The sequence below is a fragment of the Ligilactobacillus saerimneri genome (assembly GCF_036689625.1).
Lineage (GTDB): Bacteria > Bacillota > Bacilli > Lactobacillales > Lactobacillaceae > Ligilactobacillus > Ligilactobacillus saerimneri.
In genome coordinates this window covers 1-57,671 of sequence record NZ_CP144759.1, presented here as the reverse complement: position 1 = coordinate 57,671, position 57,671 = coordinate 1, and the positions used below count along the sequence as shown (strand labels likewise).

Genomic DNA, 57,671 nt, shown 5'->3' with positions numbered 1-57,671 from the left:
TCGTTAAGGTTAACTGTTTCTAGATCAAGCTTAGCTGTCCCCGAGTCCATCCGTGACAAGTTAAGCAGGTCGTTAATTAGCCGAATCATGCGGTCAGCTTCTTCTTGGGTCACTTGGAGAAACTGCGGTGCAATCTCGGGATCCTGCCACGCTCCATCATTGAGGGCTTCCAAGTAACTCTTCATACTGGTCAATGGTGTTCGTAATTCATGGGAAACATTGGATACGAACTGCCGCCGTTCACTTTCGATCTTTTCTTGTTCAGTCACATCGTGTAACACACAAACTAAGCCGGAAATAAAACCTGATTCCCGTTGAATCAATGAAAAATAAGCATTGAGCACTTGTCGGTTACCTTCCTTATCAGAAGTGACGAGCTGAATCTCATCTTCAATCGCCAACAGGTCCCGTAAAGTGTACTGATTGCGAATGTCTAGTACATCCAAGATTGACTTTCCCATCATCTCGTCTGCATTAACTGCCATCAAGCGTGCTGCCATTTCGTTCAAAGTGATAACATTTCCCCGACGGTCAGTCGCAATCACCCCATCTGACATATGAGTTAAAACAGAATACAGCCGCCGTCGTTCAGACTCGGTTGATTCTTGGGCTTCTTCCACCCGGTCTGATAAGTTGTTAACTGCCATCGCCAATTGTCCCAACTCATCATTACCATAGACGTGAACTGAGCCAGAATAATCGCCGCGGGCAATGCGCGTCGTTTGGCGCTTCATTTCGTCGATCGGAGTTGTAATTGCAGCCGAAACTAAAATTGCTAACAAAAGTCCAATTCCCGTTGCAATGATCGCCGCGGTTGCAAAGATAACTGTAACACTGTTGATCGAATCATAGACACTATTTAGGTTAGCCCGCAAATAGACCGCACCGACAACAGTGTTGGTATTGCCCTTAGAGCTAAATAAAGGTGTAACTGTAATGTAATAACGTTTATCACTGTTCTTGTTATAAGTGGTTTTAGCAGTTGCACGTCCATTATAAATAGTATTAATTACATCTTCGTCAGTTGTCTTTTGTCCAACCATGTTACTATTAACGGCACTATCTCCTCGGATCGTGGCCTTAGCATCCACCACTTGGATCTCAGAGACATTGGAATTATTGATATCTTCCAAGATGCCCTTAATCTTACGATTTGCAGTCTGCGTATTATTATTTTCCAAACTGTCCACTAATGAATTTTCAACATAAGTTGACAATTCTACTTGCTGCTTAAAGGAGCGGAGATTGTCATTTTTTAATTGTTGTACAAAATAAGCCCCGACGATTTGAAGTGTTATGAGTAGTAACAATGCAAATACCAGGGCTATTTTAAAGCGGATAGATTGGAAGAAGCCAAGTTTCTTGTTCATAATGAAGGCTCCTCTTCCTCCCCTATTCCTTATTCAAATGTGCTTATTCTACTTCTGGGTTCCGCAGATAGTACCCGACCCCACGACGGGTAACTAGCCACGTAGGCCGACTAGGATTGTCTTCGATCTTTTCCCGTAAGCGCCGCACTGTTACGTCAACTGTCCGAACATCGCCAAAGTAATCATACCCCCAAACAGTTTGTAACAAGTGTTCCCGTGTCATCACTTGACCTAAGTGTTTGGCCAAATAATGCAATAATTCAAATTCACGGTGGGTCAACTCAATTTTTTCTCCATACTTGGAAACCATATAAGCATCAGGATGAATCGTCAACTCACCCACAGTAATGTCTGTGTCCGACTCCTCTTCCTCTTTTTGCTTCGCTTCAACCGTTGACTGCCGCCGCAAGTTAGCTTTGACCCGAGCCACCAATTCTCGATTCGAAAATGGTTTTGTCACATAGTCATCTGCCCCAAGCTCCAATCCCAAAACCTTATCAATTTCAGAATCTTTAGCGGTAACCATGATAATTGGCATATCATGCGTTTTGCGAACTTGTCGTGCGACTTCTAATCCATCTACTTTTGGCAACATCAAATCTAGCAAGATCAAATCAGGATCGACTTCTTCGACCTTCGCTAACGCTTCTTCACCATCAAAGGCGGTGTGAACTTCATACCCTTCTTTAGTTAGGTTGAACTTAACAATATCAGAGATGGGTTTTTCATCATCAACAACTAAGATTTTTTTCATCAGAATTCCCCCCTTGTCAAGGTTCTGCATTCTTTATCTTAATGGCGCTCTTCAATGCTCACGATCGATGTTTTTTACACCATTCTGTAATATTATAAACCATTATTGTTCTTTTACCAAATTTCCCCCTACATCAAGCCCAATATCATAGGTTTTTGCCCGCCTTTTAAGGACCTAAAATGCACTGTTATGGTAGCGCTTGCAGGAAGGGAAGTATCTGCCTATAATAAAAGATAGGGTCGTCCTTCCACTAGCTTACCGGCATATCTGTCACTTCTGTCGTTGCATTTTGGGAGTACGACCCTTATTTTGTTCATCTATAAGTATGTTAGCAGCACCCAAAAAGTAAGGGGAAAATAAAGACCGAGAGGCTGGGAGAAAACAGTATTTTCTCCCAGCCTCTCCGCTTAGCTATGCTATCTGGTCTATTTGAACCGTGGTGAGGTTTCAGGTGCCCAGCCCCAGCAGACAAGTCCACCAAAGACTAGAGCGCCAACACACACAAGCATAGCCCAATAAACACCCCAACCAGCCGTAATCACCGGCAACAAGAAGGTTCCACTTGCTGCTCCGAACCGACTAATGGTGATACATAAGCCAACGCCTGAAGCCCGAACCTGATCGTCAAATAACTCTGTCGGATAGGGGTAGTCAAGGACTAAGCCTGCTGATAAGATGACTGCAAACAGTCCAAAAAGAATGATCTGTACGGTCGGCTGGCCCCGGCGTAATAGTACCATCGCCAATAAGGCAACTGCTGCCAATAAGAATGTCCCTATCAAAAAGCTACGCCGCCTTACTACGCGGAAAACATAACCTCCCACTAGGACCCCTATTAGCAAGCAACCACTGTAAATAAGTCCTGAAATATTACTTTCGTTTAAATGTAAATTCATTAATAACAATGGTAAAAAGATGCTAATTCCAAAAAAGGCAAACGCCTGCGAGGCATAAAACAATCCCCCAACAACCGTCTGGCGCCGATAGCGTGGACTAAATAGCAACCGCCAAGTAACTTGGTTTTGCGGTTGCTTCTGCCGCATCCAAAGCGGTAACCCCCACCGCTTACCCAGGTGTTTTTGAACCACGTTACGTGCTACTTTGGTTCGCCCTTGGTTAGCCAGCCATGCTGGTGATGCCGGTAAAGGGTAAGCCGTGCGATAAATAGCTGTTACCAAGCCCCAAAAGGCTGCTGATGCTAGGATAAATTGCCAATTGTGCGAACTGGTAGTATGGATTATTATCCCCGCACAATAAGCTAAAATAAATCCTACTGTCCAATAAATAATCAGTTTACTCTGAAATTTTCCCCCTTTGTTGGCCGGCAACCATTCAACTAAGAGAGCATTTCCGACAGTGTAATCAATCGCAATCATCAACCCAATTAAGACCCGTAAGCCTAACAAGACCACTAGATTAGTCGTCAGCACTTGGGCCAAAGAAAATAATGCTAGCAAATACATATTAAGCATCAGCATCTTGCGCCGCCCTACTTCATCAGCTAAACGCCCCATAAGTGCACTGCCCGCCAGGCCAAACAAACTCCCAGCTCCCAGCAATCCTTGCCATAATCCATTGATATGAATATCGGTTGGAAGTTGCCCCAGTGCCGTTCCCATAATCCCCAACCCGTAGCCACAGGTGATCTGTCCCAAAATCATGGCAATATATAGCCGAATATGTGTTGTTGAAATAGGTGCTTTTTTGTAACTAATTAATGAATTTTCCATAAAAACAGCGGAACAAGAAAGTTTTCCTGTATTACTCCGCTTGTAATATACCTCCTTTTGTTCTTACCATTCTTTTTTACTTATGATTAAAAATATTTTTTATTATACATAATAGGTTAACAAAATTATTCTCATTCTGCAAATTTCCCCTTATGTTACAATAGTAATCACTATATTATGGATAAGGATGATTATTATCATGCGTCGAATGCCAGTGGTTCTCGCAATCGGAATAACTCTAATCATTATTAATATTCTGCTTCTCCATCTCTGGCCAGCGTATGCCAATTGGCTCCACCAAATCACTGGTTGGTACTAAGCAGTTACGGAGGAAAATTATGTCTCAGTCTTTTACTTGTCATGACACCCGAATCACATCTAGTTACCGGCTCTTAGCCAGTGATCTCAATGAACACAATACAGTCTATGGCGGTCATTTATTAAGTATCTTAGATGGTGTTGCTTCGCTATCTGCCAGTCGTATCGCACCCTCGCAAATGGTTACTGCCGCTGTTGATCATTATGATTTTATCCACCCCTTTACACTTAATGACATGCTAACTATTACCACTTATGTAAGTGGGGTTGGAACGCGGTCACTTGAGGTCTTCGCTAAACTAACTGGCGAACGGCTAGATACCCACGAGCATTTTTTGGGTGGAACAGCTTTTTTGACTTTTGTGCTCTTAGATCAAGCAGCTACGCTACCGGCGGTTGTTCCCCAAACTACCGAGGAGCGGGCCATCTGTGCTGGTTATTTTGACCGTAAACAAAAACAGCAGGCCTACCGAAAAAAACTCCCGTGGTCTGCATTAGAAATATAGTCTTCCAATTATTTTGTAACATCAGCGTATAAAACAGGGGCTGGAAAAAACTTTTTCCAGCCCCTATTCATTTGCTTATTCTTTTTCAATTTCAATCGTTGGGACTTGTAGTTGCTCTAATAAACGCTGATCGTGCTCCACCAACAACATTGTCGGCCGCACTGTTTTAATCAAATCTACTAATTGATCTTGATTATAGGTGTCTAAGTAGTTAAAAGGCTCATCCCAAAAGTAAATATTGGCTGGCTGAGCTAGGCTAAGCGCCAAAGCTACTTTTCTTTGCTGGCCAGCGCTTAATGTTTGAAGTTTTTGTGTAAGTGCCTCCCGACTGAAACCTAATTTGCGTAAGAGATTAAAAAAAGTGTCCCGGGCTACTCCCTGAGCAGCTGCAAATGTTGTCAAGTCTTGGTCCGGAAGCCGCGTCAGTTGTTGAAAATAATTATATCGTAGCTGACTAACAAATTGAAGATTGGCAGTGGGGCGCCCAGCAGCTAAGGCTGTAACTATTTGGTGCACCAACCGGGTCTTACCACTACCGTTCGCACCAACGAGAGCTAGTTGGTGCCCCCGGTTTAACGTAAACGTTACCGGCTTAAACAAGGCATTATTTTCTGCTGTCATCACCGTTAAATCTCGCGCCTGTAAAACTTGTTCGGCCCGTGGTTCTTGATAGTTGAGCGTTAGCGGTACCACTGTCTCAATATTGGCTAGCAGACCCGATTGGGCTTCAATTTCGTCTGTAATCCGCCGTTGCATGGTTGTGGCCCGTTTCATAATTCGGGCTGCTTTAGCTCCTAAGAACCCCTTATCCAAGTCCCCACGCCCATCATACGCTTGCTTCTTTTTCTTTCCCTCTGCCTGCGAGGCCCACTGCCCCTTTTGGCGGGCAGTTTCACGTAGCCGCTGAATATTTTGTTTAATCCGGTCATTTTTTTCTTGATTAAATTGGTCACGCCGGTCTTTTTGGCGCCGATAAGTTGAATAGTTCCCCTGCATTAGGGTAATATTTTGGGCTTCAATTACCAGTACATGATCAACCACTTCATCCAGAAAAGCCCGGTCATGACTAGTAACGATATACCCCTGTTTTTTTCGCCGCAAATACTCCGCTATTTGATGCCGTGTTGCCATGTCCAGGTGATTCGTTGGTTCGTCCAGTAAGATAAACCGTTCAGTGTGGCAAAAACACGCTGCTAACAAAACTTTTGTTTGCTCCCCACCACTTAAGGTGGCGAACGGTTGCCAAATAATTTCAGGGTTACAATCCATCAGATTCAATTCTCGGCGCAACTGCCACTCTTCAAAATCTGTCACAGCTTGTAAAGCGTATAGAGTCAGTTGCTCTGGATCAGCAATGGTATATGGAAAATACTCTAATAGTAGGCCTGTTTGTACCTGCCCTTGCACTGGTAGGCGTCCTTGAATAATCTGCAAAAATGTTGTCTTCCCCCGACCGTTGCGCCCTAACAAGCCGAGATGCCACGAAGCGTCCAGCGTCATTGTTACATCAGAAAACAAATTATCCTGTCCCGGATATGCAAAGGTCATGTTTTTTAGTTTAATATTGGTCATTGTATCCTCCTTTTTAGGACACAAAAAAGATCCTCACCGTGTGCACGTGTCAGGACCTACTACCGCTATTCTCAATTCGCCAGTAGGAACCGTCCACTAATTCTGTTCACGACAAAGATCTGCTAATGTGTCCAAACATTGCAATATCTTACAGTCGAATGAAAACAGAATTAGTTTAACAATGGACGATTCCTCCTTAGTTTGTTTAAATTCAAATTACCAAAATTATATTCCCAACGCAAGCATTACTTACTTGCTTGCTGATCAACAAAATGCAGGAGCAACTTAATGGCTTCCTCGTAACTGACTTGTCGCTCACGCATCACTTGGTAAATAATGCTTTGTGTAGATGTTTCATCGGTTAATGCTGCCATAATATATTGCCTCCTGCTTTAAAAATATTCAACTTCTCCATTTAGAACGTATGTTCCTTATGGATAATCCTTTACTATCATATACTTTATTCTCTTAAAATAAAAGGGCAAAATTAAATCAATTTTTTTATCATTTACTATAATCCCTTATCCAGTGCGTTTTTGTCCGTCAAATATCAATCAAAAATTGGCAGTGTTTAATCCCTAATATCAAGCCTTTTTATCTTTTTTAATGTCAAGTGCATTAAAATACACCTATTGCTATTATTATATTATCACTAATAATTATTTATTATAACTATAATCAAAAAATTATCTAAACTAAAAATGAAACTTGCTTTTTTCGCAATAAAAAGAGCAGAAAGAAGCGCCTTTGCACTGTCTTTCTGCTCATATATTTAGCGTAATAGTTTAAATGTGAATTAAATTTGTGCCCAAATTTGATCCAAGACATTAGTTTGGTCACGATCTGGTCCAACCGAGAATGTCGAAATCTTAACCCCAACTAGGTCCTGAATCCGGTGAATGTAATTACGGGCATTTTCTGGTAATTCTTCCAGCGTCTTGCACCCAGTGATGTCTTCCTTCCAACCTGGGAGGGTTTCATAAACTGGCTTGCAGGCCTGAAGTTGCTTCAAACTTGCTGGATAATGGTAAATCCGTTCCCCATTCAATTCGTAGGCAACACAGATCTTGATCTCATCTAAACCAGTCAAGACATCGACACAATTCAAGCACAGGTTGGTCAATCCCGAAACCCGCTTGGAATGCCGTAAGACAACCGTATCTAACCAGCCGATGCGCCGTGGTCGCTTGGTAACTGTTCCGTATTCATGACCAGCTTCTCGGATAAAGTCGCCGGTAGCATCGTGCAATTCCGTAGGGAATGGACCATCCCCTACCCGTGAAGTATAGGCTTTGATAACACCGACTACTTTGTTGATCTTATTTGGTCCCACCCCAGAACCGATCGTTACCCCACCAGCAACTGGGTTAGATGATGTTACATATGGGTATGTTCCCTGGTCGATGTCCAGCATGTTTCCTTGTGCCCCTTCAAAGAGAACACGCTTGCCTGCATCTAATGCGTCATTGAGAACAACTGAAGTGTCAGTGACATATTCTTTCAACCGTTGTCCATATTCGTAGAATGGTTCAAAGATATCTTCAAACTTCAATGGGTCTGCCCCATATACGTTTTGGAAAAGACTGTTCTTTTCAGCTAGGTTAGTCCGCAACTTAGCTTCGAAAGTTTCCTTTTCTAACAAGTCAGCCATCCGGATCCCTACCCGAGCTGCCTTGTCCATATAAGCTGGGCCAATCCCCTTACCAGTTGTCCCAATCTTATCACCTTTTTTGGCTTCTTCTTGGAGTCGATCCAAAACAATGTGGTAAGGCAAAATTACATGGGCCCGGTCAGAGATTCGAAGATTGTCTACGGAAACCCCCCGTGCAGTCAAGTTATCAATTTCTTCAACTAAGTGTTCCGGGTTGAGCACTGTCCCATTACCAATCACATTGATCTTTTCTGGGAAGAAAATCCCTGAAGGCATTAGCCGTAAAGCAAACTTTTCGCCATTGAACATGATCGTATGCCCGGCATTGTCCCCGCCAGAATAACGAGCAATGACTTCGGCATTCTGACTCAAGAAGTCAGTGATCTTTCCCTTACCTTCATCGCCCCACTGTGAACCAACTACTACTACTGATGACATAGATATTCACCTCAATATTATTTTTAATGCGATCATTCGCAAAAACACCATTTCATATACTAACAAACACCACATCTTTATTCAAGCTAAAACCGAATATTATCATTATTCAATCCGTTTATGAAATTAAAATGCTGTTTAATGTTCGTCTTTTGAAGAAAAACCTAGCCACTTAGCAGATTGTAAAAAGAAAAATGTTTATAGGCTCTTTCTACGCATTATTATCTATGCCCCTAACAATCATCACATACTCCGGCGCATACATTCTTGGGACTTGTTTCTCCAAAAGACACGACCATATAGGATAAATTCGCACTATATGTCGGGTCTAAACTGGATAATTAGCCTTACTCAAATAAATTTTTATTTTACTTCCACAGACACACAGCCAGGCGTGAGCCTTTTACTTAAATCATTATCTCCTTTTATGCTAAAGTTAAAGTGGTAGGAGGGAATCCCTCCCGAGGGTGGTCCATCCAATCCGACACCACTATTACTCCTTTCTATAAACTAATTGTCAGTGTTGTATTGACGCTGACTCATACCACCCTCGTACTTGTTGTTTAATCGCAGTTAAGAGCTGGGAGAAAATTCTCCTGGCTCTTATTTTATTTAGAGAGAGTATTTATCTTGAAAATAGCCTTCGTTTTTTTAGTTAGTGATTTTTTTCACACAATAAGATATTATATTGAGTAAATGAATTTTTGTTGTAATGCGGAAAGGATGGTCTTTAATTTATGAGAAAAGTTGGTATTATCGGTTTAGGACACGTCGGCGCAACTGTTGCCTTCACTCTTTTCACCCACGGGATTGCAGATGAGCTAGTACTGATCGACAAGAACCCCAAGAAAGCTCAAGCCGAATTTAACGATCTAAGTGACACTTTAGCCCGGAATGATTTCCACGTTAAACTGAAAGCACAAGACTTCTCAGATCTTCGTGATCTTGATGTCCTCATCACTGCTTTTGGGAACATCAAAGCTAGTGTTGAATCCGGCGACCGGTTCGCTGAATTCGGTTTTAATAGTGATGCTGCTAAAGAAGTTGGCCAACAAATTAAAGATTCTGGCTTCCACGGAATCATCATCAACGTTGCTAACCCATGTGACGCTGTCACAACCATCCTTCAAAAAGTGACAGGTTTACCACAAAACCATGTTTTCGGGACAGGGACTTTCCTTGATACAGCCCGGATGCAACGGGCCGTAGGTGATCATTTACACCAAGACCCACGCAACGTCAGTGGTTTCGTTCTCGGCGAACACGGCAACTCCCAATTTGTAGCTTGGTCAACAGTTAGTGTCAACAACAAGCCCGCCACTAGCTTGTTGGACGAAGCCACTCAGGCTCAATTAATGCAGGCTACCAAAGACAATGCCTTCGTTGTGGCTGCTGGTAAGGGTTATACTTCCTATGCCATCGCTACTTGTGCGGTGCGGTTAGCCCAGGCTGTCTTCGCTGATGCTAAACTTTTTGCTCCTGTTTCTGTTTTCGTTCCAAGTGTAGGAACTTACGTTGGTTACCCTGCTATTATTGGGGCCGATGGGGTTGAAGAAGTTATTCCATTGGAATTAACCGCTGCTGAAGACGCCGAATTCCGCAAATCTGCCCAAATCATTAAAGAACATGTTGACCAACTGTTCTAAACTTTTGGTAACACTAATAACTATTAAGGTGGAGCTTCTCCACCTTTTTTTATTGTTTCATAAAAGACTGTGTAATATGTATTTATAACCAGGCTGTTCGTTCTTATGCTAAAATAGGCAACAGAATTATTTACGAAAGGAAGAACATTGTGGCTAGCGAAAATACCCTTAATAACTACTTGCCACCCCAAAACATCGAAGCCGAGAGAGCTGTTTTAGGGGCGATTCTTTTAAATAATAGTGCCATCGCCACTGCGTTGGAATACCTCCAACCAGAAGATTTCTACAAGCATGCCCACCGAATCTTGTTCCAGACTATGGTCGAACTCAACGACAAAGACCAACCCTTGGATACTGTGACCCTGCTCAACACTTTGAAGTCTAATAACCAACTCGAAGACGTAGGAGGGGCCACGATTATTAGTGAGATCGCTAGTGTTGTACCGTCGGCTGCTAACATTGCTTATTACGCCAAAATTGTTGCTGACAAGGCTACTGCTCGCCGGCTTATCGCTGCTGCCACTGACATCATCACGCAGACCAACGAAGGGGGGATGGAGATTGCTGATATCCTCGATGACGCCGAACGGTCTATTATGGGCGTTTCTTCTAACCGCAATAGCGGTGGTTTCCGGCGAATTGATGAAGTTTTGGACAAGACAGTCGATGAAATCAACCGCCTAGCTACCCAAGGTAATGAAATTACCGGTCTGCCAACCGGCTATACTGGCTTTGACCGGCTGACTTCTGGACTACAACCTGACAATTTGATCATCTTGGCTGCCCGGCCGGCTGTGGGGAAAACTGCTTTTGCCCTTAACATGGCACAAAATATCGCTACTAGTCGTGAAACCACTGTCGCCCTATTCTCCCTTGAAATGAGTGCCGAATCTCTGGTAAGCCGGATGATCTGTGCCGAAGGGACAATTCGGGCTGATCACTTGCGGAATGGGAGTTTAGATGAAGACGAATACCGCAAGTTAATGATGGCCGTTGGGTCCCTTTCGCGAGCTTCGATCTATATCGACGATACGCCTGGGATCAAGATGTCCCAAATCCGGGCCAAGTGTCTCCGCCTAGCCAAAGAGCGGCAAAAAGATAAGCCTCTTGGTTTAGTTGTGATCGACTACCTTCAACTAATTGAAGGTAGTAATAAAGAATCCCGGCAACAAGAAGTTTCTGAAATTTCCCGCCAACTCAAAAAATTGGCCAAGGAAATCAACGTTCCTGTCATCGCCCTATCCCAGCTCTCCCGGCGGGTAGAAAGTCGTGAAGACAAGCGTCCCGTCCTCTCCGACATTCGGGAATCTGGGTCTATCGAACAGGACGCGGACATCGTCGCTTTCTTATACCGGGAAGACTACTACGAAAGTACGAATTTAACCCCTAAAGCGGATGAAAACAGCGACAACCAACAACCATTCCAGAATACAGATAGCAATCAGGCAGATGAGGTTCCAAGTACTGTGGAATTAATTATTGAAAAGAACCGGGCAGGGGCCCGCGGAACGGTTAATTTGGCTTTCAGTAAGCAGTATAATAAGTTTACCAACATCGCCAACTTCGAAGCACCTGATCAATAAACATAAAAAAGACTGTTCAATCACAAATTCGTGACTGAACAGTCTTTTTTAACTTATCTTACTAACTGTACTTTATTTTTCTGAAACGTGTACCCGAACGTGCGCTGTTACATCGTTGTGCAACCGAACTGGCACATTCCGGTAACCCATAGCCCGCAATGGTTCGGACAGGTCCATCTTCCGCTTATCAACCTTGATCCCATGTTGCTTTTCCAAGCCTTGGGCAATCTGCTTGCTAGTAATAGAACCAAAGAGGCGCCCATCAACCCCGGCTTTAGCCTTGAGTTCAACGATCATATTGCCTGATTCTAGCTTCTCCTTAAGAGCTTTAGCTTCAGCCAATTCTTCTGCTTCCCGCTTAGCTTCAGCCCGTTTTTGGCCCCGTAATTGAGACATTGCTTGGGCATCAGCTTTCTTAGCCTTGTTACTCTTGATCAGGAAGTTAGCAAACCCATCAGGAATTTCCTTGATTTCACCGCGTTTTCCCTTACCACGGACGTCCTGTGTAAAAATAACTTTCATGTTAACTCCTCCTTGTCACTAGGCATCAGTTGCATCTGTGCCTGGCTCATCATTATTATTTTCCTGCTCATCATTAATTAATTCAAGTAATTGCTTACGAACCTCAGCCACTGTTTTGCCAGTAATCTGGGTAGCAGCATTGGAGAGGTGACCACCGCCTCCCAGTTTTTCCATAACAATCTGGACATTGACTTTCCCATTACTCCGGGCAGAAATACCGATAGTATCTTCATCCCGACGGGAAATAACGTAGGAAGCTTGTACTCCACTAACAGTCAATAAAGAATCGGCAGCCTGCGCTGCAGCCACCGCATCAAAGATCCGGTCATTCTCGCCCGCACAGAGGGCCCGTGACCGGTCAGGACCAACAAACTCAACCAGGTCAATCAGATGGTTACGCTGCATGTAGCTTTGCACATCTTCTTTCATAAAGTGTTGCATCAATGTTGCATCAGCCCCAACTGACCGTAAATAACTAGCGGCATCAAAGGTCCGCGTCCCCGTTCGTAGAGTAAAGGATTTGGTATCAATTGTGATCCCCGTGAGCATCACTGTGGCTTCCAACCGCGTGATTGGTTCTTTGGTTGGTGCCTGATATTCAAATAATTCAGTGATTAACTCACACGTTGAACTAGCATACGGTTCGATATAAACCAAAATGGGGTTCTCAGGAAATTCTTCCCCCCGCCGGTGGTGGTCAATGACCATCACCCGGTTCTGCATCAGTTCATACAACTGTGGGTCCGTAGTCATGGATGGTTTCGAGTGGTCAACCATAATTAGCAAACTCTTACGAGTTACCTTTTCATGGGCTTCTTCCGGGGTAATGAAGCATGTCCGCAAAGCAGGTTCATTTTGAACCTCCTCCATTAGTCGCTGAATATCCGAATGCAAATGCTCCTGGTCCATCACAATCCAACACTTGCGCCCATTCATCTGGGCAATACGCCGGATCCCCATTGCTGCCCCGATCGAATCCATATCAGGCCGCATGTGCCCCATCACAAAAATCTGGTCGGACTGGCGAATCAACTCTTGGAGAGCCTGTGAGATCATCCGCGCTCTGACCCGGGTCCGCTTTTCCATTGGATTTGTTTTTCCCCCGTAGAAACGCGGCTGGCGTCCATTAACCTTCCGAATAACCGCCTGGTCTCCACCCCGGCCTAATGCCAGGTCCATATTACTTTGCGCTTGTTTAGACATCTCATTGAGGTCATCTCCCCCGTAGGCAATCCCGATACTCAAGGTCAGGGGATTATTTTGTTTGGAAGTGTCCTTGCGAATCTTATCCAACACCCTAAACTTACGATTCTCCATCCGCACTAACGACTGCCGGTACCCAATGATAAAGAAGTGATCTTCATCGACTTGCTTTAGAAAAACCCCCATCTTGTGGGCCCATTCTGATAGGGTGGTCGTAATGTAATTATTAATATTGGAAATTGTTTCATCAGCCATCGTCTTGGAAACTTCATCATAATTATCCAAGAAAATCTGCCCAATGATCAACCGCGTGTTGCGGAAGCGTTCTTCGATATCGAAGTAATGGGTAATATCCATCATGTAAACCGCATCAATATCAGCTTGAATATACATCTGAAAATGCTGATCTTTCCAAGTTACTTCGATGGGTTTTTTAACTTCCCAATTTTCTGCAATCAAATCGCCCAACTCAGGATCAACCGTCGCGATTTTTTTGCCAATCACATCATCTTTACCAAAATATCGCTGCATGTATGGGTTGACCCATTCAATATCACCCGTCTGATCGAGTAACAGAACCCCCAAAGGCATCCGGATCAGCGCTTCCTGTTCGCCCCGTTTGATCCGATAAGATAGGTCAGAAATATAATCACTAGTATCTTGGGTCATCTGTTGGAACTCAATGTAAATAATTGCCAACATCAGAATGACAACAGCCAAGATGACGATCCCAAATAGAATGTTTTTGGACAATGATAAATAGATACTAATTAGCGAAATAACCACTAAGAAAAAGGCAATCCACCGCAACCGATCATTGCTCATGAATTCTGGCAAACGCCAGAAATCTTTGGAAAAAATTTTCTTCACGGTTATTCACCTCGCAATCTTTAATAAAATCTAGTCATTAAGAATTTTTAAACCTTTACATATGTGTATTCTACCACATTTTAGAAAGTGCTTTTTTTCTATTCGCTAACAAAAAGCGGCGCCTTTGGAGTAACGAATGATCGCCACTGCAAACGCTCCGCTTAAAGTGTTATGGGTTTGTTTTAATTTTAGTATACCCCCAACCGTTGCGTTTGTCAGTATTCACCCCCAGTTCACGCCCAATGTTTGGAAAAACTTTACCGCTTGCCGCCCTGGTTTTTCTTTGTGGCTGGTATAATTAGATTAGTTAATTTACGAAGTAACTCAAGCAAGAGGGGTGTTTTTTATGACAAATCGCATCACAGTCCTAGGAAGTATCAATCTGGATACCACCTATCACGTTGACCGAATGCCACAACCAGGTGAAACCATTGCAGCCAGCAACAAAACTTCTGCAGCGGGGGGCAAAGGCGCTAACCAAGCTGTGGCCGCGGCTCGATCAGGGGCTAGCACAGCTTTTATTGGTATGGTCGGAGGTGATGATGCTGGCCAGTTTATGCGGACAGCTCTAGCAGAAAATAATGTTGATATCAGTAATGTTTTTATCCAAAAAGACATCGGAACTGGGTCAGCCGCAATCATCCTCAACCAGCAAGGACAAAACAGTATCATGGTGTATGGTGGCGCCAACCACGAAATAACTCCAGCCACCATCAACCAACCAGCTGTGATCGATACCATTAGGAACTCCGACTTTTTGATTGCTCAGTTTGAAACGCCACAAGCAGCAACCCTAGCGGCTTTTAAGATTGCTCGGGAACATGGTGTCAAAACCATCCTCAACCCCGCACCTGCCAAAGAAGTATCGGCTGAATTACTAGCCTACACCGACCTTTTAGTTCCTAACGAAACCGAAAGTGAAGCTTTGACTGGAATTACGATCACGGACGCCAAGTCCTTGGCCCAGACAGGAGCCCATTTTGCGCATTTAGGCGTTCACAACCTTTTGATCACTCTGGGTTCCAAAGGAGTCTATCTTTACCAAGAAAAGCAAGCTACAGTTCTGCCTGCCTACAAAGTCCAAGCCATCGATACCACCGGTGCTGGCGATACATTTATCGGGAGTATGACCGCCCAACTTAAGCCTGACTTCTCCAACCTTGAGGAGGCTGTCAACTATGGTCAAACGGCCTCCTCTTTAGCTGTGCAAGGTCTTGGAGCTATGCCTTCGATCCCAACAGCGGCTCAAATCGCCGTGGCGCAAGCCAAAAACCTTACTTCCACTGACGCTTAAGTCCTTCATGGTAAAATAATAACTGGGAAATATGGTTGTTACTTATTTGAAAGGGGTTCAAATCCATGCCAAAAAAAGCTATTACTAACCATCCATTAACCAAGCTAGTTGCGGGCAGTCTCTGTGCGTTCGTTCTCGGAGGTATCTTGGCTGCTCCAACCCTCCGTTCATCGCAGCATACCGTTCCCTCCACAGCCGTAGTCCACGCTGACACAACTGACAGTAGCAGTAGCCAACAAACCACCCACACCCTTACTTCCCCTTATGTTGTCTATGGATCTGGCGTTGCTCGGGAAGTCTATCCTAAGCTCAACGATGCCTTCCAAATTGATAGTAGTTTTAAAAAGCTCACAGTAAATGCTGCTGATTACCACAAGTACATCAACAATGACGCAACTACCGATGCTGCGATGATCTCATCCGTCGCAATCGCTCCTGGTGATCCTGGCTCTGGGGTCAAGGTTAATATCAAACCGTATAATGGTGCTGACAATATTACTAAGGTAACTGCTCAGCAGTATGCTCTCGTAGCCCAAATGGCTGGAGTTACTGACATTACCATCACAGTTACAGCCAACCGTGCTGTTTCTGGGGAATCCGCTCTTACCGGAGTCTATAAAGCTCTGGCCACTGATGGTGCACCATTGAACACTACTAATACTGCTTCAGCCAACCAACTCCTAGACGCCACCCAAACAGCAATCGATGCCAATAAGGATGATACTGCTTACCCAAGTAAATTGATGACAGCGGTAGGGGATACCACCAAGGCCATTGCACAAGAAAAACAAGCTTCTGGCGCCCTTACCGAACAGGAAATTGCCGCCCTCTTGGATAAATATTTAGCCAAACAAGGGATCAGCAATACCATCAATAACAACCAACGGACACTGATTATCAATGCTTTGATTAATTTCCAAAAAGCTCCTATTGCTAATAGCAAATCATACGTAAGTAATGTAACCAATACAATCAATAACATTAAAACATCATCTGGCAACCTCATGAACAAAGCTAAAAACTGGTTTAACAGCGCTACTACAAAGAAAACTGTAGCGCAAGCCTCCCAGCAAGCAGAAGGCTGGTGGGACAAGTTTGTGGCTTGGCTGAAAAGTTTGTTTAATTAAGCGACTATAAAAGGCGGACTAACTGTTTGTTTGATAACAGCTAGCCCGCCTTATTGCGTTCTTCTCTTGCCAGACCTAGCTCTGGCTGGCAAACAAAAACCCTACCGTGGAACGATAGGGACAAAAAGGGTTTCCAAGTTCTTTTAGGGGAAAAACTTGGATGGTATTAAATTTACTTTTAGGGGGAGTAAATTTTTACCTCAATTAAGGTATATCATTACTATAATCATATTATGTGAAGAAATTATGAATATTTTGGCAAAAAAATGTGAATTTAAGTAAAAAAATACCCACCGTGTAGCCAGACGGTGGATAGATATGGGTCATAATCATTATTTTCACTTCAAAAATGACAGGGTGGACCGTCTTTAATCCTGGCAAGAGTCATAAAATAACCCTCTAAAGTCGACCCTTTTTGACCAAAATAAAGATTATCTTCTTATGGCATTACATGTCTGCCTTACCCGCAATTCATTTTATCATACTTCAAACTTAAAAGCATTTTTTAAAAAAACAAACTAAAAAATATAATCTTTATCTTATTTTATTTACATCCACCTGTTTTATTGTTCTTATTTTATCGTCTTGTGGTACGATTGACATGTAAATGAAACTTACATCTTCTCTGCTCACAATACCCCCATATTATGATTATAGTAAGCGACCATTTACATAAACCCCGGTCTGTTTGACTGGGATTTTTTTGTAATGCAGCTAATCTAACGTTTTTTCTAATACTGCGACATTTGGCAAGAATCAAGCCTTGACTATTGTAGAGCTTTTAAACATAATGAATTTGCAAGAATAATTTTATATTAAATGTTATTACAATAAACGTTGGCATTCCACACATTTACCGCTTTCATCATTGATTTAGCGGGGTTTTAGTGTCTCTTGTATACAAAAAGTGGTTAATAATACATTTAGGCGGTGCCGACATTTGCATTTCAGGAGGGATTGGCGTGCAACATTCATATAACGACATCGGGAGTGCCATTCGCAAGCAACGTCATCGCGCTGGCCTAACACAAGAAAAGCTAGCTGAGTACAGTGGACTTTCTGTTAACTTTATTTCTAAGATTGAGCGAACTGAAGGTCAAAATATCAGTTTTCAGAAATTAGGAAATATCGCAGATGCATTAGGGGTTGATATTGCTGATTTCTTCACTGAAAAAGATACTAGTAGCGAAAATGAGATGCCACCATATACTGCAATGTTATTTCGGCAATTGAAAAAGCTTGATTACGAAGATGCAAACAAAATCAGCAAATATTTTTCACAAATTTTGACATATTTCACCAAGGAAAGTGCCAACTAAAAAACCAGCTTAAAAGCTGGTTTTTTGTATTCTTTAGGCTCGGCTAGGATCGAAGATTGGCGCATCACCTTCACTGCCCGGCTCACCCAAAGCTATATTTAAATTGTCATATTCACCACGTTGATCCCGAACAATTTGTGTGATTGCCCGACCAACGGCTTCCCGCGACACCTGTGTAAACATGAACTGTTGGTTCCGTGTCCGCGCTTGGTAATTATCATTCATACTGTTGGTGTATGTTGGCGGCAACCGCAGGATAGTATAGGTAACTCCCGATTGCTCCACTGTATCGGTTAACTGCTTCATTTGGTTCAAGAATTCCTCACCACGGTGCTCTTTGAGCCATTCGCCGAACTTACCGGGAACTTCATCATAGATCCCAACTGCACTAGCATAAATCAATTTAGGTCCCTGAGCTTGCTTGATTGCGTGCAAGACATGGTTCAGGATCGAAGCATTGCTAGTATCAAGAAAGACATAATCGACTCCCATCATTGCCTGGACTAGTTGATCCTCATCATCCAACCGCCCAGTAATCTTTTCTTCCCGTTCTGGTGCAGTCACACGGATGGCATCAAGATTTTCTCCGTACATCACCAAGTCATCAAATGATTCTTCCAAGAATTCATCCAGTACGGCAGCTGGTAACTTCTTGGTTGTATCCAAGATTAACACTTTCACCATTATTACTTACCTCTTCATTTTGTTTTTCTTTTTTCCAAGTATATTATTCTTCTGTATCTTCATCATCCATATAGAAGAATGGCTTTTCTTGGATGGTCCCTGGCTCACCAATCCCATAATTGGCTTTAATGTAAGTACCTGAAGTATCAGTCAATACTTCCATGATCCCTTTAATCAAGCCTTCACGACTGAGCTGAGCTAACATGAACTTTTGGTTTTGCGGAACCATGACAAACTTATCATTATCAGATTCTTCATACAGCCATGTGTACCGCAAAATCGTATAGTCTAACCCAGAACGCTCAACAGCATCAGCACACCGCCGCAAACGGCCAATTGCAGGGGCACCTAGTTGTTTGATGTTCCATACACCAAAATCGCCTCCGGTTTCTCCATAGATCCCGACGACAGTTGTGGCAATCAAACGGTTCACATGCGTTGCCTTCATCGCAGCAATCACTGTCCGCACTTCATTTAGCTGCAACATCTTGTTGAGATAGACAACATCAACCCCAGCCATCGCCTCAACTAACTTAGCTTCATCTGTCAAACGTCCATCGATTAAGGTTTCCCGTTCCGGTGCTGATACCTGAACCTTAGCTGCGACAAGGTGATCATAGATCACGACATCATCAGTGGTATTAACCAAGATGCTATCCCGCAAACCAGCGGTGATTGGATTGGTGTCACCTAAAATCAATACTTTTGTCATACTAACTCTTCCCTTCTGAGCAACTATTACCTTATCTATTTTACCGCTTTCAGCCGGGACATTACTATATTTATTACAAGACTCTAAACTTATTCTTGCTCAGTTACCTGTGATTGGTAGTGGCGGCTAACCCACCAATTGTAGCCAATTCCCAGCAAAATCACTAAGCTTGCGACCACCATAATTGCATGTAAACCACTATGCAAGATCCGTCGCATCATCGGCACCAATGCTGGCGGTAAAGTCCGACTGGCCTGCACATCACTAATCTTATTCATCATTGCCATCGTTACCCGCCCATGGGTTGCTTGAACTTCTCTAAACATCATCACGTTCATAATGACCCCATACAGGGATGACATAAACGTTTGGGCCAAGATTCGGACCAAATAAGATAGTGAAGTAGCAATTGCCATGTCTGCCGGCGGAGCATCTTGTTGAACTTTCACCTGCAAAATCACAAAAATCAAGCCGGAGCCTAGACCGCTAAAGAAACATGCAATTAACAAGACCCAAAATGGGGCCGCAAACCCACTAACAACCAAAACGACTAAACTTACCAAAGTTGCAAATAAACCCCAAAAGATTAAAGTTCCCGCTTGGTAACGCGTTTGCAAATAGGGGCTAACTTGGGCAATGCCCATATTGGATAAAGCATTGGGAATCTGCGTCAATCCGCCTATTAACGCGGTGGTGGCTAGTAAACCTTGAGCCCAGGTTGGAACATAATTAGCGATCGCGATCCCTCCACCCCAAGCTAGGGAAAAAAGAATGAAATCAGCTAATAGGAGTTTATTTTTAAAAATGCGCCCCGGAACAATTGGGTCAACTGCCGCGCGCTCGACGCGCTTCATCGCTAATAAACACACCCCACCTAAGCCAACTAAGATAACCGTCCACAACAATGGTGCCATCCCAATCAGTTGAATCCCCAACAAAATTAGTGCCAAACCACCTGTCATCAATACCGCACCAGCATAATCGAACTGGCTGGTCACTTTATTGGACTGGGTTTGATAAAACCGTTGAACAATCAGAATCGTTACCACGCCTAACGGAATATTGATGTAAAAAATCCAGTGCCAGCTCAAAGAGTCAACAATCCAACCGCCAACTAATGGTCCCAGGACAGTTGCCGTACTCCAACTGGCTGAAATATAACCTAAAGCTTTAGCCCTTTGATAATACTTGGGAAAAATTTCGCCAATAATAATATAGGGTAAAGAACCGATTCCCCCAGCGCCAATCCCCATGAAAAAGCGCGCTAGTAGAAAATAATAAATGTTACTAGCCATTCCTTCAAAAGCAGAACTCACAATAAATAACACCAAGCCGAGCTGAAATGCTAGTTTATTACTAGTTCTTTCTCCCAGCTTACCCCACAAAGGCGAAAAAACTGCCATTCCCAGCAGAAAAACTGCTACAATCCATCCCATATATTGGATCCCATGCAGGTCACTAACAATAGCTGGCAGTGCAGTCGTGATGATTGTTGCATCCATCCCTGAAACAATATTGGCTAATAAGAGGGCAACCGTCACCCAAGTGATTTGTTTTCTTGTCATTGTCTTTCCCCCTCGTAACTCTCCATATTCCATTCCATTTGTGCATAAAAAAAGATGCGACACAAGGTCACATCCCTCCAAATAATGACTACCTCGACTGTGTTATGGGAGTTACAGTACTAACTATTGAGAAATAAAATGAAAAAACTAATAGTTAGATGTGCCAATAGTCATTATTAGTAAACACGATTGATTGGTAAATCGCTTATGCATTAAAAATACAATTTTTATGAGTTTTTTTCAAGGGGGATTTCATCTTTTTTTCCTTTTTCTACTGAAAAAATAGGATTTACAGATCTCCCACGAATAAAATCGCCTGTCCATCCCCTAAATTATCATCATTTTCTAATTTTATAGAAAGCAAACATTACTTATCTTTTTCTTCTTTAAAATGGATAAAAAAAGAACAATCCAAAAGGCGCCTAAGAACCTATGTCCTCAGACGCCTGCTTTTAAGATAACTTTTAGATTATTAAGCGAAACTAGTCATGACACTACCAGCGACAATTAACCCCAAGCCCAAAAGGGTAAAGACCATTTCCCGGCGAGTTTTCTTTTCCTTAAGGAACAATACCCCACCTAAAGTAGCCAATACTACGCTTAATTGGGTGTAAATAAAGGCTGGAGCCACCCCATTTTCCCGCGCAGAGAAGATGTAAGCTAAGGCTGCTACCCCGAAGAATAGGCCTGCAACCGCTCCTAGCCAACTTTCTTTTTCTGCAAAAATCTGTACCTGGCCAGATGCCAATGCATAGATCATCGCACCTAATAAAATCCCTAACATTTGTGGGAAGAAGAGGGCTTGCCCATCAGCGTGCGGTACAATTTGTGGGAAAGCACTATAAAACCAGTAGCCAACAGTCGTAACTACTAAAAAGACTAGGTTTTGCAGGGCTACGCGGTCAGTATCATCATTTTGATCGTTCACTGACGTCAAGACAACCCCCAGCACTACGATCAATAAAGCAACAAAACCAATGATGCGGGCGCTAGCGCCTGGCCAATCACCGAAAATCATTACCCCCACTAAGGAGTTCCCTACCAGCTGTAAGCCCGTTGAGATCGGCATCGTTTTGGCAACACCAATGCTGCGGAAAGAAACAAACTGACCAATTTGACCAATTGTCCAAAAAGCACCACAGAATAATGCAAATAAGAACGTCCGAATATCCAAACTTGGACGGGCTACTAATAGCACCAAAACCCCCACGATGGTGGCACCTAACCCAGTTCCAAAGATCTGGTTGGCAGGTTTGCCCCCCGTCTTGCTAGCAACCAACGGCATGAGTCCCCACCCCAAGGCTGGGATCAACGCAATCAAAATATTCATTTGTAATTCTCCTTATGCCAATAAATTCTCTCTTAAATGTTTCCTTGCAAACTCTCTCTTTTTTGCAAGTGCTTTCTCCATTATCCGTTTTTTATTGGTTGATTGCAAGAAAAATTAAAACGTTATCATTTTAAATCATCGCTAACGGTTGCTTTTGGGTCGGGGTTGGGAACTCTTGTTGTAGTTGTATTAACTCTTGTTCTGTCAAATATAGATCGCCGGCTTGAACATTTTGCTGTGCATGTTCAGGTTGCCTTGTCTGGGGAATCGCAATAACTCCCGGTTGCCGAATAACCCAGGCTAACATCACTTGAAATACTGACACTTGGTGCGCTTGAGCAATTGCGCGTAAAACACGGTTATTAGTCAACCTTTGGGTTCCCAAAGTATCACCCTGAGCTACTGGTGAATATGCCATCAGCGGCATTTTCTGGGCTTGTTGCCAGGGTAACACATCGTACTCAATCCCGCGTTCGCCAATATTGTAAAGGTCTTGATTGACAACACACTGGTCACCGCCAGGCGTCTGCCACAATTCCTCCAAGTCAGCGCGATCAAAATTTGATACTCCCCAATGGCGAATTTTGCCGGTTGCTTGGAGCCGATTCAACTCGGATACTGTTTCTTCCAACGGTGTTGATCCGCGCCAATGATACAGGTATAAGTCAAAATAATCTGTTCCAACATTGCGTAGGCTCTGGTCTAAGCTGGCTTCCATTCGTACTGCATTAGCATTAGCCGGTAAAACTTTATCAACTAGGTACACCTGCTCACGTGCATAGCCCTGAAGTGCTTTCCCTACCAGTCGTTCAGCTCGCCCATCGCCATACATCTCAGCGGTATCAATCAGTTGCGCCCCCGCCGTCAAACCTGCTCGAATAGCAGCAATTTCTTGCTTTTCTCGGCGGGGATCATCACCCATGTGCCATGTCCCCAGCCCGATTGCCGGAAGAACTGTTTTCCCAATGGTTACAGTTTTCATGCCCCTTCACTCCTTAATCATTAAAATGTGTTAAATGAGCACGTAAATACTTGCCAGTTAAACTTTGTTCTTGGTGCGCAACGGCGGCTGGCGTCCCAGTAGCAACAACCTGTCCACCTGCATGTCCACCCCGAGGCCCCAGATCCACTATATAATCTGCGTTTGCAATCAGGTCTAGATCATGTTCGATCACAACAATTGTTGCCCCCTGCTCTAGCAACCGATCAAAAACGGCCAGAAGAAGTCGTTCATCCAAGGGATGCAAACCAATTGATGGTTCATCGAATAAATACAATGTCCCATGCTGGTCTTTACTCATATCAACAGCCAATTTCAAGCGCTGGGCTTCACCCCCAGAAAGGGCCGGAGTAGCTTCACCAAGATGTAGGTAACCTAACCCCATTTCTTTTAAGCCTGCCAGAACTGTTCCTAACTTTGTAGTATCAGCAAAGTGGTCATGAGCTTCACTAACCGTCATCGCTAAAATCTGTGCCAGATTGAACCCATGCCAAGTAACTGTCAGTGTTTCTGCATTATACCGTTGACCGTGGCAAGTAGGGCATGGTTGGACCATATCTGGAAGATACTGGATGTCTAAGTTTAAAACTCCGGTTCCTTTGCAAGTAGGACATGCTCCTTGCTTAGTATTGTATGAAAAATGACTCACTGTCCATTTCTTTTCTTTGGCCGCTCGTGTACTGGTGAATTTTTGTCGCAATATATCCAAAATTCCGGTGTACGTGGCAACCGTTGAGCGAACGTTCTTTCCTACTGGCGTTGCATTGATTTCCACAACTCGCTTAATATTGGGGGCATCCAAGAAATCTACGTGGTTGGGTAATTCCTGCCCCGTCAGCTGGGCTTTAAGTGCTGGTTCAAGACTTTCCATAAACAAAGTAGTCTTACCAGCACCAGAAAATCCTGTTACTGCTGTCAGCCTATTTTCAGGAATCTGGACACGCACGTTATGCAAATTATATTTATCAGTGACATGCCAGGTGATTTGGGGAACACTCAGCACTACTGGGGTTGTGGAGCGAACCCGTAGTCGTGCCGTCCCTGCCAGGAACGGACCAATCAATGACGCCGAGTCCTCCTTGATCTGCTCAACCGTTCCCTGAGCTATGACTTGACCTCCACTATGCCCAGCCCCGGGCCCAAGTTCAACCACCCAGTCAGCCGCCCCGATCACCGCTGAGTTGTGATCTACCACTAGAACTGTATTTCCTTGAGCTACTAATGCACGTAATATTTTGATTAAACCAACGACATTAGCCGGATGCAAACCAATCGAAGGCTCATCCAGCACGTAGAGTACCCCGGTGGTTGCAGTTCGCAACGTCCGGCTAAGTTGGATCCTTTGCAACTCGCCAGTTGATAAACTGGCTCCTGCCCGATCAAGCGTCAAATAATCTAGCCCAAGGTCGATCAACGGCTGCAAGCTTTGGCAAAATTCGGTCACCAAATTATGTGCTAACTTTGCCATAGTTGGGGGCAGGCTAGGTTCAATTTTAGCCGCCCAGGTCGGCAGGTCCTTAATTTCCATCCGACTAACTGTAGCAATATCACATCCAGCTACCAAGCTCTTTAAAACCCAAGGCTTAAGCCGAGTCCCGTGGCAAGTCGGACATTCCGTGAAATCATAGAACTTGTTGAGCTTTTGCAGAGTCTTTTCGTTGCTGCTGGTTTGCATACTATCTTCCACCGCTGCATAAGCACTCTCATAAAGCGCATTAGTATGAAAAACCCGGCCCGTCTTAGTTGGAAGGTTTACTTCGTATTTACGCTTAGGCCCATGGAGGACAAATTCCTGATCTGTTGGACTTAACTCACGGAAAGGTCGGTCAATATCAATCCCTAGTTGTTCAACCATCGCTGGCATAAAATTACGCCCCGGAAGCCGCCAGGTCGCAATAGCTCCAGCACGAATTGATAAACTATCGTCGGGAACTATCCGGCTCTCTACCAACTGTTTAATTTCGCCCAAACCCTGACAAGTGGGACAAGCACCCCGTGAATTAAAAGCAAAATCCTCGGCTGCTGGGGGCATAAAACGGTTCCCGTCAGCTGCTTGGACATCCAACCCTTCTGCCACTCGCAACGTCGGTTCAGCCCGACTGAACGTTTGCGGATGGACATGTGAACCCAGTCGGGAAAATAGGAGGCGCAAAACGTTCGCACTTTCAGTCATTGTTCCCACCGTACTGCGCTTATTAGGAACGGTCGGTCTTTGACGCAGAGCCAAAGCTGCTGGCAAATGACGAATAGTAGTAACATCTGCCTTGGAATCTTGACTAATACGCCGGCGTGTATATGTCGATAAAGCATCCAAATACCGCCGAGCCCCTTCTGCATAGAGAACCCCCATGGCTAAAGAAGACTTTCCTGAACCAGATAAACCACTAATCGCAATGAATTTTCCTAAAGGAAGATTGAGGTCAATATTCTGTAAGTTATTAACCCGGGCCCCGCGAACTTCAATTTCTTTATTTTTCATTAGATCTCTCTCCAACTATCATTGATGATGGCAATACAAAAAAGCAACGTATGCCAAAGTCCGTAGCAAGTTATCTTATCAATAACCACTATAGCACTTCATATCATTCGTTGCTTCTATTGTTTTAATTTTTTATGTTTCGCATTAAATAATTACTGTTGCACAATCTTAATAGCACTAGCCAACATCATTGCTGCATCATACAGATTCAACGATCGGTACTGCAACTCTGTAAACCCGTCATGGTAATAATCCACTACCTTTTTAAACGGGCACCATACTAGCCCCATTGGTGGACCACTTGGGTCAAAGTCACCCGCAGCATATGACAAATCAAACAAAGCCACCACCAAGCGACAAATATCATAAGAAGTAGCCTGCCCCTGGTCAATCTGCTCAATTGCCAGGGTGCCATTCGAATGTGAAACAAAAGTAATTTTCACTGTGGGAGAAATCTCCAACAGCCGGCATAATTGTTGCACCAAAGTTTGTGCATCTTGTTGGTCTAACTCTACCAACACCCCGTGGCGAATGATATACCCGATGATATACCACAGCTTGAACCAATGTGGTGTCTTCTCTGACATAACAATCCCCTACAATAATAGTCTCGAGCATGCTCACTCTGCACCCATTATATCTGTTTTCCTCACCAGAATAATAGTCAAATTATTTTTATCTCACATAGCACCCAAAGCAGATTAATTCCCCTCCGTTCTAATAACACTTATAATAAGTAAGGTAATACCAATTAATAAGGAGGATATTATGATGACACTCACTAACGTCAACTCACCACTGACCTTAAATAATGGAGTTGAAATTCCATGTGTTGGTTACGGTACATACAAAACTGATCCGGCTGCCACGGCTACGGCTGTAACAGCCGCCATCCAAGCAGGTTACCGTCATATTGATACTGCCATGGTTTACCGCAACGAAGAAGGCGTAGGCCAAGGGATCAAAGCTGCCGGCGTGGATCGGAAAGAATTATTCATCACTAGCAAACTCTGGAATACTGACCGGGGTTATGAAGCTACCAAAGTTGCTTTTCAAAAGACTTTAGACCGTCTAGGCTTAGACTATCTTGATCTCTACTTAATTCATTGGCCAGCTAACGAAAAACAATTTGGTGCTGAAGCAGCTAAAATTAATGCCGAAACATGGCGGGCTATGGAAGAACTCTATCATGCAGGGAAGATTCGTGCTATCGGACTGAGTAATTTCATGCCCCACCACGTTAAAAAGCTACTAGAAACAGCGACTGTTAAGCCAATGGTTGACCAAATCGAAGTTCATCCTGGTTGGACCCATGCTGATGAAATTAAAGAACTACAAGCAATGGATATTGTTGTTGAAGCATGGGGACCTCTCGGCGGTCAGGGGGCAACGGTTTTAACCAACCCAACTATGCAGGAAATCGCCACTGCTCACAACAAGTCAACTGCCCAAGTCAGCCTACGCTGGGTTCTTCAACAAGGAGTCTTGCCTTTACCAAAGTCTGTCCATGTAGACCGGATGAAGCAAAATATGGATATCTTTGACTTTGAGTTATCTCCTACCGAAATGGCAACAATTTCTGCCTTGCCAAACCTCGGTGGTCAATGCAAGGACCCTGACGATGTTGATTTCTAAATCTCAAAAATCATTATAAAGATAAAGCAAAGGAGCATATACAGCGTACATTGTATTTGCTCCTTATTTGTTTATTCATTCTTCATTAACTTCTTTAATCCGCCGTAAAGCAATAATCAGCATTATGACTGTCCAGCCACCACCAGCAACCAGCGAACCCCATAGGTACCGTCCTTGGAATAGGAAGCTAGCATAACTCTGGCCACTACCGCCCCAGGCAATTGCAGTGTTGAGCAAGTGAAACATCACCGTAAACCACACTCCTGCAATCAAAGTCCGAATAAGTGCCCAAATTTGCGCCCGCTTCTTTTCTTTTGGTGTAGTTACCTCCTGCTCTGTTAAGTGTAAGCGGCCAACCGCGCCACCCAGGTATGCCATCACAACTAATACGACCACCATATTAAACCAAACGTAAGCTAACAGGGCTGTTTCTGCCTGTATCTGCCAGGCAACAGCAAATATCGCCCCTAACGCTCCTAGCATTTGTAAGGCCAATACTGGAATCAACGCTGTATTGCCAATCCGGTTCAATTGGCCTAACCGGTATTCATCCAGCGGACCTGCAATCCCGTAGAAGTGCTTGATTATCCGTGTGAAAAGTGTTGTTTGTGTCATTTCTTGTCACGCTCCTCCCAAAATAGGGTATTGAGATCCGTCCCCAACGCCCACGCTATTTTTAAGCACAGATCTAACGATGGATTGTACTTATCATTTTCAATCAAGTTGATTGTCTGCCGTGCTACTCCTACTTGTTGTGCCAGCGCCTGCTGGGAATAATCCGTATGCTGACGCCGATATTCTCGTACCCGGTTCATCCATCCCCCTCCTTGTCGTTTATATATGACCTTTTGTCGCTTATAATGTACACCAAAGTTTCATCAATGTCAAATATAAATGACAATGTGCACACAAAAAAACCGGAGATGAAATTCATCTCCGGGTTATTTATCAATAATATAGTTAGCGTATTGCCACAGAATTAGTCTTCGTTGACAAATGGAAGCAACCCCATGATACGTGCACGCTTGATAGCGATAGTAACACGACGTTGGTTCTTAGCACTAGTACCAGTTACCCGACGAGGTAAGATCTTACCACGTTCTGAAATGAAACGGCGTAACAAGTCAGTGTCTTTGTAATCGATGTATCCGATGTGGTTTGCAGCAATAAAGTCGACTTTACGACGACGACGGCCGCCACGACGGTTTTGTGCCATTGGTAGTTCCTCCTTAATTAGAATGGTAGGTCATCATCAGAAATAACTTTGCCGTTCTGGTCATCACTAAATGGATCTTGGTTAAGATCTTGGTTTTGATTACCAGTGTTCCCCGACATCGGAGCGGCATTGTTGGAGTAACCCTGGCTCGGGTTGCTATAACCACCGGCTGGAGTATTATTTCCCCCAGCATATCCGTTATTTCCGGATGTGAAACCGTTATTTGGAGCACCACCTTGACCCATGCCGTTACCACCATGTGTTTGTCGGTACTGTTCCGATTGGGAACGACTTTCCATCAGGGCAAAGGAATCTACCACCACTTCAGTCACGTAAACCCGTTGACCTTGTTGGTTTTCGTAGTTTCTCGTTTGCAACCGCCCATCGATTCCCACCATTGAACCTTTATGGGTAAAGTTGACAAAGTTTTCGGCTGACTTCCGCCAAATTACGCAATTAATGAAATCAGCTTCCCGTTCCCCTGCTTGGGTCCGGAATTGCCGATCAACTGCCACCGTAAAACTTGCCACCGCTACTCCACTTTGGGTATAACGCAATTCTGCGTCCCGGGTCAAACGACCTGTAATAACGACTCTATTGATCAAGGTGCATCCTCCTTTATGATTTTAAAAAGAGTTGATTAATCTTCACGCTTTACGATCATGTGACGTAAGATACCATCATTGATCTTTGCAAGACGGTCAAATTCGTTGATTGCTTCAGCGTTGTCAGCAGTTAAGTTAACAATGTGGTAAGTACCTTCACTGTAACCACCGATTTCGTAAGCAAAACGACGCTTAGACCAGTCTTTTGAATCTACGATTTCAGCACCATCATTCTTAAGAATGTTGTCAAAACGTTCTACCAAAGCATTCTTTGCTTCTTCATCAAGTGATGGGTTGATGATATAAGTAATTTCGTACTTCACGACTGTTTGCACCTCCTTATGGACTATTGGTTCTATATTTTAAATAAGAACAAGGAGAGTAATCTAATGCTTTGTGCGACTTAGATACTCACGAAGTAGAATTATAACATGAAGCACTCCGACACGCAAGCCTGAAATCAGCGTATAATCCTCTTTAAAACAACTTTTATGCTAATTTTCTCCCCATTCTATACATACGTTATAGTAGCTTTTTTTGTCAGTTAAAAACGTAATTCACTAATAATATGTACACCAGTGTTCCTCCCAGCAAAGAAAAGACCATCTGCCGCCACCAATGGAGGCCAGCTGTAATCAAACCAGCAATAAGTTCGGGAAGCCCATGGTTACCCTGAAAAAGGTCAATTCCGCGGTAACAGTACACTACCAACATTGTCATGATTGCGGGTGGAAGGAACTTTCCTAATTGGACAATAAAAGGTGCTGGTCGCTGATTATCTCGGCGAGTAAAGAGTACAAACGGAAGATACCGTGTTAAAAAATTAACCACGGCTGCAAGCGCAATCGTTAACACCTGTTCCATTAAAGTCACCGCTGTTCCTCCTTTTGCTGCTCATGCCAATACTTCACTGCAAATTCTGCCACCAATAATAAAAGCGTCACAACCAAGAAGTATCTCTGTCCAATCAATACTAAGGAAACTAGGGTAATTACCATGCCACTAAGCGAACTTAAATGGCTTTTTTCTTTCCGCACTTGGTCGACAGCTAGGCAAATAAAGAGTGCGGTCATAATAAAATCTAGTCCCTTGATTTCCATTCCCAAGGCACTGCCTAGTAGACCACCTAGGCACGCCCCGGTTACCCAATAGAAATAATTCAAAATGGTAATCCAGACATGCACTGCAGTCTCATCATAGCCTTGGGGGACTTTGACATAGTAATTCAAAACGAAAGTTTCATCCGCCAACCCGTAGATCAAGACCCACTTCCGCCATCCTTGCAGCGGATATTTGGTCAACATTGACACTCCATAAAAAAACTGGCGAAAACCTAGCACAGCCGTCAACATTAAGACACTAACCGGGTTAAACTGCTGCAAAAGCATGTTAGCGATGAAAAACTCTACTAATCCACCATAAATTGTCGCTGCCATCAAAGTGGGAAAAAGAAATGAAAAGCCTAAGTTATGCATGTAAAGTCCATATCCGATCCCCAAAAACATAAAGCCAAACAAAACCGGCAGTGATGTTCGCAGTGCATACTTGAAATTATTTGGCAAATTTGTCCTTGAATCCATCCCGATCCCCTCCTAGTTTCGTTCTAGTGTACCAGAAATTCTACTTTTTCTAATGAAGAAACCTATAAAAATGTGGAGGCAGATTAAGTCTACCTCCACTTAATGGTGATATTCTCTTTAAACTAACTACGAATGTCTTTTCTGATGATATTCATCATTCGTTACCCTAGGTTAAATCACGCTTTCTACCCGCACTACTCAGCACCTCTATTGTCGTGCCTCACATTGCAAGCGGCTCGTCTGTAAATAGCAACTTCGGCGATGATAAAATCATCACCATCAGTTGCTCCTTACAGCACGCCTCTTACCCGCAATGCTCAGCACTTCTATTCCTTAACGTGTTCACCAGCTCAAAAGCCTATGGATAACAACACCCCAATGGATGACTTCATCATCTCACCGGGGTGTCCGTTATCCTACGCCTTTTACCCGAGCTGGTTCACACTTCTATTTAACCACCATCTGCACAACCACCATCCATAATGGCACCGTAACAGCTGCCATCAGCGTTGTTTCCGTAACCATCACCGCTGCATAGTCCGCATCCGCCTGATATAATTTAGCCACGATTGGAGCATTGGTCATAACTGGCATCGCAGCTTGAATCACGAAGACCTGCTTCATCAATAAGGGCATTGAGGCTGGCATTACCAGTAAAATCATCAGTAACGGTGCCACCACAAACCTCCCCAACATAATTAAAACCGCATCCCGATCAAAGCGTAACCGGCGCAGCCCAGCATTAGAAATGGCAATTCCAATAAATAACATTGAGAGCGGAACGGTTAATCCACCCAGATAACCACAAGTCTGCATGATAAATGCTGGTACATGGATATGAAGGATGATCAAGACTACTGCTAAGATAAAGCCTAACAGCGGCGGTGAAAAAATCTTGCTTAACACTTGGCGCCAGTTCACCCCTGCTTTATGCTTTCCATCATGCTGGATCAGCCATACTCCCAACGTCCAAAAGAAGGTGGTGTTGGCCATGTAGTATACCAATACATACGGCACCGAAGCACTCCCAAACAAAGCCATGTTGAGCGGCAAGCCTATAAAGACCGTATTTGAATTAAAAAACATCGAAGTAAATAGACCCCGGTGTTTTTTCCTAACAGCACAGATCCGCGCAATTGCAGTTGCTAAGGCAAATAGAATTGTCATCGATAGTACCGGATAGCGCAAATCCGGGAGTAACTGCCGTAGCTCTGACGCAGTAAACCGCTTGGTAACGGTGGCGATCATATAGGCAGGAAGTGCCACCTGGGTAACCAACTGTGAAATAATGCGCGGTGATTCTGATGAAAACCATTTTCTCTCATTCATTAAATACCCTAGCGCCACCATGATCAGAATAATACTGACTCCTGATAGGGCAGCTACAATGACTCTCTCCATCTTGTTGCCTTCTTCCCTAATAAATCATTTTAATAGTTTTCATTGTATGCCTAATCGCTAAGCAAATTCCAGCCCACCTGCAACGAAAAGGTTTACAATGTTGATAATAATCTACTAGGAGAGGAATGACTCATATATGAAAAAAATGTCCCGTGATCAAGCTTGGTCCTTACTCCAAAAATATGTTGATGATCCTTCTTTATTGGAGCATAGTCTAGTTGTTGAAACTATCATGCGCTACTATGCTCGGCTCAACAACGAGGATCCTGATGTTTGGGGTGTGACTGGTTTACTTCATGACTTAGACTGGCAGAAGTTTCCTGAAAAACAACATTGTTTTAAAACGGCTGAAATATTACGCGCTCATAGTGTCGATGAACTCTATATCCACGCCATTATGAGTCATGACTGTCACTGTACCGGTGTTTTTCCAAAAACACCGTTGGAAAAAACCCTGTATGCTATCGACGAACTCAGTGGTATTATTCTTGCCGATATCCGGATCCGCCCTTCTCAAAGTGTTCTCGACCTCAAAGCTAAATCAGTTAAAAAGAAGTTTAAATCACCTTCTTTTGCGCGAGGAGTCGACCGTAATGCGATTACTGAAGGGATTGCATGGTTAGATTCAGATTTAACCACTACCATCAACCATTGTCTGACCGCCTTACAAGAAAATGCCGCAGCTCTTGGTCTAGTAGGAAATATCGACCAATAATTACTACAAAAATAGCGCCCTATCGCCTAGCAACAGCCGATAGAGCGCTATTTTAAGTTTACTTTTCTCACTATTAGCCTAAATCAAAATATTCTAAGTCAGAATACTTTATTATTCATCAACGATACTGCAGGTCACTATACTGTGTTGCTCCCTGATTATTAGCCATGGCTTCACTTGGATAAAAGACTGCATCAACCCAGGCGCCGGCACCACTACCACTGACAACTACCGGAACCTTTTGTCCATTAACTTCCTCGGTATGGGCCGAATAATATGACCCGGCTCCCGCACTTTGGTACCAACCCCGAATATTGATTGTGTCCATCCCGTGAACCTGGCCAGCCATTGCAGATGCCCAACTCTTTGTTCGTTCGATATCTGCACTAGTGACAGTACCTGGATCTGGCATCTGCCCTTTGCGACGGTAGAGAACGTAATCATACGTCTTGCCATCGCCGTCAGTGAGCGTAATTTGGTGATCAGTTACTACAATTTTTGCTGAACCATATTCATTCTTAGCGTACCAGGTTCCCCGCATAGCTACTGGAGTCGTCACATAGCCGTCACGCTCATCATCATGGGCATCATCGCCTTTAGAACTATTCGCACTTGCACTAGTTTGCGAACTCTTGCTACTGGAACTATCTTCTTCACTGACAGCTTCTTCTTTTTCTACTTTTTTAAGCTTAGTTGCACGTCCTTCAACTATATTGGCAAAATTATCTTGCAAATTATCATTCTTGGTTGGGACCCAATCGTTTTCTTGCCCTTGGTTTACCAAGACGATTGGTTCACCATTTTTGATCGTAAATGCGTATGTAATACTACTGGAATCTGACTGATCATAATTGTATAAGGCAACTACATTGTAGCCTTTAGTTCCCTTTCCTTTTTTATACCAGGTCATATGACCTGTTTTCCCTTTGACAGTAGCAGTCTTCAGGTCTGCTGGATAGGTCATCCCTGCAGCTGTTTTTAAAGCATGGTGCCCATCATATTTGGTATATTCTTGGTTCATTGTCTTTTCCCACTTGGTGATAAATTGGGCCAGCTTCTGATCCTTTTTCTTAGACCATAAAGCAACATCCGCTTTTTTGGTTGTTTCTTTAACCACCCGCGGTTGCGACTGCTTGTTACGCCCGCATCCTGCCATTAAAGTAACTAAACTCAAAGTGGCAACACTGACAGTAAGTAATTTTTTCATAAAATAACCTCACAATATCTCCATTCTACTATCTACTACAACTACATTTTAAACTATTATGAAACTTCCCTACAATGCCCAGTTTATTGCATTTCACCTGCCTGTATTTTTCTTTCGTGATACACTAATCAGTGCATATTTAGAGAAAGAATGTGACCCAAATGACTTTTAATTTTTGCCCGCAATGCGGCACTAAACTAGTTACCCAGACTGTTGACTTCAAACAACGCCAAGTCTGTCCGCACTGTCATTACATTCATTGGAATGATAATGTGATCAGCGTTGGAGGCGTTGTAGTTAAGGATGGGCGCTACCTCCTGACCCAAAGAGCCAATAATCCGGGACGCGGTCATTGGACTAATCCTGGGGGGTTTGTTGAACAAACTGAAACTTTAGATAAGGCCATCGTCCGCGAAATCCAGGAAGAAACTGGGATCATCACCCGCCCCCGAGGAGTTTTTTTGATTGGGGAACGTCCTTTGTCATCCCTGCACACAATCTATGTTAACTTCTTATTGGATTATGTCTCTGGTCAAATAAATATCCAGTCGAATGAATTGATGAACGCCGGCTTTTTCTCACTTGCTGAGATGGCCTCAATGGACGTTGCTGGGCTTACCCGTGAAATCATCCACCGTGCACAAACCACAACCAACCTGCTTCCTTTCCAAGAAGTTAACCTTAATTACACATCCCAATATCGTTTATACGACTAAAAAACTGCTGCCCGCAAAGGACAGCAGTTTTTATTTGTGTCGACATTTTATTCCCATTCAAATTCTGGATGTTTGCGATCAACTATACCGGTTCGTGTTTTCACTCCAAAAATCGTTTCTAGTTGCTCTTGCAGTTCCATTCAGGCTTGGTCAACGCGATCTTTGTTGATATCTACAAACCCATCAATCGGGAAAAACACGTCTTGGGTAGTCGCGGTAATTTTTCCGTGTTCACTCTGGCGCCAAGTCCACCTTCTTGTGCGTACTTGGGAACCAACTGCATAAACCACTTCCCCAACTGGTGGTTCTTCTGCATGGTCCGTTCCTAAGGGAACAAATTGATCACCAGCCTGAGCTAATCGCATTGCCACTGGTTCAGCCACTCCATCCAGAGTATGGGTTCCCATCGGTAATGCATATTTGAGTGAGAGTGCATTATTGAGGTCCACTAATGGATTAATCGACGGAATTGCATGTCCCTTAGCAATCCGCTTAAACAGTGCTTCAACCGAACACGGAAACCGGTTGGGATTGATTCCTAATGCCCGAAAGGCCTCCCGGTATGGAATTATTTCTGGCTGTTCACGTACATTAACATCTCGATATTTAGTCTGTGCCTGCTCATTACTTTGTTTCAACATCGTTGTAATAGCATCATACGTGACTGCATTATTAATACCCTTGGCTACAACTACCCCAACATACATTTCCGGTAATTTTGCAAATATTTCCGGTGCAACAACAAATTTCATCAAAATCCCTCCTTTAGTAAAAAAGCTGGATAAGAATTACCGCAATAATTGCGACATCTTATCCAGCCCGCACAATGTGCAAACCCTCCGATGGATGGTTATTATTTACATTTTTTAGTTTACCATTTTTTGTTTATTATGTTTCACGTGAAACACGATTATTTTTTCAAAACTTTAAATATGTGCAACTACTTAATTCCGCTTAGTCAGAGCAATTAAGTTATCACCTGCTTGAACTGCAGTGGCGTCAATCCGTTCAACATTGGCGTAGTTATTGGTGTTGGTAATTACGACCATGACTGTCGGATCATAGCCGGCTTGCTTGATAGCATCAATGTCTGCTGTCCCTAGTACATCACCCTGCTTGACATGTTGACCTTGTTGAACCGCACTAGTGAAGTGGTCGCCCTTCAGGTTAACAGTGTCAATTCCGATATGAATCAAAACTTCCGCCCCGTCATCTGACTTGAGTCCGTATGCATGCTTTGTTTCATACGCAACAGTAATTTCACCATCAACTGGAGCAACAATTTGGTCAGAGCTTGGAATGATTGCCGCTCCGTTACCCATTGCTTTAGTTGAAAAAACCGGATCATTAACTGCCGTCAAACTTTCCGCCTGACCAGCAACAGGTGCTGTCACCACTTCATCATTTAAAGCCATATCAGCCACTACTTGCGCTGCCGCTGCATCTTGTGCAACTTGATCAGCCGCTGCCATCACTGGTTGTGGATCAACCAATTCACTATGACGCTTACCGTACATGTATGTCAAAGCAAAAGCAACTGCAAAACTAATCAATTCGGCAACCACGTACATTGGGATTGACTTTGCGTTGATGGACAAGAAGCCTAAGAACCCTGCTGAACCCAGGGAAACAGCGATCACTCGTGTTAATCCTGCAAAAGCAGCTGCCACACAAGAACCAGCCAAGGCACAGAAGAATGGGAATTTGAGCTTCAAGTTAACCCCAAACAATGCTGGTTCTGTAATCCCCAAGAGAGCCGAAACACCAGCGGATGAAGACAAGCCCTTCATCTTCTTATCCTTAGTTAATGTCCACACTGCAAAGGTGGCTGCCCCTTGAGCAACGTTCGCCATAGATGCTACAACAAAGATAAAGTCCCCAAAGCCAGTTCCATTTCTAAATGCAGAAATCAGCTGGGTTTCGATAGCTGGGAAACTTTGGTGTAACCCCGTTAATACGATTGGTGAGTAAACTGCCCCGAAGAGCCCCATACCAATAAAACCAGTAGTGTTATACAACCATACAATAACATTAGTGATTAAATCAGAAACTTCACGCATCACTGGTCCAACAACGATGAAGGTTAAGAAACCAGTAATAATTACTGAAAGCAACGGTGTGAACGTAAAGTCCACGGCAGCTGGCAACCGCTTATGGAACCACTTTTCTAACACTGACAGGATCCAAACAGCTGCCAAAACAGGAATTACTTGATAGTAGTAATTATTTTGGGAAACCTTCAATCCAAACAATACCCAGTGATGTCCTGGAAGTAAACCCGGGGTGGTCATGATCATCCCAATAGCAGCTCCCAAGAACTGGTTGGCCCCAAACCGCTTAGCAGCTGACATCCCTACTAAGATCGGCATAAAGATGAATGGAGCTGCCGACATCACTTGGATCATCTCAGATGCTCCAGCAATCCCAGGCGCCATTTCTACTACTGACTTAGGTCCAAAGAGCCCTGGTGACGTCAAGAAGTTGTTTAAAGCCATCAGCAAACCACCAGCTACTAACGCTGGAATGATTGGCACAAAAATATCAGACAATAGTTTGATAAATGCCATTACTGGGTTGAACTTTTGGTCTTTCTCCACAACTTTCTTTAGGTCTTCTGTCGAAAGTTCAGACAGGCCTGTTTCCTTGATCATCTCTGCATAAACATTATTTACATCACCAGGTCCGATAATTACCTGATACTGGCCATTAGTTTTAAAAGTCCCCTTTACATCTGGATTAGCATCCAGAGCAGCTTGGTTAACTTTTCCATCATCTTTGAGCACTAACCGTAACCGTGTAGCACAGTGTGCCGCAGCTACGAGGTTGTCGCGCCCAACGGCCTGAATAACCTCTTGAGCAACTTTTCTATGATCCATCGATCTCACTCCTCTAAAATTATGTAAGCGGTTTTCTTTTATCTGTATCTTATGATAACGCATTCTTTTTCTATGTCAATCGTTTATCACATTTTTGTTAATAAAATTTTTACATCGTAAAAAATCGACTATGAAATTGTATTCCAATAATTGACACACGTTTGACATAATTTGACAATCCGGGTAAAATTTTACTTAAATATAGAATACGGTTACACGCCTTAGTAAAGGAGTTTTCTCTTATGAAATGGACAACAGAAAAACGTTATCAGAATTATGATAACTGGGATGCTGCTACCCTATTACAGCTTCAAGCACAAGCAGCTAATTCCCCTTATCAAATGCATTACCACATCCGTCCTCAATCTGGACTATTAAATGACCCCAATGGTTTTTCCTACTATAATGGTGAATTCCATGTTTTCTACCAAAACTTCCCCTTTGGCCCGGTCCACGGACTCAAATCATGGTTTCATATGACTTCACCTGATCTTGTTCACTGGGAGAACAAAGGCCTTGCATTGATCCCTGACACTGTTTATGACAGTCATGGTGCTTACTCTGGTTCTGCTCTGCCCTTGCCTAGTGGCGACCTCTTTTTGATGTATACCGGCAACCACCGGGATGCAGACTGGATCAGAACTCCGTATCAACTCGGAGCTCTGATGGATTCAAAAGGAAACGTGACTAAATTAGACCATCCTCTAATCATGCCACCTGATTATGTTTCTGAACATTTCCGTGATCCTCAAGTTATTCGCTATAACGATACTTACTACGCTCTCTTAGGGGCCCAAGATCAAGAAACCAAAACTGGGCATATTGTCGTTTACAAGTCGCGCGATCTTAAACAATGGCAAGATCTTGGTTACCTTGAATTCACTGAGCAAGAAATGGGCTATATGATTGAATGCCCTAATCTCGTTTTTGTTAATGACCAACCGGTTCTAATCTTCTGTCCGCAAGGATTGGACAAAAATATTGCTTCTTATGACAATATCTACCCTAACATGTACCTTATCGGGGAAGACATCCGGCTCAACGGTCCCAAGATGACACCCGCACAACCACAACCCCTCAATCTTGACGACGGGTTTGATGTTTATGCTAGCCAAGCATTTAATGCGCCTGATGGTAAAGCATACCTTATTTCTTGGGTAGGCCTGCCTGATACTACCTACCCTACTGATTCAGAAGGTTGGGCTAACTGCCTTAGCCAAGTCAAAGAACTAGAACTTCGCGACGGGCATCTTTACCAACATCCCGTAGTTGCCATGGGATCTCTGCGCCAACAGGGAACATTACTTCGGCCTGAACGGCGCGTCAATGACCGCCAACAGCTGTTAGACCAATCCGGCAACCAATATGAGCTCAGACTGACCCTTCGCAAGAACCAACACGGTAGTTTACATCTAGCAGCTTCAGCAGATCTTTCCCAAGGATTGCGGCTTGATTTCAATACTGGTGCTGATGCTTCTTTGACCCTTGATCGTGGTCAAGCAGGGTTAGCTGTTGCAACTGATTACGGGACAACACGCACTATTACCCTACCAGCTCACCGTGATTGCCAACTCGACATCTTCATCGATGGTTCGCTCTGTGAAGTCTTTGTTAACGATGGGCATAATGTCATGACCGCCCGTTTCTTTGCTGATCCTTCGCACCAAACAGTAGCTTTCGTGGCCGAACAAGCTATTGACTTCACAGGCACCTATTGGCCTTTAAAAAAATAAAGGAGTGATTTATCTTCTATGGCAGTAAAACTTAGCGATGTAGCCAAACTCGCCGGTGTTTCACCAACAACTGTATCACGGGTAATCAACGATTATGGCTATATTAGTGACAAAACACGTAACAAAGTTCACCAAGCAATGCGTGAACTTAACTATCACCCCAACTCCTTGGCACGTTCTCTTCACGGTAAGCATACCAAGTTAGTGGGCTTGATCTTTCCAGGAGCATCCCATCCTTTCTTTGGAGAGCTAATCGAAAAAATCGAAGAGGAATTATTCGCCGCTGGCTACAAAACTATCCTCTGTAATGCTGGGGATGACAAGGAAAAAGAACGTGAATATCTGCGCATGCTTTTAGCCAATCAAGTTGACGGTGTAATTGCTGGCGCCCATAACATCGGGATCGAAGAATATAATCAAGCTGGCCTGCCAATCGTTGCTTTTGACCGCCAACTATCAGACCAAGTACCAATCGTTAGTTCTGATAATTACCAGGGTGGAGTCCTCGCTACCGAGGAACTTTATCAAGCTGGCTGCCGCTCAATTTATTTTGTCGGTAACCCCAATTCCCGCGTTCACCCTACCGATAACCGCCTTGCTGGTTACCAAGAAGTTATCAAAAAATATAACCTAACTAGTCATATCCATTCAGTAACTTTTGCTGAAACCACTACTTACAAGGCAATGCTCATTCGCGATCTTTTACAAACCCACAAGGTTGACGGCGTTGTCTGCACCGATGACTTAACCGCCTTATTGGTCATCAATATTGCCCGTGAATTAGGTCGTCGTATTCCTGAAGATGTTAAAGTGATCGGTTACGATGGCACCCAATTTATCCGGCAATACCACCCAGAATTGTCGACCGTTGTGCAGCCTATCGGCGATATTGCTAAAGTTTTAGTTGACCTGTTGCAGCGACGAATCAAGGAACCTAAACAAGCGATTGTGCCAAAAAACTACACTTTGCCGGTAACTCTTCTCCGTCGTTCTTCTAGTCGGTAAAATATTTCCTGGGAAATATGCAATTAAACATATCATATAAATAATTGAGTACCTTATTTAGTGAAGACGACAAAAAAGAGCTAGAAAATTCAATTTCTAGCTCTTTTTTGCTTGTAATTATTCTGCATCAGTTGGCTTTTCTGCCCGATCTAATAACCGTTCCAAGTCACGTTCTTTGTCACCCGTTACCGTTTGATGCGGTGTTGCAGGTGTTGCTTCTGGTTGGCTAACTTCTGCTAATTCTTCATCTTCTTCTGGTTCAACTTTGGTCATTGTTGAAACTTGTGCATCATCATCAAGTTTCATCAACCGAACACCAAGAGTTGCCCGTCCCGTTTGGGAAACATCTGCCACTTTAAAGCGGATCATTACCCCGCCAGTAGTGATAACCAGAATATCTTCGTCGCCCTTTACCGTAGTTAATCCAGCTAACGCACCATTCTTGTCGGTAATGTTTAAGGTCTTGACCCCCATAACACCACGATTTTTAATGCCATATTCAGATGCCGGTGTCTGCTTGCCATAACCTTTTTCAGATACAACCAGCACATTGCTCTTAGGATCGAGAATAGCAGAACCAATGACATAATCATCATCCCGTAAACGAACCCCCAGCACACCACTAGCAGTCCGTCCCATCGACCGGACATCGGCTTCCGCAAAGCTGACGGCATAACCATTGTGGGTCCCGATGATAATGTTCTGCTTACCATCAGTAATTACCACTTTGATCAACTCGTCACCATCACGCAGATTGATTGCTTTCAAGCCGTTACGGCGTACATTAGCAAACTCTTCCACTGCCGTCCGCTTGACACGCCCGTGAAGTGTGGTAAAGAAAAGATAGTGCGCTGCATCTTGATCCTGTTGATGTTGCTCTGCTGTTACTTTAATTACCGCTTGGATCTTTTCTTCAGAATCAATATCCAGCAAGTTGATAATTGGAATTCCCTTTGCTGCGCGCCCATATTCAGGAATTTCGTATCCTTTCATCCGGTAAACTTTACCAACATTAGTAAAGAATAACAATACATCATGGGTTGAAGCAGTGATCAGGTGTTCAATAAAGTCATCATCATGGACATTCATTCCTTGAATTCCACGTCCGCCACGATTTTGCGCCTTAAATTCGCTGGTTGGCATCCGCTTGACATACCCATTATGGGTCACAGTGATTACCACGTTTTCTTCCTCAATTAGGTCTTCGTCCTCTAAAGAAGTAACTTCGCCAACCATCAATTCTGTTCGCCGCTCGTCTCCGAACTTCTCCTGAATTTGCAACAGTTCTTGATAGATAATGTTGTGAATCCGCGATTCGTGCGCCAAGATATCTTCATAGTCAGCAATTGCCTTCATAGTCTTGTCGTACTCATTTTCTACCTTGTCCCGTTCCAAACCTGTCAACCGCACTAGGCGCATATCTAAAATGGCTTGGGCTTGCTTGGCTGATAAACTATATTCATTCATCAGTCGGTCCTTGGCAATTTCACCACTTTCAGAATTACGGATGATATTGATAATTGCATCAATGTGATCTAACGCAACCCGCAACCCCTCTAAAATGTGGGCCCGTGCTTTGGCCTTCTTGAGGTCAAATTCAGTCCGTCGCCGAATAACTTCTTCTTGATGCTTGAGATAATGTTGTAGGATTTCCTTCAAGCTTAGAATTTTCGGCGTTCCATTAACGATTGCAAGCATGTTGAAAGTGAAGCCCGTTTGCATCAAGGTTAACTTGTACAAATTATTCAAGACTACTGATGCGCTATAATCGCGCCGCACTTTAATGATGATCCGCATTCCTTCACGGTCAGATTCATCCCGAATATCGGTAATGCCTTCGATCTTCTTTTCCCGTGCTAATTCAGCAATCCGTTCAATCAGTTTGGCCTTATTAACCATATATGGTAATTCGTGGACAACAATTGTCTGCTTACCATTCTTTTCTTCTTCAATATCAACTTTAGCCCGCAACGTTACTGTCCCACGTCCAGTTTCATAAGCTTTTCTAATCCCTGATTTACCCATAACGATCCCACCAGTTGGGAAGTCTGGACCTGGAATTGCTTCCATCAAGTCAGCCGTAGTAGCATCCGGATTATTCATCAAAACGTGTAACCCTGAAATTACTTCAGCCAAGTTATGCGGAGGAATATTAGTCGTCATCCCGACCGCAATCCCCGTTGCCCCATTAACTAGCAAGTTAGGGAAACGCGATGGCAAAACGACTGGTTCCCGCTCAGTTCCATCATAGTTGGGCTGAAAATCTATCGTGTCTTTATTAATATCACGTAACATTTCCAGCGCAATTTTAGACATCCGCGACTCAGTATACCGCATGGCTGCAGCGCCATCACCGTCAACCGAGCCAAAGTTCCCGTGCCCATCAACTAACAGATAACGGTATGAGAAGTCTTGTGCCATACGCACCATAGATTCATAAATCGCTGAGTCCCCGTGGGGGTGGAACTTCCCCATAACATCCCCGACAATCCGGGCTGATTTCTTGTAAGGTTTATCCGGTGTTACCCCCAATTCATGCATTCCATATAGGATTCGCCGGTGCACAGGTTTTAACCCATCCCGAACATCGGGCAAAGCCCGAGCCACGATAACACTCATGGCATAGTCTAGAAATGAGGTCCGCATAACGTGTGAAAGGTCAACATCTTTTATTCGTTTAGGTACTTCTACCACGTTTTTGTCCTCCTAAATCGCATATTTTTGTAACTTATTTCCCAGGAAATATTAAATATCCAGGTTTTCAACAAAGGTTGCGTTGTCTTCAATAAATTGCCGCCGTGGTCGAACATCGTCCCCCATTAACATCTCAAAGACGCTATTAGCCTCTTCCGCATTAGAGAGATCAACCCGCAGTAACCGGCGGTTGTCAGGATCCATAGTTGTTTCCCATAACTGTTCCGCATCCATTTCCCCTAAACCTTTGTACCGCTGAATAACTGGCTTCGGACTAGGTGGTAGTTGTCCAAGTACGTCTTCCAATTCTTCATCTGAATCGATATATTGGATCATCTTTCCCTGCCGCACTTGATACAGTGGTGGTTGGGCAATATACACGTAACCTTTTTCAATCATTGGCCGCATGTACCGATAGAATAATGTCAACAGCAACGTCCGAATGTGGGCCCCGTCAACATCGGCATCCGTCATGATAATCAACTTGTGATAATTAGCTTTTTCAACGTCAAAGTCTTTCCCAAAGCCTGTCCCTAAGGCAGTAAAGAGGGAACGAATTTCTTCGTTAGCTAAAATACGGTCCATGCTAGCTTTTTCGACGTTCAAAATCTTCCCTCTAATTGGCAAGATTGCTTGTGTCAACCGCGACCGCCCTTGCTTAGCGGAACCCCCGGCTGAATCCCCCTCGACGATAAACAATTCTGAGATTTCCGGATCTTTGCTGGTATTGTCAGCCAACTTTCCTGGTAAGTTGGAGATCTCTAACCCATTCTTCTTCCGTGTCACTTCGCGTGCCCGCTTAGCAGCTACACGCGCCTTGGCTGCAATAGTCCCCTTTTCGACGATTCGCTTAGCAACATCAGGGTTTTCCAGCAAGAATTTAGAGAATGTTTCAGCAAACATGTGATCAGTCACTTTACGCGCATCTGAATTCCCCAACTTAGTCTTTGTCTGCCCTTCAAACTGCGGATCAGGGTGTTTGATCGATACAACAGCTGTCAACCCTTCACGAACATCTTCACCGGAAAGGTTGTCTTCGTTTTCTTTGAGCAATTTAGCTTTACGAGCATAGTCGTTAATTACCCGGGTTAATGCCGTCTTGAAGCCCGCTTCATGTGTCCCACCTTCATACGTATGAATGTTATTAGTAAAGGACAAAAGTTGAGAATGATAGTCATCAGTGTATTGGAGGGCGACTTCAACCGTGATTCCGTCTTGTTCCCCTTCAACATAAATCGGTTCAGCAAATAATGCTTCTTTTCCTTCGTTGAGGTACTCTACATAATGCTTAATCCCACCAGCATAGTGAAATTCTTCATGCGTCGGTTCTGCTAAACGTTGATCGTCAATCGTCAAGCGTAACCCCTTATTCAAGAAGGCTAATTCTCGAATCCGTGTCGTTAAAATCTTGATATCATACGTAGTAGTTTCCTTGAATACATCCGGATCTGGCTTGAAGTGAACCCGAGTCCCATGCTCATGAACACCGCACTGACCAATAACATGCATTGGCTCCTTAACCTTTCCTAGGTCAAAGGACATCGCATAAATATTAGTATCGCCTTCTCGTTTAACTTCAACATCCAGTTCAGTTGATAAGGCATTAACTACCGAAGCCCCCACCCCGTGGAGTCCTCCGGAAACTTTATAACCGCCACCGCCGAATTTCCCGCCGGCATGGAGAACAGTGAAGACTGTTTCAACGGCTGGCTTGCCTGTAGTTTTTTGGATATCGACTGGAATTCCCCGCCCGTCATCGATTACGGTAATACTGTTATCTTTTTCAACAGTTACATTGATTTCCGTTGCAAATCCCGCTAAGGCTTCATCGATCCCGTTATCAATAATTTCCCAAACGAGGTGGTGCAACCCCTGCGAGCTGGTAGAACCAATATACATCCCCGGCCGTTTTCTAACCGCCTCTAACCCTTTGAGGACTTGAATTTGACTCGCATCATATGCTTCAGCCGCTTTTTCTTTTTGAATAAGGGCTTCTTTTTTCTCCTCTTCGGTCACTCTAATTCCTCCTTAAATTAAAACCAGCGTCTTGCGCTATCGCTTATCTTTGCAATTAATGTTTATTTTTTGTTGGATAAAAAACTTGTGTTGGTAACGTTGGCTGAGTCTTGCCCTGAGCGTCCAATCCCAAAAAGGCATTTAATTCCGCATCACGTTGCATTTTCCGTGCTACTCGCGCTTGTTGAGCGGCCGTCAACTCAACTTTCTGCCCTTCCTCTTCGACTGTTACTTGCCCATCTTCAATCCGTAAAACACGTGGTTGCTTGATCAACTTCTTGGCAATACTCGACATATCAGGTGTTGTTAAAAATGTCTGCACGCGGTCTTGGATCGCCTTCAATAAATGGGTTTGTCTTTGCCCATCTAATTCTGAGAGAACGTCATCCAAAAGTAGTAGGGGGTATTCTCCCGTCTGATCTTTCATCACATCAATCTCAGCCAGCTTGACTGCTAGTGCCGTCGTCCGTTGCTGTCCCTGTGATCCATATGTATGAACGCTTTGGCCATTGACTAAAAACCGCAAATCGTCACGGTGGGGGCCTAGCAGAGTTACCCCCCGCTTGAGTTCATTCGTCTGTAAGTCATGGTATTCAGCTACCATTTTTTCTTTCAATTCAGTTACACTCATATCTGAAAAATCTTTCACAGAACACTTGTAATCAAATGTTAGCTTTTCATTGTGCTGACTTATTTGCTCATGCACCAATTGTGCATAGTGTTCCAACTCGGTTATAAAACGCTGGCGCATCACTATTACTTGACTTCCCCACTCCGCCAACTGCTCAGATAATACGTCCAGATACAGCCGATCATGCGCTTCCTTATGGGCTAACAGCTTCAAATACTGGTTTCGTTGCTTGAGAACCGCATGGTATTTGGTAAGTGCATACAGGTACTGAGGATCAATCTGCCCAAACTCCATATCGATAAAGCGGCGGCGCACACTAGGCGCTCCCTTTACCAAATCAAGGTCTTCTGGAGCAAATAAAATCACGTTCATCTGGCCTACATACTGCGACAAACGTGCTTGTTCAATATGGTTGATCAACGCTTTTTTCCCTTGAGCGCTTAAGTCCAGTTGGAGCTTCACTGGACCTTGTTCCCGCTGGACCTCACCTTTGACTTGTCCATGGTGGGCCTTAAACTGAAGCAACTCATGGTCGTTGCTAGTGCGGTGACTCTTGGTCATTGCCAAAAAATAAATCGCCTCTAACAGATTGGTCTTGCCCTGAGCATTACGCCCTAAGAGGACATTGATCCGGGGTGAAAATGCCAGCGTCAATTTCTCATAGTTGCGGAAATGCCGTAGGTCGATATTTTTCAAATACATAACCTATGATCTCCGTTAAGCAGCAACTAACTTAAATTCACCAACATCTGCGATCACAACGACATCGGCGGGATATAACTTTTTACCCCGTCGGTTTTCTGTCACCCCATTCACGGTGATTGCTGTTGCATGTTCTTGTAAAAACCACTTAGCTTGGCCACCGGTTTGAATCACACCAGCGATCTTTAACAACTGTCCCAGCGTAATATATTCAGTTTGTAATTGAATTTCTTTCACCGTAATTCCTCCCTTTTTCAGCAGATTTTCACTTCTAAATTATACCTTTTTTTAGCATAAAAAACAATTTTTAGAGAGATTAGAAAGCCTTGGACGCTTTTTAACTACTTTTAATGTAGTCATACTAGATATAGATTTAAAACGCTCATAGAGCGTTTATTTCGTTTTTGATATTATTTTTAGAATTTAATTCTCCGTTAGTGCATACAAAAAGAGCCGTGTTTTTCAACACGACTCTTTTCACGGTTTTACTCGTTTTCTTTAGACACTTAATGCGACACGATGATCCACAACGACTGCTAGGTTGTCATGGTGATCTAATTTCTTCTCTAATGCGACCACATCTTCATACGATGGGTATACACCACGGAAAATATTATCCCGGATCATATCGCGTGCTTCCAAAAAACTGGCGTGACTATCAAAGCTGACGCCCATGATAGTCGAATTTAGTTCGCTGACACTCTTAGAGAATGCCGCTTCAATCTTAAAGTTGCAAAATGCACTTGCATTGATGTTCATAGAGCAGTCCTCCCGCCAAGAAAAATCAGAGGTTTATTTGATTTTTTTATTTTTGATTGCTTAAAAAATAAACTAATCTGCTCTCAATTGCAAGCCTTTTTTGTTATTTTCGCAAAAATGTAATATTTAGGTCAAAGCCTTGCGCCCCATGGGGTGAACAAGGGGCAAAAATCGGTCTAACTACTTATGTATCTTGGTTGTAATTGCTTGTAGTGGCAGGGGCTTTTGCCAATAAAAACCTTGTTGCAACTGGCAGTGGTATTGGATTAATTCCTCTACCAAACACGGGCATTCAACCCCTTCAACTACCATTTCTAGGCCCCGCCGGCAAGCTAAGTCTTGCCATGCTTGAGCAAATAATACTTCACTAGAATGATCTTTTTGACCAAAAATCAAGAGGGAAAACTTGATCCGATCAAGGTACTGAGAGTTATTCAAAACAGTCTGTAAACTGTTATACCCTGAACCTACATCATCCAAACTCACCACAAATTCCCATTGTTTTAAGTTATCTAACAAATCTGTAAAATGCGGTAACTTTGTCCCTGCAGAATTGCGTTCTGTGATCTCCAGATGCAACTGCTTGTTCAAACGTTGTAACTCGTTCAAATAGTCCCAGCTATCCGGGTAAATGAACTGCCATGGATCAATATTAAGATTTAGAATGACTTCCGGATGAGCATCAAAAAAAGTTTCTAATTCACTGATTACCCATGCGCGCATCTGCTTGCGGCGCTCAGCAACACTCATCCAGTAGTTTAGCTGTTCAACTGCTACCGCCTGCCCATTAGTTTGCCGCAGTAGCAACTCGTAATCCACTACCTGCGCCTGGTCAACTCCGGTCACACGGTAGATTGGTTGGCAATATAAGATCAAGTCTTTTACCTCTGCTAAGCTCATTGTTCACCTCGCGTTACGCGGAAGAACCGTGTTGGCGACTCCCCAATCTCTAACTGCTCCAAATAACAATCTAATTTTTGCAGGTGGGCATCAATCTCATCAAAGAAATAATCACCTAGATTCTCCAGTGATGGGTTGATTTCTGTAAAGGGAGCTACATTATTCAGTAACCGTCCCTGAAGTGGAGTAACGACTTCTTGAATTGCTGCTTCGATTTCATTAAACCGTAGAAATTCATCATCGTTATTTTGCCGTACCTTACAGATAATTTCCCATGTGTGCGGATGAGTAGCTCCATCACTGTTTTCCCACCGCATTGCATGAGTAGCATTGAGATACGTCCGCAATCGGTAACCATATGTTTTTTTCATCAATTTTTCTTCCCTTCCTTACTATGCCAAAGGCGGTGCCAATCGCCCTTGATCACTTGCCATACTTCATGCCGTTCGGTTGTCATATCGGTAGTGCGCCAACTTGCTTGGCGGAAGGACGTATTGATTACCCCAATTCCCCGGAAGAAACTGACAATCACATTGTAGAATGGCAAAGTCAATAAGATCCAACCATGACGCCGACAATAACGTTGCTCGTCCCGATCAAACTTCAAATACACTAGCACATTACTCCAGTTCAATATTCCAATAAACAGATATAACAAATACATCGCCACAAACGACAATGCAATCATTGCTGCTGAATAACCGAATGGTACCAAGATAAAGATGGCAAAGAGCCACACAATTTTCAAAAAGTTTACTGTATGATCAACAATCAGCCGGCGCACAATGAAATTTGACCAGAGCTCCTTTAGACTAATATGCTGTGCCAAAAAGGCGCGAATAACTTCGATCTCCCCGCGCTGCCACCGCTGCCTTTGCACATATAGTTGGTCCCAGCCAGAGACCGGTTCAACGTAAAATACTGCATCCGGACAGAGACGAATCTTTCCTTGCAGATAATATCTAATCTGGAAAGTCATATCAGTATCTTCACCCACGGTATCAACGTTATACAATCGTGACTGCATAAGCGCTGACCGGCGAAATGCTGAGAAAGCTCCGGACATTGTGAGAATTTCATCATCTTGTGATTCAATCGTCCGCCCCGCCAGGAACGTAATGGCATATTCCATATATTCATTTAGGTGCAGTAACCGGTGTTTTGGCTGTTGTGCGATCAAATTTCGGTTACTCAAAATTGTCCCCGTTTGTGCTTGCACATCTGGATGGGCAATAAAGTTTAGTACCATATTCATCAATGCTCTAGGTTCCAATGTTCCGTCGCTATCCATTGTGATTACATAGTCACCTAAACTATTATAGATAGCCGAGTTTAAAGCGCGGGCTTTTCCTTGTTGCGTTGAAAGCCACTGCAGCCGCAACTTAGGAAATGTGCTTTGTGCTTCCTGAAACACTGCAAAACTGTTATCTGTACTCATATTGTTGGCACAGATAACTGTAACCAATTCGTTCGGATACGTTGAATTGGCAACCGACGCAATCGCAGCAAACAAAGTATCCGCTGAATTATATACTGGCATAATTACCGTCAGTTCCGGCATCCGTCCTGGCATAGGCGTTTTTCTTTCTCGGCGCAACGTCCGCCGATTCCGCCACCATGCAACTGCAGCCGGAATTAATTCAAACAAGGCCGGGATAACTAACCATGCAGTCCAAAAGCCCATCTGTAACATTGTTTGCTTAACCATTAGTTTCCTCCCTCATTTGAAATTGTTGGTGACCAGCTTGCCCCAACTGTGACCGTGTAAATACATGGTAATACAATCCAATTACCATCACATAGAACAAAATACGCCCAAAGACTGTATGGACCCAGAAGAAACTGCCGTTACCAGTGTAATAAAGAATCGTTGCGATCAACGATAAGCGAAAAACATTGGCAATAAAAATCCAACCAACACCCAGGACTGTCCATTTAACTTTGGCCATTCCCCGATAAAACGGATAGAACCACAACAAACTGAGATAAGCTAACGTCTCAATGATCCCTGAACATTCATAGTCAACAAACAGTAGTACCAAGCCGTGATTATTCTTGATGCTGATCAAGTTATGAAGGTACGAACTCGTATAAATCCCTGTTAAGTGCCCCCACCAACCGGTCACTTCTGTCACTAGTGCAGATAGGAGCCAGACAAAGTACGCCCGACAAACAAATGCCAGAATAATAAAGAGTCCGACACTGCCGACCCAGAAATGAATAGCATCTAAATGGGCCCGATGCAGAACTGAGAGCGCGTATAGCCAGATAATTGTTCCCAAGATTATTGTTCCTGTAATCATTGCTGGATAACCGCTCCTTTCGCTTGTTTAAAACCAATATTAATCAAAGCCCGTGTGATCACTTGCACTGCCTGCTCCCACGTAATTGTGGTTAACAATAGCATTGCTGGCAGGAACTGAATCATATAGCGACTCCGTCCCCCTTCAAAAATCAAGAGGAATAGCCAGGCGCCAATTAGAGCCAACCGTAAAGCGTTGGCCCAGAAGTCACGACGCTGCCACCCACATAATGTAACACTCAACATCCCGATCCACACTAGTTGGCTTACAAAGAAAAAGAGCTTAGTGTTAGCGCCTGTCGGATATAAGAGGGTCTGATAAATCCACCGCCAGCCCCGGTCCGGTTGCCCTACGTGCATGAATGTTCCTTCGCCTAACCAACCAAAGGAGCCTGCTTCCATGTTGTAGCCTTGCTTACGCACCAGAAAAGTTGCGTACCCGCCGATTCCCCGCTCTTTGAGTCTCTTTTTAATCATTTTTTGTGAATAGGCTATCTTATCTTTTTTAGCGGGTAGTTCTGCCATCTTGAGCGCATCATCTGGGTTGTAACTACCATCACGCCCGGACATCCCCATATTGATGAAATGAATTGCCGGGATCTTGAGTGCTGGATTAACCGCCAAAAAGTGTTGATGCTTGACGGCTCCTTGCAAGCCGACATAGGTCAAGCTACTACTAGTGGTCAAAATAAGCGCTAAACCAGCACCAATCATCAGCTTCCGCCACTTAAAATAACGCAGACCGCTAGCAGCTGCCAAGGCAACAATTGCCACCATCGGAATAATTGCTGATGGTTTTAAGATTCCCGCAGCAACGGTAGCAACACCTGTCACCACTGCCCCAAGGATCCGCAACCACCAAGGCCTATTCTTGCTAAGAAGCATCGCTGTTCCCAACAAGCCGCTTGCCACTGCTGGTAAAACCCACGTGTCAGTATACGGGACGATAATCATTGGGAAGATTAATAATCCTAGTGCTTGGATAAACCATAAGGTGCGGATATACTGTTTTCCTAAAAGACGCGCAGTAAGTAAATTGATCAACGCTGCACTATCAACTGCAATGAGAGTTAACCAGTCCATTGTTAGCCAGCTATTACTATGTAACCATTGTCCTAACATATGTTGTAGCAATACCAGGGGAATGTTGTTATAGTTTTGGCTAAAATATCCCCGAACATCAACATCAGTTGGGTGAAGCAAGGCCCGATGGACCATGCCTGCATCAAAACCAATTGCAGGATGTGTAGCCGACACGAGGCTAACCTGAACTAGGATAACAATTGCGGCACTGACGCCGATTCCCCACCAGCCACTGTTTTTGATCAGCCAGATCAGTTGGCGCCGGACCCTATTATCCGTCAATAACATTGCTCCCAAACTTGCCAGTACGGCTAATCCTACTAAAGTTAGCCATGTTGTACTTTCTGCTTGCAACAATAGGTTTTCTGAAGTCAAAGCAAAATACAGACTTACCGCTAACATCACGGAGAAAATCCCTGTAATTGCTCGCCCCATCCAGGGCCACCATTCCTTATTTCTCACTTATCCTACTCCTCTTGCGTTTATTCAGTACGATAAACCCGATCATTACTAAAATAACTGCACTAACTACGGGAACTAACCAGCCGGTACTGGTGCCTTCATAGGTAATCCCCGGGCCATCACTATCTGTTCGGTTAAAATTCCATGTTGTTGATGGACTACTATCCACTCCCTCTCGTCCCAAGGCAGCAAACGGCACTGCAAATTCCATATAAGTTTCATACCGCCCTTTGTAAACATAGCCCCCATAAGCTACAAAATTACGATAGTAATATCCATGAGAAGTATCGATCACTTTTACGTTAACGTAGGTTCCTTCCCCGCGTTTTAAACGGTTAGGATTGAAGGGCTGATCACTATGCACTGCCTTATTGAGATTCAAGTCTGTTAAGACAACCTCTGCAACATCTTTACCATTGACTTTGATCCGATAGCCTTCCCCCATCGGATTCTTCCAGCCCCCACTAATATGACGTGAGTCTAACGTGATAAACCCATAGATATTCCGATCATCCACTGTAAACCGCGCCTCATGGTATAAGTCACTATCTAATGACCAATCAGCGGCCGGATAATCGGCCCACTCGCGGAACCCACCACCAATGGTGATGGCGTCGTCATCATTGGGAGTAAAATCATCCACGTATGTATCCTGAACATTTTTATACGGATACCCCCATACTTGGGCATGTACCGGGAGGGTAAACAACCATGTCGCACTCATCACCAATACAGTAATAAGTATTTTTTGATAAAGTTTTTGCACTTTAGTGTCCTTTCTAACTCAGTAATAGTAGCTAGCTGAATTCTGGTTGCCGTGTCCTCCGCCATTTCACTATTCCCAAACCAATTCCAACGAAGATGACCGCACTGAGTACCGGTACAATCCACCCGGTACTAGTCCCTTCATAGGTAATTCCCTTACCATCATTCAAAGCTCCAGGTTGGTTAAAGTTCCATAGCGTTGATGGTGTAGGATCAACCCCATCGTATCCAATTGCTGCAAATGGGACCGCAAACTCCATCATCATGTTGTTGTGCTCATCCTTGTACATGTAACCAGCATGCGTCACATAATTCCGATAGTAACCATGTTTCCAACTTGAATCGACCACTTCAATATTGACGTAAGTCCCTTGTCCTGGCTTTAGGTATGATTGTTCAAACATACTATTGTTTAACGCCGCTTTTCTAATATCCGGATCAGCTATTCTAATTTCTGCAACTAACTTGCCATTAACCTTAATCTCATAACCACTCATGATTAGGTCACTCCAGGCATTAGTTATGTTTTTAGGATTCATGGCAACATACCCATAGATATTGCGGTCATCAACCGTAAAACGTGCCTCACGAACATTATAATTGTCCCACCGCTTTTTCCATGTATCAGCTGGATATGACTGCCAATCTTTAAAGTGGTCTTTTCCAATATGGATAACATCGTCCTCATGTGGAGTGAAATCACCGATATATGCTTGCCAAGCGCCCTCATTTTTATAGCGCTCTTCACCCCAGCGCGCTGCCTGAACCGGAGTGGTAGTTAACCATATCATTCCCAACATTACAATGGCAGCGAAAATTCTGCTATAAATCTTTTTCATTCCGCTTTCCTTTCTAGATTGTCATTCTTTATTTTTCCTACAATGTCAGAGTAGACCCGGACTTGGCTCCGACCACTATTCTTAGCGACATATAAGGCCTCGTCTGCCCGTTCAAAGGCAGATTTAAGATCGTCGCCTTTATGCCACCGTGCTACCCCAACCGAAAACGTCAGCGACAACATGTGATCCCGCTGGATATAAATTGGCAGTTGCATAAATTGATATTGATAATAGCGAATCTTTTGAATTACCTTATCAAACTCACTGTCATCAATATCTTTGATTAGAATACAAAATTCTTCTCCACCATAGCGAAATATTCGCGCCTCGACTTCAAAAACCTGGTGCCAGGAAGTCAACAAGTAATCAGCAAAAATTTTTAAAGCCTGGTTTCCACTTTCGTGGCCCCACTGATCATTGACCCGTTTAAAATGATCCATATCAATTACACAAATCACTCCCGTCGTGGATGCAGAAAATTCTTTTTCTGCGTAATCCAGCATCGAGCGATAGTTACCCAATCCTGTCAATTCATCATACCGACTCTGCCGGTATACCAAGTTATATTCATTGATATTTTCCAATTCTTCTCGTAAAAAGAAGTTATAGTAGGCCAGTAAGAGCACCATAGTCCCGCAACACAGGCTAATAAATTCACTCGGACTGAAAATATAGCTCATAAAATATATTGAATCTCCCCACTGGCTTAGAACACCATATGCAAAAGGCAACATGATATTTATCAGTAGAATTCCGCTAACCATTCGGTGCAGAATGCTCTTTTGAAAAATAATCATACCTATCTTGGAAATAACAAAATATACTACCAGTCCGATCCATAAACTAGGAATAAATTCTGTTTGTCCTTGTAAAACCAGATAAGTATTAATGACAACCGGCGTTAAAATAGCCATGAAATCACCATAATAAGTCATATGCAGATTATAGGCCAGGAGTGGAATCACATAGTGAAAGTACACCGCACCAGTTGCATTATATGAAAGTGTGATAATTGTATATTCTTGGACAAAAAAGATAATTGCAATGATGACATACCGTTGCCACCACTGGTAGTGAGGCAAAGTGCGTTCATACAACGTATAGTTACCGAAAACAAAGGTTGCTACAACTAACGGAATAATTCCCACAATCGTCAGATATCCCAACATAATTGCTACTGTTTCTCCTTAACTAAATTAAAAAATTACGTACATACGCAAACAACCTAAATTTGCAAAAATTTAGGCTGCCTCCGTTGATCACTTATATTTAAGCATATTGATTATATATCCAATGAAAACCATTTTCAATATGCTTGGTAAACGTTAACATGTTTGCAATAATAACTATTATTACCTATCTGCCCATTAAAATATAAGTAGTATATCACAAGTCTTTTCATAACTTATCATTCTATTAGAAAAAAGCCACTGGAACTTATCCAACGGCTTTTGTTTTTCATCTTTTTTAGAATGTTCTCACTGGAGTAATTAACTGGACAAAATCATTTCCATCTTCACTTGGTACCAGAGTAAATGGCCGTAACGGCTGGGTAAATGACATCTTGATTTCCGCTTTCCCAAAGGAACGGAGCGCATCCTTCATGTAATCTGGATTGAAAGAAATTTCCAAATCATTTCCAGTTAAGGAATTGAAAGCTAAATCTTCTTCCACCATCCCAATTTCTGGGGAATTTCCAGAAAGGGTTGCTTTTTGTTCAGCAACCTTTAATGAAAGTTTAACAACATTATTATGTCCTGCATGTGATAACAAGGATGCCCGTTCAATCGAACGTAACATTTCTACCGCATCAAATAGGATATCGGTATTCGAAGTTTGCGGAATTAGTTGTTCTGTATCTGGATACATCCCTTCTAACAACCGGCTGTAATAAGAAGTGTGCCCAAAGGTAAAGAGGACTTGGTTTTGCGAAATTTGAATTACCACTTCTTCCTCATCATCATCCAGCATCTTCCCCAATTCGCCTAATGACCGCCCGGGAATGATGACATCATAGGCAAGATGCGCACCAATATTAGCTAAACTAATTTTCCGTTGGCTTAGACGGTGGGAATCCGTAGCCACCGCTAATAATTGTTGGTCCCGAATAACTAAGTGGACCCCGGTTAAAATTGGTCGCATTTCTTGATTAGATACAGCGACCACTGTTTGACTAATAACTTGTTTGAGCGTGTCTGCTGGCAAAATAAATTGATCATCGGTATCAATTTCTGGTAATTGTGGGAAATCTTCTGGATTTAACCCGTTGATCTTAAATTCAGATACCCCAGATGTAATCGTAGCTTGGAAACGTTCATTGACTTCTAAGGTTAACGTTGCTTCAGGTAACTTCTTAACGATGTTGATAAAGAAGTTAGCTGGAAGAATAACGCTCCCTTCTTCTTCGACTTGTAATGCTGCGTTGTCATCGCCAATTGAAATAATTGTTTCAATTGTGATGTCAACATCACTCCCCGTTAATTTGAGGGCATCAGCAGACAAGGTTAACTTGATTCCCTTTAGCACTTCAATGGCGACTTTGGATGAAATTGCGCGTTGCACATCATTCAAGTAGCTGATGAAAGCTAAGCGGTTAACTGTAAACTTCATTCTCTGTAAACCTAGCCTTTCTATATATATTTATATATTACTTTAGTTAGTAATAGTAGTAGGGGGTGTTAATCCTGTGGAAAACCTCAACAAAGGCAATTATCCACAAGAAATGCCTTGTGAATTGTTTGTGGGCAATTCTCTATTTTTATCCACAAATATCCACAGGAGCCCAATCCATACTCTAACATTAGTCTTGCAGTTCCGCCTTGAGGTCTGCAATTTCCCGCTGGAGTTCAGCGTCAGTATCGAGCTGGTTGGCTATTTTTTCATGCGCATGGATCACGGTTGTGTGATCTTTGCCCCCGAACTCATCACCAATCTTTGGTAAAGAAGCATCAGTCAATTCACGACTTAAATACATTGCAATTTGTCGGGGGACTACAATTTGTTTGACCCGTTTTTTACCTTTAAGATCAGCAATAGTGATGTGGTAGTACTTGGCAACTTTATTTTGAATTAATGGAATAGTCAATTCACTAGTATTACCGTTTAAGTTGAGGTCCTTTAGGGCATCAGCGGCCAAACTGGTAGAAACAGGACGGTGCATCATGGAAGCATAAGCCTTGACCCGCATCAATGCGCCTTCTAGTTCCCGAATATTGGAATCAATTTGGCCAGCGATGTAACTGTAGGAATCATCTGGGATCCGGAGTTGTTCAGCTTCAGCCTTGTTTTTCAGGATCGCGATCCGCGTTTCAAAATCAGGTGGGGTAATATCGACTGATAGCCCCCATTTAAAGCGCGAGACAAGACGTGCTTGCAACTTAGGAATCTCATTAGGAAGACGATCAGAGGTCAGGACGATTTGCTTTTTGTTGTCATATAAGGCATTAAAAGTATGAAAAAATTCCTCTTGTGTCCCATCCTTATCGGCAAAGAACTGGATATCGTCAACTAATAAGAGGTCAACACTCCGGTATTCTTGGCGAAATTCTTCTTGGCGGTGATTCTGGATAGAATTGATAAAATCATTAGCAAACGTCTCGCTAGTAACGTACTTGACCTTGGCGTTGGGAGTATTTTGTAAAACCTGGTGTCCAATGGCCTGCATCAAGTGTGTTTTACCTAAACCAACACCACCATAGAAGAATAATGGATTATAAAAGGTCCCGGGTTCTTCGGAAACAGCAAGGGCTGCTGCATGAGCTAACTGGTTTCCTTTTCCCACAATGAAGTTGTCAAAGGTATATTTGCTATTGAGTTGCGCTTCAGTTGTATACCCATGATCTGCTTTACGGCGGGTATCTCCCCTAGTCAGGGAGTTTGCTTCTGCTTGAATGGGAATTTTGGTCCCAGGCAATTTGGCAATAACAGAAACCTTGATATTCATAATATCGGCAAGAAGTTCGGCAATTTCGTCGTAAAGATTAGACTGCCAATAATCGACATGCAATCTAGTTGGAACATCAACGATAAGGGTGTTATTAGTCAGAGCCACCGGTTTAGCGTTTTTGATCCAGGTAGTATAAGCATGTTTTTTCATCTTGTCCTGATAATAATCAGAAATGATCTGCCAGAGGGCAGTTAGTTCATCATTATGCAC

At 43.4% G+C, this 57,671-nt stretch carries 52 protein-coding genes (1 of these 52 running past the window's edge); 11 read left to right on the top strand and 41 right to left on the bottom strand.

Annotated features, from left to right (window positions below):
- From walK to V3C97_RS00250, 3 genes are all read right to left on the bottom strand, one after another.
- On the bottom strand, window positions 1-1,370 hold the 5' portion of the coding sequence (gene walK / locus V3C97_RS00260; protein WP_338434229.1) for a cell wall metabolism sensor histidine kinase WalK. 499 nt of this gene lie to the left of the window's left edge; the window shows 1,370 of its 1,869 coding nt (coding positions 1-1,370); it begins with the start codon at window positions 1,368-1,370; the stop codon falls past the left edge of the window.
- A 43-nt stretch (window positions 1,371-1,413) separates the two neighbouring features.
- A complete protein-coding gene (yycF, locus tag V3C97_RS00255; protein ID WP_027826858.1) occupies window positions 1,414-2,124 on the bottom strand; it encodes a response regulator YycF in 711 nt (236 codons plus the stop codon).
- 425 nt (window positions 2,125-2,549) lie between these two features.
- The gene (locus V3C97_RS00250) at window positions 2,550-3,854 is read right to left on the bottom strand and encodes an MFS transporter (protein ID WP_338434228.1); all 1,305 of its coding nucleotides are present in this window, start codon (window positions 3,852-3,854) and stop codon (window positions 2,550-2,552) included.
- A gap of 338 nt (window positions 3,855-4,192) precedes the next feature.
- On the opposite strand from V3C97_RS00250, the gene V3C97_RS00245 reads away from it, so the two are divergent.
- The gene (locus V3C97_RS00245; RefSeq protein ID WP_027826860.1) at window positions 4,193-4,678 is read left to right on the top strand and encodes an acyl-CoA thioesterase; all 486 of its coding nucleotides are present in this window, start codon (window positions 4,193-4,195) and stop codon (window positions 4,676-4,678) included.
- Window positions 4,679-4,753: 75 nt separating this feature from the next.
- Here V3C97_RS00245 and abc-f read toward each other — a convergent pair whose 3' ends face one another.
- The 3 genes from abc-f to V3C97_RS00230 form a co-directional block, all read right to left on the bottom strand.
- Window positions 4,754-6,250 (bottom strand): ribosomal protection-like ABC-F family protein, encoded by a 1,497-nt coding sequence (gene abc-f, locus V3C97_RS00240; protein WP_338434227.1) that lies wholly within the window; start codon window positions 6,248-6,250, stop codon window positions 4,754-4,756.
- 245 nt (window positions 6,251-6,495) lie between these two features.
- A complete protein-coding gene (locus V3C97_RS00235; protein ID WP_258409048.1) occupies window positions 6,496-6,624 on the bottom strand; it encodes a hypothetical protein in 129 nt (42 codons plus the stop codon).
- A 422-nt stretch (window positions 6,625-7,046) separates the two neighbouring features.
- Window positions 7,047-8,339, bottom strand: a complete 1,293-nt coding sequence (locus tag V3C97_RS00230; RefSeq protein ID WP_268889172.1) for an adenylosuccinate synthase — start codon at window positions 8,337-8,339, stop codon at window positions 7,047-7,049.
- A 737-nt stretch (window positions 8,340-9,076) separates the two neighbouring features.
- On the opposite strand from V3C97_RS00230, the gene V3C97_RS00225 reads away from it, so the two are divergent.
- Window positions 9,077-9,985 carry an L-lactate dehydrogenase gene (locus V3C97_RS00225; RefSeq protein ID WP_338434226.1) on the top strand — a complete coding sequence of 303 codons (909 nt, stop codon included), beginning with the start codon at window positions 9,077-9,079 and terminating at the stop codon, window positions 9,983-9,985.
- A 149-nt stretch (window positions 9,986-10,134) separates the two neighbouring features.
- On the top strand, window positions 10,135-11,568 hold the full coding sequence (gene dnaB, locus V3C97_RS00220; protein WP_009552721.1) for a replicative DNA helicase: 1,434 nt from the start codon (window positions 10,135-10,137) through the stop codon (window positions 11,566-11,568).
- 72 nt (window positions 11,569-11,640) lie between these two features.
- Here dnaB and rplI read toward each other — a convergent pair whose 3' ends face one another.
- Window positions 11,641-12,090, bottom strand: a complete 450-nt coding sequence (gene rplI, locus V3C97_RS00215; RefSeq protein WP_009552719.1) for a 50S ribosomal protein L9 — start codon at window positions 12,088-12,090, stop codon at window positions 11,641-11,643.
- An 18-nt stretch (window positions 12,091-12,108) separates the two neighbouring features.
- Window positions 12,109-14,163: a DHH family phosphoesterase gene (locus tag V3C97_RS00210; protein WP_268889171.1), complete on the bottom strand. Its 2,055-nt coding sequence runs from the start codon at window positions 14,161-14,163 to the stop codon at window positions 12,109-12,111.
- A gap of 346 nt (window positions 14,164-14,509) precedes the next feature.
- On the opposite strand from V3C97_RS00210, the gene rbsK reads away from it, so the two are divergent.
- The 3 genes from rbsK (at window position 14,510) to V3C97_RS00195 (ending at window position 17,903) form a co-directional block, all read left to right on the top strand.
- A complete protein-coding gene (gene rbsK, locus V3C97_RS00205) occupies window positions 14,510-15,457 on the top strand; it encodes a ribokinase (RefSeq protein WP_268889170.1) in 948 nt (315 codons plus the stop codon).
- Window positions 15,458-15,522: 65 nt separating this feature from the next.
- A complete protein-coding gene (locus V3C97_RS00200) occupies window positions 15,523-16,584 on the top strand; it encodes a DUF1002 domain-containing protein (RefSeq protein ID WP_338434225.1) in 1,062 nt (353 codons plus the stop codon).
- Window positions 16,585-17,546: 962 nt separating this feature from the next.
- On the top strand, window positions 17,547-17,903 hold the full coding sequence (locus V3C97_RS00195) for a helix-turn-helix domain-containing protein (protein ID WP_009552712.1): 357 nt from the start codon (window positions 17,547-17,549) through the stop codon (window positions 17,901-17,903).
- Between the two features lie 33 nt (window positions 17,904-17,936).
- On the opposite strand, the gene V3C97_RS00190 is transcribed toward V3C97_RS00195, so the two are convergent.
- The 7 genes from V3C97_RS00190 to V3C97_RS00160 form a co-directional block, all read right to left on the bottom strand.
- Window positions 17,937-18,587: an NAD(P)H-binding protein gene (locus V3C97_RS00190; RefSeq protein ID WP_338434224.1), complete on the bottom strand. Its 651-nt coding sequence runs from the start codon at window positions 18,585-18,587 to the stop codon at window positions 17,937-17,939.
- Window positions 18,588-18,630: 43 nt separating this feature from the next.
- Window positions 18,631-19,299, bottom strand: a complete 669-nt coding sequence (locus tag V3C97_RS00185; RefSeq protein WP_009552707.1) for an NAD(P)H-binding protein — start codon at window positions 19,297-19,299, stop codon at window positions 18,631-18,633.
- 89 nt (window positions 19,300-19,388) lie between these two features.
- Window positions 19,389-20,864, bottom strand: coding sequence for an MFS transporter (locus V3C97_RS00180; protein WP_338434223.1), 1,476 nt, complete (start codon window positions 20,862-20,864; stop codon window positions 19,389-19,391).
- Between the two features lie 472 nt (window positions 20,865-21,336).
- Entirely contained in the window at window positions 21,337-22,194 is an 858-nt protein-coding gene (locus V3C97_RS00175; RefSeq protein WP_338434222.1) for a GRP family sugar transporter, read from the bottom strand.
- Window positions 22,195-22,324: 130 nt separating this feature from the next.
- Window positions 22,325-23,176 carry an aldo/keto reductase gene (locus V3C97_RS00170; protein ID WP_338434221.1) on the bottom strand — a complete coding sequence of 284 codons (852 nt, stop codon included), beginning with the start codon at window positions 23,174-23,176 and terminating at the stop codon, window positions 22,325-22,327.
- 13 nt (window positions 23,177-23,189) lie between these two features.
- Window positions 23,190-25,673, bottom strand: a complete 2,484-nt coding sequence (locus V3C97_RS00165; protein ID WP_338434220.1) for an excinuclease ABC subunit UvrA — start codon at window positions 25,671-25,673, stop codon at window positions 23,190-23,192.
- A 152-nt stretch (window positions 25,674-25,825) separates the two neighbouring features.
- Entirely contained in the window at window positions 25,826-26,260 is a 435-nt protein-coding gene (locus V3C97_RS00160; RefSeq protein WP_338434219.1) for a hypothetical protein, read from the bottom strand.
- Window positions 26,261-26,441: 181 nt separating this feature from the next.
- Here V3C97_RS00160 and V3C97_RS00155 point away from each other — a divergent pair, with 181 nt between their 5' ends.
- The gene (locus V3C97_RS00155; protein ID WP_268889165.1) at window positions 26,442-27,308 is read left to right on the top strand and encodes an aldo/keto reductase; all 867 of its coding nucleotides are present in this window, start codon (window positions 26,442-26,444) and stop codon (window positions 27,306-27,308) included.
- 75 nt (window positions 27,309-27,383) lie between these two features.
- Here the strand turns inward: V3C97_RS00155 and V3C97_RS00150 are convergent, their stop codons facing one another.
- From V3C97_RS00150 to V3C97_RS00115, 8 genes are all read right to left on the bottom strand, one after another.
- On the bottom strand, window positions 27,384-27,923 hold the full coding sequence (locus V3C97_RS00150) for a DUF3278 domain-containing protein (protein ID WP_338434218.1): 540 nt from the start codon (window positions 27,921-27,923) through the stop codon (window positions 27,384-27,386).
- Window positions 27,920-28,123 carry a helix-turn-helix transcriptional regulator gene (locus tag V3C97_RS00145; RefSeq protein ID WP_009552691.1) on the bottom strand — a complete coding sequence of 68 codons (204 nt, stop codon included), beginning with the start codon at window positions 28,121-28,123 and terminating at the stop codon, window positions 27,920-27,922. Before V3C97_RS00145 ends, V3C97_RS00150 begins: the two co-directional genes overlap by 4 nt.
- 164 nt (window positions 28,124-28,287) lie before the next feature.
- On the bottom strand, window positions 28,288-28,524 hold the full coding sequence (rpsR, locus tag V3C97_RS00140; protein WP_338434217.1) for a 30S ribosomal protein S18: 237 nt from the start codon (window positions 28,522-28,524) through the stop codon (window positions 28,288-28,290).
- 17 nt (window positions 28,525-28,541) lie between these two features.
- Complete coding sequence (gene ssb, locus V3C97_RS00135; RefSeq protein ID WP_216543285.1) at window positions 28,542-29,129, bottom strand: single-stranded DNA-binding protein; 588 nt, start codon at window positions 29,127-29,129, stop codon at window positions 28,542-28,544.
- A gap of 35 nt (window positions 29,130-29,164) precedes the next feature.
- Window positions 29,165-29,452 (bottom strand): 30S ribosomal protein S6, encoded by a 288-nt coding sequence (gene rpsF / locus V3C97_RS00130; protein ID WP_009552686.1) that lies wholly within the window; start codon window positions 29,450-29,452, stop codon window positions 29,165-29,167.
- A gap of 217 nt (window positions 29,453-29,669) precedes the next feature.
- Window positions 29,670-29,993 carry a branched-chain amino acid transporter permease gene (locus V3C97_RS00125; RefSeq protein WP_422392867.1) on the bottom strand — a complete coding sequence of 108 codons (324 nt, stop codon included), beginning with the start codon at window positions 29,991-29,993 and terminating at the stop codon, window positions 29,670-29,672.
- A 5-nt stretch (window positions 29,994-29,998) separates the two neighbouring features.
- Entirely contained in the window at window positions 29,999-30,709 is a 711-nt protein-coding gene (locus tag V3C97_RS00120) for an AzlC family ABC transporter permease (protein ID WP_338434216.1), read from the bottom strand.
- Window positions 30,710-31,156: 447 nt separating this feature from the next.
- Window positions 31,157-32,110, bottom strand: a complete 954-nt coding sequence (locus V3C97_RS00115) for an AEC family transporter (protein WP_338434215.1) — start codon at window positions 32,108-32,110, stop codon at window positions 31,157-31,159.
- 136 nt (window positions 32,111-32,246) lie between these two features.
- Between V3C97_RS00115 and V3C97_RS00110 the strand changes: the two genes are divergently transcribed.
- Entirely contained in the window at window positions 32,247-32,825 is a 579-nt protein-coding gene (locus tag V3C97_RS00110; RefSeq protein ID WP_268889158.1) for an HD domain-containing protein, read from the top strand.
- Between the two features lie 118 nt (window positions 32,826-32,943).
- Here the strand turns inward: V3C97_RS00110 and V3C97_RS00105 are convergent, their stop codons facing one another.
- Complete coding sequence (locus V3C97_RS00105; protein ID WP_338434214.1) at window positions 32,944-34,032, bottom strand: DUF4767 domain-containing protein; 1,089 nt, start codon at window positions 34,030-34,032, stop codon at window positions 32,944-32,946.
- Window positions 34,033-34,193: 161 nt separating this feature from the next.
- On the opposite strand from V3C97_RS00105, the gene V3C97_RS00100 reads away from it, so the two are divergent.
- The gene (locus tag V3C97_RS00100) at window positions 34,194-34,748 is read left to right on the top strand and encodes an NUDIX hydrolase (protein ID WP_216543364.1); all 555 of its coding nucleotides are present in this window, start codon (window positions 34,194-34,196) and stop codon (window positions 34,746-34,748) included.
- Between the two features lie 140 nt (window positions 34,749-34,888).
- Here the strand turns inward: V3C97_RS00100 and V3C97_RS00095 are convergent, their stop codons facing one another.
- Window positions 34,889-35,500 (bottom strand): B3/B4 domain-containing protein, encoded by a 612-nt coding sequence (locus V3C97_RS00095; RefSeq protein WP_338434213.1) that lies wholly within the window; start codon window positions 35,498-35,500, stop codon window positions 34,889-34,891.
- A 192-nt stretch (window positions 35,501-35,692) separates the two neighbouring features.
- Window positions 35,693-37,624, bottom strand: coding sequence for a sucrose-specific PTS transporter subunit IIBC (locus tag V3C97_RS00090; RefSeq protein ID WP_338434212.1), 1,932 nt, complete (start codon window positions 37,622-37,624; stop codon window positions 35,693-35,695).
- A gap of 242 nt (window positions 37,625-37,866) precedes the next feature.
- Between V3C97_RS00090 and V3C97_RS00085 the strand changes: the two genes are divergently transcribed.
- Entirely contained in the window at window positions 37,867-39,357 is a 1,491-nt protein-coding gene (locus V3C97_RS00085) for a sucrose-6-phosphate hydrolase (protein WP_338434211.1), read from the top strand.
- 18 nt (window positions 39,358-39,375) lie between these two features.
- Entirely contained in the window at window positions 39,376-40,362 is a 987-nt protein-coding gene (locus V3C97_RS00080) for a LacI family DNA-binding transcriptional regulator (protein WP_338434210.1), read from the top strand.
- Between the two features lie 117 nt (window positions 40,363-40,479).
- Here V3C97_RS00080 and gyrA read toward each other — a convergent pair whose 3' ends face one another.
- The 15 genes from gyrA to dnaA all read right to left on the bottom strand — a co-directional run bounded on the left by gyrA (window position 40,480) and on the right by dnaA (window position 57,671).
- Window positions 40,480-43,056, bottom strand: a complete 2,577-nt coding sequence (gene gyrA, locus V3C97_RS00075) for a DNA gyrase subunit A (RefSeq protein WP_338434209.1) — start codon at window positions 43,054-43,056, stop codon at window positions 40,480-40,482.
- A 51-nt stretch (window positions 43,057-43,107) separates the two neighbouring features.
- Window positions 43,108-45,072: a DNA topoisomerase (ATP-hydrolyzing) subunit B gene (gene gyrB, locus V3C97_RS00070; RefSeq protein ID WP_009552661.1), complete on the bottom strand. Its 1,965-nt coding sequence runs from the start codon at window positions 45,070-45,072 to the stop codon at window positions 43,108-43,110.
- A gap of 55 nt (window positions 45,073-45,127) precedes the next feature.
- Window positions 45,128-46,405, bottom strand: a complete 1,278-nt coding sequence (recF, locus tag V3C97_RS00065) for a DNA replication/repair protein RecF (protein WP_338434208.1) — start codon at window positions 46,403-46,405, stop codon at window positions 45,128-45,130.
- Between the two features lie 15 nt (window positions 46,406-46,420).
- On the bottom strand, window positions 46,421-46,642 hold the full coding sequence (yaaA, locus tag V3C97_RS00060) for a S4 domain-containing protein YaaA (protein WP_009552657.1): 222 nt from the start codon (window positions 46,640-46,642) through the stop codon (window positions 46,421-46,423).
- Window positions 46,643-46,903: 261 nt separating this feature from the next.
- A complete protein-coding gene (locus V3C97_RS00055; protein WP_009552655.1) occupies window positions 46,904-47,164 on the bottom strand; it encodes a hypothetical protein in 261 nt (86 codons plus the stop codon).
- Window positions 47,165-47,344: 180 nt separating this feature from the next.
- Entirely contained in the window at window positions 47,345-48,064 is a 720-nt protein-coding gene (locus V3C97_RS00050; protein ID WP_338434207.1) for an EAL domain-containing protein, read from the bottom strand.
- Entirely contained in the window at window positions 48,061-48,435 is a 375-nt protein-coding gene (locus V3C97_RS00045; RefSeq protein WP_009552651.1) for a 6-carboxytetrahydropterin synthase, read from the bottom strand. The genes V3C97_RS00050 and V3C97_RS00045 overlap by 4 nt, the downstream gene beginning before the upstream one ends.
- A complete protein-coding gene (locus tag V3C97_RS00040; protein ID WP_338434206.1) occupies window positions 48,435-49,772 on the bottom strand; it encodes a TIGR03111 family XrtG-associated glycosyltransferase in 1,338 nt (445 codons plus the stop codon). Before V3C97_RS00040 ends, V3C97_RS00045 begins: the two co-directional genes overlap by 1 nt.
- Complete coding sequence (xrtG, locus tag V3C97_RS00035; protein WP_009552647.1) at window positions 49,765-50,367, bottom strand: exosortase family protein XrtG; 603 nt, start codon at window positions 50,365-50,367, stop codon at window positions 49,765-49,767. Before xrtG ends, V3C97_RS00040 begins: the two co-directional genes overlap by 8 nt.
- Entirely contained in the window at window positions 50,364-51,911 is a 1,548-nt protein-coding gene (locus V3C97_RS00030; protein ID WP_338434205.1) for a TIGR03766 family XrtG-associated glycosyltransferase, read from the bottom strand. The genes xrtG and V3C97_RS00030 overlap by 4 nt, the downstream gene beginning before the upstream one ends.
- Window positions 51,901-52,677 carry a Firmicu-CTERM sorting domain-containing protein gene (locus V3C97_RS00025; RefSeq protein ID WP_268889146.1) on the bottom strand — a complete coding sequence of 259 codons (777 nt, stop codon included), beginning with the start codon at window positions 52,675-52,677 and terminating at the stop codon, window positions 51,901-51,903. Before V3C97_RS00025 ends, V3C97_RS00030 begins: the two co-directional genes overlap by 11 nt.
- Before the next feature lie 31 nt (window positions 52,678-52,708).
- Entirely contained in the window at window positions 52,709-53,515 is an 807-nt protein-coding gene (locus V3C97_RS00020) for a Firmicu-CTERM sorting domain-containing protein (protein WP_283146879.1), read from the bottom strand.
- The gene (locus V3C97_RS00015; RefSeq protein ID WP_338434204.1) at window positions 53,512-54,684 is read right to left on the bottom strand and encodes a GGDEF domain-containing protein; all 1,173 of its coding nucleotides are present in this window, start codon (window positions 54,682-54,684) and stop codon (window positions 53,512-53,514) included. The genes V3C97_RS00020 and V3C97_RS00015 overlap by 4 nt, the downstream gene beginning before the upstream one ends.
- Window positions 54,685-54,982: 298 nt before the next feature.
- A complete protein-coding gene (gene dnaN, locus V3C97_RS00010; protein WP_338434203.1) occupies window positions 54,983-56,125 on the bottom strand; it encodes a DNA polymerase III subunit beta in 1,143 nt (380 codons plus the stop codon).
- 190 nt (window positions 56,126-56,315) lie between these two features.
- The gene (gene dnaA, locus V3C97_RS00005) at window positions 56,316-57,671 is read right to left on the bottom strand and encodes a chromosomal replication initiator protein DnaA (protein WP_338434202.1); all 1,356 of its coding nucleotides are present in this window, start codon (window positions 57,669-57,671) and stop codon (window positions 56,316-56,318) included.

Coding starts and splice junctions, on each gene's coding strand:
- V3C97_RS00120 (WP_338434216.1), bottom strand. CDS start 30,709: ATGGATTCAAGGACAAATTTGCCAAATAATTTCAAGTATGCACTGCGA.
- abc-f (WP_338434227.1), bottom strand. CDS start 6,250: ATGACCAATATTAAACTAAAAAACATGACCTTTGCATATCCGGGACAG.
- V3C97_RS00080 (WP_338434210.1), top strand. CDS start 39,376: ATGGCAGTAAAACTTAGCGATGTAGCCAAACTCGCCGGTGTTTCACCA.
- V3C97_RS00190 (WP_338434224.1), bottom strand. CDS start 18,587: ATGGTGAAAGTGTTAATCTTGGATACAACCAAGAAGTTACCAGCTGCC.
- V3C97_RS00015 (WP_338434204.1), bottom strand. CDS start 54,684: ATGTTGGGATATCTGACGATTGTGGGAATTATTCCGTTAGTTGTAGCA.
- V3C97_RS00230 (WP_268889172.1), bottom strand. CDS start 8,339: ATGTCATCAGTAGTAGTAGTTGGTTCACAGTGGGGCGATGAAGGTAAG.
- V3C97_RS00245 (WP_027826860.1), top strand. CDS start 4,193: ATGTCTCAGTCTTTTACTTGTCATGACACCCGAATCACATCTAGTTAC.
- yycF (WP_027826858.1), bottom strand. CDS start 2,124: ATGAAAAAAATCTTAGTTGTTGATGATGAAAAACCCATCTCTGATATT.
- V3C97_RS00095 (WP_338434213.1), bottom strand. CDS start 35,500: ATGAAATTTGTTGTTGCACCGGAAATATTTGCAAAATTACCGGAAATG.
- V3C97_RS00225 (WP_338434226.1), top strand. CDS start 9,077: ATGAGAAAAGTTGGTATTATCGGTTTAGGACACGTCGGCGCAACTGTT.
- V3C97_RS00250 (WP_338434228.1), bottom strand. CDS start 3,854: ATGGAAAATTCATTAATTAGTTACAAAAAAGCACCTATTTCAACAACA.
- dnaN (WP_338434203.1), bottom strand. CDS start 56,125: ATGAAGTTTACAGTTAACCGCTTAGCTTTCATCAGCTACTTGAATGAT.
- V3C97_RS00180 (WP_338434223.1), bottom strand. CDS start 20,864: ATGACAAGAAAACAAATCACTTGGGTGACGGTTGCCCTCTTATTAGCC.
- V3C97_RS00085 (WP_338434211.1), top strand. CDS start 37,867: ATGAAATGGACAACAGAAAAACGTTATCAGAATTATGATAACTGGGAT.
- V3C97_RS00200 (WP_338434225.1), top strand. CDS start 15,523: ATGCCAAAAAAAGCTATTACTAACCATCCATTAACCAAGCTAGTTGCG.
- V3C97_RS00145 (WP_009552691.1), bottom strand. CDS start 28,123: ATGAACCGGGTACGAGAATATCGGCGTCAGCATACGGATTATTCCCAG.
- V3C97_RS00100 (WP_216543364.1), top strand. CDS start 34,194: ATGACTTTTAATTTTTGCCCGCAATGCGGCACTAAACTAGTTACCCAG.
- V3C97_RS00170 (WP_338434221.1), bottom strand. CDS start 23,176: ATGAAAACTGTAACCATTGGGAAAACAGTTCTTCCGGCAATCGGGCTG.
- V3C97_RS00125 (WP_422392867.1), bottom strand. CDS start 29,993: ATGGAACAGGTGTTAACGATTGCGCTTGCAGCCGTGGTTAATTTTTTA.
- V3C97_RS00165 (WP_338434220.1), bottom strand. CDS start 25,673: ATGAAAAATAAAGAAATTGAAGTTCGCGGGGCCCGGGTTAATAACTTA.
- xrtG (WP_009552647.1), bottom strand. CDS start 50,367: ATGATTACAGGAACAATAATCTTGGGAACAATTATCTGGCTATACGCG.
- V3C97_RS00110 (WP_268889158.1), top strand. CDS start 32,247: ATGAAAAAAATGTCCCGTGATCAAGCTTGGTCCTTACTCCAAAAATAT.
- V3C97_RS00050 (WP_338434207.1), bottom strand. CDS start 48,064: ATGAGCTTAGCAGAGGTAAAAGACTTGATCTTATATTGCCAACCAATC.
- rpsR (WP_338434217.1), bottom strand. CDS start 28,524: ATGGCACAAAACCGTCGTGGCGGCCGTCGTCGTCGTAAAGTCGACTTT.
- V3C97_RS00055 (WP_009552655.1), bottom strand. CDS start 47,164: ATGAACATCAATGCAAGTGCATTTTGCAACTTTAAGATTGAAGCGGCA.
- rbsK (WP_268889170.1), top strand. CDS start 14,510: ATGACAAATCGCATCACAGTCCTAGGAAGTATCAATCTGGATACCACC.
- V3C97_RS00040 (WP_338434206.1), bottom strand. CDS start 49,772: ATGGTTAAGCAAACAATGTTACAGATGGGCTTTTGGACTGCATGGTTA.
- V3C97_RS00150 (WP_338434218.1), bottom strand. CDS start 27,923: ATGACACAAACAACACTTTTCACACGGATAATCAAGCACTTCTACGGG.
- V3C97_RS00045 (WP_009552651.1), bottom strand. CDS start 48,435: ATGAAAAAAACATATGGTTACCGATTGCGGACGTATCTCAATGCTACT.
- V3C97_RS00090 (WP_338434212.1), bottom strand. CDS start 37,624: ATGGATCATAGAAAAGTTGCTCAAGAGGTTATTCAGGCCGTTGGGCGC.
- V3C97_RS00115 (WP_338434215.1), bottom strand. CDS start 32,110: ATGGAGAGAGTCATTGTAGCTGCCCTATCAGGAGTCAGTATTATTCTG.
- recF (WP_338434208.1), bottom strand. CDS start 46,405: ATGTATTTGAAAAATATCGACCTACGGCATTTCCGCAACTATGAGAAA.
- V3C97_RS00175 (WP_338434222.1), bottom strand. CDS start 22,194: ATGAATATTTTGATTGCGTTGATCCCAGCCTTGGGGTGGGGACTCATG.
- V3C97_RS00105 (WP_338434214.1), bottom strand. CDS start 34,032: ATGAAAAAATTACTTACTGTCAGTGTTGCCACTTTGAGTTTAGTTACT.
- V3C97_RS00185 (WP_009552707.1), bottom strand. CDS start 19,299: ATGACAAAAGTATTGATTTTAGGTGACACCAATCCAATCACCGCTGGT.
- V3C97_RS00160 (WP_338434219.1), bottom strand. CDS start 26,260: ATGTCAGAGAAGACACCACATTGGTTCAAGCTGTGGTATATCATCGGG.
- rplI (WP_009552719.1), bottom strand. CDS start 12,090: ATGAAAGTTATTTTTACACAGGACGTCCGTGGTAAGGGAAAACGCGGT.
- V3C97_RS00020 (WP_283146879.1), bottom strand. CDS start 53,515: ATGAAAAAGATTTATAGCAGAATTTTCGCTGCCATTGTAATGTTGGGA.
- V3C97_RS00235 (WP_258409048.1), bottom strand. CDS start 6,624: ATGGCAGCATTAACCGATGAAACATCTACACAAAGCATTATTTACCAA.
- V3C97_RS00155 (WP_268889165.1), top strand. CDS start 26,442: ATGATGACACTCACTAACGTCAACTCACCACTGACCTTAAATAATGGA.